Source organism: Poritiphilus flavus, assembly GCF_009901585.1.
GTDB lineage: Bacteria > Bacteroidota > Bacteroidia > Flavobacteriales > Flavobacteriaceae > Poritiphilus > Poritiphilus flavus.
The window spans coordinates 230,686-287,858 of record NZ_WXYO01000005.1 but is presented as its reverse complement, the minus strand read 5'-3'; the positions used below and the strand labels follow the sequence as shown (position 1 = coordinate 287,858).

Here is a 57,173-nt window from a genome sequence, read left to right as displayed (position 1 = left end):
AGCCTTGAGCTCTTTTCCCTCCTGGGTCTTGGAGGTAATAAAGCCTTGCTTTTTGTCCACAAAATTCAGGAGATTGAATTTCTCACCCTTGTGATTCCGAACACCGCAAACCAAATCAACCGGATTGAAATGGGTGGAACCCTTAAAAATACCCTCTTGTGTTTCGTCTGACATATCCACCTGGGCAGACTCAACAATCTGTAGGGATACGTGCCCATGGCGATCTGTGATCCAGAATGGTCCACCACCTGGCTCTCCTTCGTTCTTAACCATCCCACAAATACGAATGGGCCTGTTGATCTTATCTTTAAGTACTTCTATTTGTTCTGCGATACTAAAACTTGAGAATTTCTCCGAAAAGCGTACATTGAGTTGGTCTTCCAAAAAAGCTTTGATCTCTTCCAGCTGACCCACTTCCAGGGTCCCGGTCTCCAGTAATTCGGCCATTCTGAAAGTCTCTTTTTGCAGCCGCAAGAGAAGGCCTGCCAGTACTTTTTTGCCATTGCCCACCTCAACCGCGTATTTGGGTACTACTACATTGTCTATGTTTTTAATAAAGATAATATCCGCATGCTGTTCGTTGAGGTTTTCAATAAGTGCTCCATGACCTCCTGGCCGGAATAGTATAGTGCCATCAGAATTTCTGAAAGGTTCATTTTCCAGGGTAACAGCTATAGTATCCGTTGAGGCTTTTTGGTAAGAATAGCTAACGTGATATTCCGTTCCGGTCTCTTCCAGAACCCGTTCTTTTATAGCCTCAAATTCTTTTGAAAACAGGGATATGTGTTGTTCTGAGATGGTAAAATGCAAATGTGCTTCCCCATCTACAGCAGCATAATCACTGGCCTCCTTTAGGTGTTCTTCAAAAGGAGTGGCGGTGTACTTTCCATAGTCGTGAAAAGGCAACAAACCCTTGGGGTAAAATCCAAAATTGAGGCCTTCTTCCAACAACATTTCCCGGACAAAATGGACGGCCTTCTCATTTTCAGACAATTTTTTGTCCTCTAGGCGTTCCTCTATCTTCTTATAAAAGGGAAAGCGGCTGAGACCGTTAAAAAAGTTCCTGAGCTGTGCATTTCCGGTACGCTCAATAAAGCTGTCAAGATCTTCTTTTGGATCATATGAATCCAGAAACGCAAACAATGCTTTGAACATTCTGGAGGCTGCTCCTGAGGCCGGAACGAACTTCAGCAGAGACGTATTTTTTTTATGGGCATCAAAGTCCGAAATCAACGCGGTTTCTTCGGCCTCGGTAAACTTTAGTATACCGTCTGATACAATTGCAGGCTTTGCCAGTTCAACAAAGGGAATTCCTTCTTCAAATGTTTCAATCTGATCCAGAACTTGCTTTTGAGAGATGTCCTTATTAGCGAGTAATTGCAAATCTTGCGCTGAGAATGTCGTCATTTCTTCAGTAGTTTATCAATATGGTGTATTGCCAAAGATAAGCGGGACTCTTTGTCTCCCTTTAAAGTAACGAATTTCTTATCATATTTTTCAAGTGTTTGCTTGAAATATTGGAACATGCGTTCCCGCTCATCAGGCTTGTCTCTTAGGTCGTCTTTCTCCCAGGGAATGTCTATAAAAGTTAGAAAATAAAGGTCATAACTGTTTTTCAGAGCGTATTTCTCCAAAAGCGGATCACAGTAACCAACGTAATAGGCCTCGGAGTATACCTTGGTCTCCAAAAGATCCGTGTCGCAGATAAGCAGTTCTTCGGCTTGTTCCGACAGGGAATTTTCCAGATGCATTTGGCCTACTGCAATGGGAAGCAGGTCTTCGGGTTCGCAGGTTTTTTGTTCCCTGTCCCACTTATCCTGAAGATATTCCCTGGCATACTCGGGTACCCATGCGGTGTTGTAATGCCTTGCAAGTTGTTGTGATAAAGTAGTTTTCCCAGTGGATTCCGGGCCGTATACAACTACCTTAATAAGGTCTGTGGGCTTTTGTTTAAGTGCTTCTTCCATGCGATATACCCGTAAACGGCAATTACGGTAAACAGCAAATACTGCAGGGACGTAAAGATAAGTCCTTTGTACAAATAAAGTGGTACGGAGATGATATCACCTATGATCCAATAAGTCCAATTCTCCAACTTTTTGCGGGCCATAAGCCACATTCCTACAAAAAATATGGCTGTAGTCAGGGTATCCACGTAGGCTGTCCAATTATTAAATTTTTCAAAAACGATATAGACTACAGCAACAAAGATCACGGTACCCCCGAAGAGCGCTATTGACCATACCTTTTCCTTATCCGTTGTCCTGGTTATAGGGATAAAATGGGTTGCATCCACTTTTCGGGTCCAGACGTACCAGCCATAGACGCTCATAGAGAAGTAGTACGCGTTAATAAGCATATCTCCGAGTAAGCCAAAAATCCAAAGTATATAAACAAAAATTCCTGTACTGATAATACCGGTGGGAAACACTAGGATATTCTCCTTTTTAGCATACCAAACACTAAGAAAACCAAAGAGCACCCCTATCATCTCCAGGACGATCAAATAATCGGGGGTGTCTGCGTATTGGGCAAAGATCCAGTCAAAAATGTGGCTCATAGTCGCTGCGGTCAGATTTCACGATCTTCATGTACAGTAAGCCCTTGTCCATCAACTGAAAAGCGGCTTTGATCTCACTTTGAAGCAAGCTCATCAACTGATCGTAATCGCCGTAAATCTGGGTACTTAACGGATTTTCAAGCACGGTAAAACCTGAGGACCTCAGGCTCTTGATAAAATGGATGATGGGTTCTTCAAAATCCTGTTGTAGCGGACTTAGGGTTAATTCTACGGAGATATTCATTTCTATTGGCAAAGCTTAGATGAAGGTAAATCTACTTATTCATTCCGCAAATATAGGTATAGTGGGGGAACAGTTGGCAGTAGGCAGTTGACGGTGGGCAGTGGCAGTGAGCAGTAATCAGTGAACAGTAAACAGTGAACAGTTCTGCTTCACTTCTTTACGGAGCATAAATTGGTGATATACAATATCTGATTTACGATATACGATTTGAGAAATGAGATATGCGATTAGCGATTAGCGATTAGCGATTAGCGATTAGCGAATTTAGTCCATAAAAGCTTTCAACTGGCAGTTCAAGGCGGTTACCAATCTTCAAATTTTAAAATTGTCACATTCTCAAATTTCATTAATTCCACATTTTTCAACAATCCAATAATCCACCTCCTCATTTTCACATTTTCATATTGACTCATTGTCTTTCCTGCTTTTGAATTGCAGTCAAATCAAATAACTTGAGATTGGGGTGGGGTTTAGAACCCCTTGTTCAGTAGGCAGTCCCCCTTCGCCAAGGCTTCGGAGGATGAATTCAGTTAGCAGTTGGCATTTGACAGTAATCAGTGAACAGTAATCAGTGAACAGTAATCAGTGAACAGTAATCAGTGAACAGTAAACAGTCTTCCTTCCAAATTGAACTTGATCTTAAACTTAGGCTTGGACTTAATCTTCACCTTTCCTGCTTTTAAAATGCAGTTAAATCAAATAACTTGAAATTGGGGAGGGATTCAGAATCCCCCGCATTCAGCCTGAACTTAAACTTATACTTATACTTTGACTTAAACTTAGCCTTAGACTTAGACTTAAACCTGGACTTGATCTTATCCCAATTCAACCCATCTTTAAGGCATATACACAGGTGAATCCTTCAAATTCCAGGAAGGAGATCTCGTAATTTGACTTTTTACCCTTGTAAAAGATCTCACCACTTAGCTCCATGGCAGACATGGCAAAGTCATTGATATAAATGTGGTGAAGAAAACTAAGCCCCGGGGTGGCGTAAATCTTATAAAGCGACTCTTTAGCACCCCAGACAATAGTCAGTTTCTGAATGAGCGCTTCTGTGTTTGCAATTGTGCGGTATTCCTCAATAGGCGTAAACTTATGGGCTATGCGTAGTATCTTCTCACGTTGTTTTTCTATATCTATACCAACCTCTTTGGACTTGCTGACTATGATACCTGTGAATTCGTGAGAGTGCGATATGGAAATAAAATTCCCGTCCTTTAAATGAGGTTTCCCAAAATCATCATAATGAAGATCAAAATCCGTATACCCCACCTGCTTCAACAAATGCCTGATGCTAAGAAATGCCCTTCGATGCAATTCAGACTTCATTCCATCCATCCGACGCTGACAAACATCTGTAAGTTTTACCTCAGAAGCAAGCTCATCTTCCGGCTCTGTAACCTTCCAGACATAGGCCGTAACCCCCTGTTTTACCGATATTTTTTTATAAAGAGGCATGAGATGATCAAAGTTATCATTACCTTTGCAAGCGGGAAATTCGAGAGGTCAACTACACTACCTTAGACAGTTGACATTCTGAAGGTTCCTACTTAACGAAAGTAAAATAAAAAAAAAGATATGAGCACCAAAACAATACCTTATGTTCCGTACAAGGTAAAGGACATTTCCCTTGCAGATTGGGGAAGGAAGGAAATTGAACTGGCTGAGGCCGAAATGCCCGGTCTGATGTCTTTGCGCGAAGAATACGGAACCCAGCAACCATTAAAAGGAGCGAGAATAGCCGGATGTCTGCATATGACAATTCAGACTGCTGTACTCATTGAAACCTTAGTCGCCCTTGGAGCAGAAGTGACCTGGAGTAGCTGCAACATTTTTTCTACTCAGGACCATGCCGCCGCAGCGATCGCAGCTGCCGGAATTCCGGTTTATGCCTGGAAAGGTATGACTGAAGAAGAGTTTGACTGGTGTATTGAGCAAACCCTTTTCTTCGGGGAAGACCGCAAACCGCTGAACATGATCCTGGACGACGGTGGAGACCTCACTAATATGGTATTGGACAGGTATCCTGAGCTCACCCCGGATATCAAAGGATTGTCTGAGGAGACCACTACCGGGGTTCACCGCCTGTACGACAGGGTAAAGAACGGAACCCTTCCCATGCCAGCCATCAATGTGAATGACTCCGTAACAAAGTCGAAATTTGATAACAAATACGGTTGCCGGGAGAGTGCTGTAGATGCCATAAGACGTGCCACAGATACCATGCTTGCTGGTAAGCGCGTTGTAGTTGCAGGATACGGAGACGTTGGTAAAGGTACAGCCGCCTCCTTCAGAGGGGCAGGTGCCATTGTGACTGTCACTGAAATTGACCCTATCTGTGCGCTACAAGCCTGTATGGATGGATATGAAGTTAAAAAACTGGAGTCTGTAGTTGGTCAGGCCGATGTGGTGATTACTTCAACCGGAAACAAGGATATTATTCGCGGAGAGCACTTCAAAGCCATGCGTGACAAAGCCATCGTTTGTAATATTGGGCATTTTGACAATGAGATCGACATGGCCTGGTTGAATGAGAACTATGGCGACACCAAAGACGAAATAAAGCCGCAAGTAGATAAGTATACCCTTGATGGGAAAGACGTTATTGTACTTGCCGAAGGCCGTCTGGTAAATCTGGGGTGTGCTACCGGACACCCAAGTTTTGTGATGAGTAATTCATTTACCAATCAGACCCTGGCTCAAATTGAGCTTTGGAACCATTCAGACAAATACGAAAATCAGGTGTATATGCTTCCAAAGCACCTGGACGAAAAAGTAGCAAAATTACACCTTGCCCGTTTGGGTGCAGAACTTACTGAACTGAAAGAAGATCAGGCAGAGTATATCGGTGTAAGTGTAAACGGTCCGTTCAAACCTGAGTACTACAGGTACTAGACCACAGCATTAGCTACAAAAATCATAAACCCTTAGCTCCCTCCGGGAAGTCTAAGGGTTTTTTCTTAAAAGGCCTTATATCCAAACTTTTGTCCGCCCACGGAGGCATCCGCCATAAGTCCGGCCTTGGGTAATGCAAAAACCGCCACTCCGTCTTTGTATTTGGCATTTACCGCTGCTCCTGATTTTAAAGCCACGGCCGAAGCTTCAGCGGCAAAAGCGAACTTCCCTTCTTTAAAGCGCATCAGGTCCACATCCGTCTCAAAAAAGATGATCTCAATTATAGCCTGGCCACCAGCCTGCAGGCCTACATTCAATTTTTTTAGATTGGCCATTCCAATGGCCTTACCGTTTTCGTAGACTACGCCATTCCCGGAAGCTCCTCCTATAATAAAGCCTCCTTTCCCCACATTCGGAAAAAGCACATAACCTGCGGATTGATCAAAAAAGCTTTTTAACCCAGGACTGGTCTTTAGCAGGGTCTTCTTCGCCTTTTTGGCGTCATTCATGATTTTCTTATCTTTTTTGGACTGTGCCTGAAGCCCGAATGCTACCAATAGAAGTATTGCAGCGGACATTGTTCTAAGTGATCTCATAGGTATTTGTTATTGTATACACAAGGTACTTCATTTTACACCATTGCAATAAGGATTAACAGAATTTAAGGAAATAGGGGCCAGATTACATATCCAGCCACCTTTTAAAATTGGTAGTGCGTTCCCTGGAGACAATGATCTGATCCTCATCTTTAGGCTGCAACTTCAATAACAGACGGCTGTTAAAATAAGTATGTATTTCCTTTACAGCGCTTACCGCGACCATGAACTTGCGGTTGATCCTGAAAAACTGCACAGGATTCAATATTTGTTCCAATTGGTCTATGGAATATTCGATCGGATAACTCTGACCTCCAAAAGTATAGAGGTAGATAAGGCCTTCATGTGATTTGAAATACGCTATATCGGCGACATCGAACGCTTTAAACTGATTTCCCACTTTTACCATGAAACGATGCTTGTACTCCTTACGGAATAACGCTTTGAGCTCCTGAAGTTTTATAGGGTTTATCAATTCATCCGAATGGTTATTACTCCTTCTGTATTTTCTCAGTGCCTTGTCCAGATCAGCTTTGGCTATAGGTTTCAGGAGGTAATCCAGGCCATTGTATTTAAATCCCCTTATGGCGTATTCATTATAGGCCGTTGTAAATATTACAGGTGGATGATCTTCTATAGCATCCAGTATATCAAAACCATAGCCGTCGTTCAGCTGAATATCCAGGAATATCAGGTCTGGCATAGGATTGTCATCAAACCACTTAAGCCCGCTTTCCACAGAAGTGATCTCTCCTGTAATCTCTATCTCCGGTGCCAGCTCATTTACCAGGTTTGCAAGCCTCCGCGATGCAATTCGTTCGTCTTCTACGATCACGGCTTTCATACTCAGGATATGGCTAGGATTTTCATTTTATCAGCTTCGCGGTCCAACAATGGGATAATCACTTCAAAATCTCCCCGATCCTCGCGGATCAGTACTTGTTTATTGGTATAAAAAGAATATCGCTTTCGGATGTTCTTTAGCCCCAGTTGGGTAGTTTCTTCCCTAAGTTCCCTTTTTCTAAGGTTATTCTTTACGGACAAAGCTTCTTTGCCAATGGTAGAAATGTATATCTCCAAAGGTCTTTCAGCAGAATAATAATTGTGCTTCATCGCATTTTCAACCAGCATTTGTAAGCTCAAAGTAGGAACTTTGAATTCTCCGGGATCCAGGTCTATCCTGGTTTCAATTTTTATGGATTCTCTATGGCGTACTTTCATCATAAAATTAAAAGAATCCAGAAAATTCAATTCTTTTTCCAGGCTAACCAGGTCTTCTTCCCGATTATCCAGAATATAACGATAACTGGAGGCCAGCCGTGAGACAAAATCTGAGGCCAGATCCCGATCTTCATACATCAGGGAAGTAAGTGTATTCAGGCTGTTAAATAGAAAGTGCGGGCTGATCTGGCTCTTAAGGGAATTGTACTTGGAAGCGGTTACCTCACGGGTCAGATCTGCCATTTTTTGTTCAATATGTCTTTTCTGTCGCATAGAATGGTAGAAAAGATTGAATACGATTACTGTGAAACCCAGTAACATCGCCCTAAAGAAATCAATCCGGAACCTCAACCCTCGGTCATCCGGATGGATTTGGCATATTTCGTCAAATACGTAAATACCGAGGTAATAGATCAGTGCAGCAGCTGGAATGAAGAACAGCATATTTACAAAAAGTATTCGCAAACTGTTCCTTAGATCCAGGCCATCACCCTTACTGGTCTTCAATTGTCTTCGAACCAGCCAATCATTACTCTCCCAGGTAAGCATAAAGAGGAAAAAAGCAGTTCCGAAGTAGAAAAGGCTGGCGGGACTAAAAAATCCACCATCCGCCATATGCTCCTTATTAAAGGAATTGTGATCTATAGTGAGCTTAATGAGCAAATACACCCCGACGATGACGCCCACCCGGAATCCGAATTTCTTGATACCTTTTTTTGTGATTACAGCCATTAGCTTGCCAATATTCGCCTAAAGATACGGAAGTGATAGCTTCACGGAAGGTATTGGCTGTTGAATTGTAGAATTCCACCTTGAACTGACACGCGGGCCGCTGACCTGAGATCCGGACCATTTCCTATGTCTGATGCCTGTTCAAACATCAGCTCAACAACCCAATGCGAAATAATACGGTTTGCTGTTTTTCCAATTTCCTCTCAGAAATAAACTTTTCAGATTTGAACAAAGTCAAAATCGAAAGTCATGAAAAAAAGCATTTTAACCCTTAGCCTCTTATTCCTTCTCAACCTGGTATACGCCCAGACAGGAACGATCAAAGGTCTTGTAATCGACAAACAATCGGAAACCCCGCTGGATGGAGCCACTATTGAACTCTTAAACGCGGACAGGGCCACTGGAGTGATCACCGATATGGACGGAAGGTTCTCCCTGAACAATGTCCCAATAGGCAGACAAGTGATCCGCATTAGCTATATAGGTTACGAAAGCTCCACGATACCCAATATTGAGGTCACCACTGGTAAGGACGTATTCTTGAATATTCTGCTAATAGAATCTTTTAATCAGCTGAACGAAGTGATCCTTACCACAGACACCAATAAAGATCAGGCCCTGAATAAACTGGCCACGGTCTCCGCCAGGCAATTTGGATTGGAAGAAGTGACCCGTTTCTCTGGCGGCCGCAGCGATGTGGGGAGACTGGCGGCCAACTTTGCCGGAGTCTCCGCACCGGACGACAGTAGGAATGATATCGTAGTTCGGGGAAATTCCCCAACTGGTCTGTTATGGCGGCTGGAAGGCATCCCTATCCCAAGCCCTAACCACTATTCCACTGCAGGTACTACCGGAGGTCCGGTTTCCGCCTTGAATCCTAACATGCTTAAAAATTCAGACTTTCTTACCTCCGCCTTTCCGGCAGAATACGGAAACGCGGTAGGTGGAGTTTTTGATCTCGGCTTTAGAAAAGGTAATCTGGACAATTACGAATTTGCACTTCAAACCGGAATCTTTACAGGGGTAGAGGCAACCGCGGAAGGTCCCTTGGGCAAGAAAAACGGTTCCTTTCTTATCGCTGCAAGATACTCCCTGGTTGGTATTCTGGGAGTCGGGGCAGGAGGTACCAGTGCAGTACCAAACTACAATGACCTTGCTTTTAATATTGATTTTGGTAAGAGCGCCGCGGGCAGGTTTTCAGTTTTTGGGATTTTCGGAACCTCAGATATCGATTTCTTAAGTGATGAGATAGACGAAGACGACCTTTTTGCTGCTGATGACGAAGATGCCTTTGTCATCTCGCGGTTTGGCGTAGCCGGACTTAAACACCAACTGAAACTGGGGTCGAACTCCTTTCTCAGAACTGTAGTGGCCGGTTCTTTCTCCGGCAACGAATTTGACGCCAATCGCTATTTTAACAAGGATACCGCAGAAGAACGTATCATCGCCTATACCGAGGTGGATGATACGGAGACCAGGCTTACTTTCAGCACCCTTTTCAATTCTAAATTAAGCAATCGAACCTCAATTCGGGCCGGTGTATTGTTGGAAAATTTTGGGGTGGAAAGCCTGTTGAGAGACCGGGAAGAACAACCAGACGCTGATGGGGACGGGGATCCCGACTTATTCACTTTTAGGGATATAGATGAAAATGTATTGCTTGTTCAACCCTATGTGCAGGGGCAGTTCCGATTAACTGAAGACATTACGTTCAATGCCGGCCTGCACGCCCAATACAGTAACCTCAACGAACAATTCGCACTGGAACCCAGGGCAGCACTTAGTTACCAGCTGGCGCCCAACCACAAGTTGAACCTGGGTTATGGTTTGCATCAACAGACCGTTCCGCTTCCCATATTATTTCTAAATGAAGAGGTGAATGGAGAACTGGTTCAAACCAACACCGACCTTGACTTCGTTCGAAGCCAACACTATGTATTAGGATACGATGTTAAATTGGGTAGCAATTGGAGGGGAAAACTTGAGCTTTACTATCAGGATATAGACAAGGCAGCTGTGGAGCCCTTCCCCTCCAGTTACTCTACCTTAACAGAAGGAGCAGACTTTGGTTTTGACAACGACAGGGTTTCCCTGGTGAGCGAGGGCACTGGTTATAACCAGGGTATTGAACTGACCGTCGAAAAATTCTTTAGTCAGGGGTTTTACGGGCTCTTTACCAGTTCATTCTTTGAGAGCAAATACGAAGGGAGCGATGGTATTGAGCGAAACTCTCCCTTTAACAACGGTTATGTAGTGAATCTTTTGGCAGGAAAGGAGTTTAAAACCGGCCCTTCAGGAAAAAATATCTGGTTTGTAGATACCAGGTTTACTACCTCCGGCGGACGCTATTTTACCCCTGTAGACCTTGAAGCATCTCGTATATCCGGATTCGAGGTATTACAGGAAGACCTGGCTTTTAGCCAACAGTACGACGCTTATTTCCGTTGGGATGTAAAATTCGGGATAAAGATCAATAGCCGTAACAAAAAGCGCTCCCATCAGTTTTACGTGGATCTGCAGAATGTAACCGCCAATGAGAATGTCTTCGTTCGGAGGTATAACAGGTTGACCAATAATATAGACCAGGTGGATCAGATAGGGTTTTTCCCTGATTTCGGCTACCGCTTCCAATTCTAAAAAGCTTCACATGGATTCAAAAAACAAGATCCCCCGAAACCCGCTTAAGAGGAGGTCCGAAGCCTTAAGTTCCAGGAACATTTCAGCCAGGCTAAGGACCACCTTTTGGTGGGGTTGGGATAAATCTCTCAGTGTAGACAGTAAATAATCTAAACCATTTGATATGCGACTTTCAAATAAATTAAAAGCAAATTTGCTGGAGCAATATGGGCCCTGGGCCCTGATAACCGGGTCTAGCTCGGGAATAGGAAGGGAAATCGCCTTGAGGCTGGCAGAATCCGGGATCAACTTAGTGCTTACCGGAAGACAGGCTATTCAATTGGAGGGCCTTTCTGCCCTGCTGCAAGCGGAATACGCCATCAAGACCAGGACGGTGGTCGCTGATCTTTCTTCAATGTCCGAGATATACGAGTTAATCGATGCCACCAGCGACCTGGACATCGGTCTCTTTGTCGCCTCGGCCGGATATGGAACATCAGGCCTGTTTTTTCAGAACGAAGCAGCTGAGGAGCTCAGGCTACTTCAGGTAAATTGCCTTGCCCTGGCCATGCTTACCCATTACTTTTCGCGAAGCTTTGCCGAGAGGGGAAAAGGAGGGATTATTCTGCTCAGTTCCATTGTCGGATTCCAGGGGGTCCCGAATGCGGCAAATTATGCGGCATCAAAGGCCTATGTACAATCCCTGGGAGAGGCGCTTTACCACGAGCTTAAGCCCTATGGCGTCTCTGTACTGACCGCTGCACCAGGCCCGGTCAAAAGCGGATTTGCCAAGAGGGCTGATATGGAAATGGGCAATGCCCAGGAACCAGAAATAATAGGTATCCCCATTTTGAAGGCCCTTGGCAAACGCCCGACAGTCTTCCCCGGACGTCTTACAAAAACCCTTTTGTTTGGGCTGAGAACGGTTCCGAGATGGGGAAAAATACGGATCATGAAATCGGTGATGGCAGGAATGACCAAACACCAAAAATTATTGAGAACATGAAGTTAAAGGCACTGGTCATTGGCCTATTCCTTATCTTGGGTTCCCTGGTTGTCTTCTCCAATTGGCAAAAGAATATGGCACAAACTCAATTTCTCAGTCCGGAACTCAATGAGTTGGAATCCTATATAAAGTTTCGGGACAGCCTGGACCCTAAGGTCTCTAAAGTGCCAATCTCATGGCATCTGGACCATACGCTTAGGACAATCAATGAGATATATAAAGCAGTAAAAAGATCAGATCCGGATAATTACAAGGCCAGCTTCAATCCAGGCAGGTCTTTGGTGCTAATCACAAATCGTATTCCAAGAGGGCGGGCGGAATCTCCAAAGATCGTAAGGCCGCCGGATCTCATCATCACAGATAGCCTATATATTCAACTTAGACAATCCCGCAAGAACCTGAGCGCTTATGATTCCTTACCGGCAGATTCTTACTTTTCACATCCATACCTTGGAGACTTGAGAAAAAGAACTGCCAGGAAATTTCTTAAGATCCATACGGAACATCATCTTAAGATCATAAGGGATATCCTGAAACAGTGACCCTTTGCTTTATCAAAAAGTCAACTTTTAAAAAGGATTTCATTTTCAAATCCATTTTGTCGTACTTCGCAAAAAAATATTCCTATGATTCTTTTTGTGGATATGGACGAAGTGATTGCGGACACCTACGGAGCCCATATTGTACAGTATAATACGGATTTCAAGGAAAACCTGAGCCGTCAGCAATGTATGGGTGGAGAAGTCTGGCAGAGTGTCCCGGAAGAAAGACAGGAAAGTGTTAGGAAGCATGCCTGGCAACCGGGCTTTTTCAGAACACTTGAGCCCATAAAGGACAGCCAGTCCGTACTGGCTGAATTGGCTGACAAATACGAAGTATACATTGCTTCCGCCGCTATGCAATTCCCTAACTCGCTACAGGAAAAGAGCGATTGGCTGGATGAATATTTTCCCTTTATCCATTGGAAGAACCGAATTCTCTGCGGAGATAAACACATTCTCAAAGGTGATGTGCTGATAGACGATCGCGCATATAACCTGGAACATTTCGACGGGCGAAGTATTATGTTCACCTCTCCGCATAATGTGAACCAAAACGGATTTGAGCGAGCGGATTCCTGGCAACAAATAGGCGCGAAATTGCTGTAGAATTATGCATAAAATTATTATCGATACAGACCCTGGTATTGACGACAGTATGGCTATTCAATTCGCTTTTGCCTCCGGAGCGTTTGAAATCCTGGGACTTACGACTGTATTTGGCAATGTATCCATTGATATAACCACCACAAACGCACTGCGATTGCTCGATCTGCTTGACAGAAGTGAGGTCCCTGTATCCAAAGGTGCGGCTAACCCGCTGGAGGGTGTATTTGGAGGAGGTGTTCCCTTTATTCACGGGGATGACGGACAGGGAAATACCAATAAGCCACCCAGTAAGAATAAGGCTATTTCCCTCCCAGCCCACGAATTTATAATTGAGCAGGTCATGAAATTTCCGAACGAGCTTGTGCTTGTCGCTTTGGGACCTTTGACCAACCTGGCCCTGGCCCTTAGGCAAAAGCCGGAAATTCAGCACAAGGTCAAAGAGGTGGTTCTTATGGGAGGAAACCCATTTTGCCCCGGAAATGCCACACCGGCTGCCGAGGCCAATATACTTTCAGATCCACTGGCTGCGGACGAGGTCCTCGGTGCGGAATGGCCCGTAACTATGATCGGACTGGACGTTACCCATAGAACCCTTTTAAGGCGAAGCGATTTTGATGAGATCACTCAAAATCCCTCACCGATTAACAAGCACGTCACCTCCGCCTATTTGTTCTACCTGGATTTTTTCAAAAGAGCCAACAAAATTGAAGGTACCTATCTGCACGATGCCTCTGTTTTTGCCTATTTGATGCGTCCGGATTACTACACTACCGAAAATTATCCGGTAAGGGTAGCTACTCATGAAGGGGTTGGCAGAGGGAAGACCTGGCCCTCCGTCGGAGATACTGACCAGGAAGAAAGGGAAGCATTAAAGCCCTGGAAAGGCCGGCCAAAGATCAACATTTGTGTGGATGTTGAAGGCGAAAAAGTGATTGAACTTCTTAAATCCGTGCTTTTATCCGGGTCAGTGTAAAACAGGGTGTCTATGGCAGGCCCAGCATCTTCAGATCGTAAAAGAAGAACTCCCTTTCGTTATGCATGGCTACGAATAAGCCATTCGGAAAGCGTGTTCCCAGGCCAATCGTTGTCACCTCACATCCATCGGTATCCACAGTTCCGAGATTGATTGATTTTACGAAGGAATTGTCCCGGGCGGAAAATATGTTGAATTGGTTGCGCTGTTGGTCGGAAACGATCAGGTAGTTCTCACTTTCAGGCCAGGTTGTAAGGGCAATCCCCTCAATGTCCTGTTCAAAATACTCCCCTCCGAAACAACTGATCTCCTCATTTCCAAGGGCTGGATCCGCGTGATATTTACGAATGCAAACACCTTCATCGGCATAGTAGACAAAACCATTAAGGTCGTCTACAGCAATTGCTTCTATTTCCTTTTTACCGCTGAACTTACCGAATTTCCGTACCAGCCTGGCACTAAGAGAGCCATTGCCCTTACTTTCCAATACATATTGATAAATATAACCTGTGGCCGGACCTGATTTCCGACCAACAAAAGCGTATACAGCCTGGTCAATCGGCGATTTATACAAGGAAATACCCATGGGCAGGCGGTAGTCAGGGTTCTTTTCATCCTTGAATACCGGTACCCCTCCCTGGTCTAGCGGTTTCATATCCGGCACCGAAAAGATCCTGATCTGATTTCTTTCTCTTTCGGTGAAGACCATTATATCCGTGCTCACAGAATCGTTAATCGCGAAGCCGTACTCAATATCCACATTGTTTGGCCGCTTTAAATTCCGGAGAGTTTTGTTTTCAATGACTTTTCCATCAAGTCCGAAAGCATATATGGCCCCGTCTGTATCCTTGTCCGTTCCAAAAATGACACTTTGGGCTGGGTTTTCCGGATGTACCCAAATGGCTGGATCATCTGTGTCATGCAATGTTTTTTCGGTTATGATATCAGGGGTGGCATCCGGAGGAACCTGACCGCCGCATGCGCAGAGAAAAATCAATAGAAAAAAGTGAAAAACAGCTTTGTTGCTCATAATATAAAACAAACCCGGCGGAACCGGGTAAGTGTTTGTGATGTAAAATTTAACCGCTTGCTAATTGGTCTGGAACAAATCGTATTTCAAACCAAAAGTAAGCCTTCTCTCATAAAACTCAACCTGCTGAGTGCGGGAAGTTATGCCCTGATAATAGCGCAAAGGCTGGTTGGTGATATTATTCAAATCCGCATAGATACGCAGGTTCTTATTTATGGCAAAGGTGGCGTTGAAATCCAGGAATAACTGCTCGTCGTAATAACGATCATCAAACGCCCTGCCTCCTATCTCATCAATATAAGCGTCTGAGAAATTGATAGACAACCTGGCCGTAAATTTCTTGTCAGCATAACCAAGAGAACCGTTGAACATATTGGGAGCGGTATTGGGTAGATCGAGATCTGTACGCTCATCTCCGTCTTCATTGCGGATCCCGTCAGCACTTGAGGTCAGATAGGTGTAATTTAGGTAGAGACTAAAATTTTTCGCGAAACCGGGAAGGAAGTCCAACTGCCGCTGAACAGCCACTTCCACCCCGACTACCGAAGCGTCATCCCCATTTAGAGGTTGGAAGACATTAAAGCCTGTGGTTCCGGCACCCAGAGAATCATCTGTGGCCTCGCCCTGGAAAGTGTAAATGAAATCGTTGATACGTTTGTAAAAAACACCTCCGGAAAGTAAACCAACACTGGTAAAGTAGTGTTCCGCCATCAGATCGAAATTCATGGACGTGGTCGGGTCTAATTCCGGGTTTCCAACAAAGATCTCCTCATCTCCTGAAACGACATCCAGGGAAGGGACCAGGTCTGCATAGTTAGGTCTGGCCAGGGTATTGGTCCAGGCAAAACGCAGAATGGTATTATCCGTAATATCGTATTTGAGATGTACCCCTGGCATTATGTTGGTATAGGAGCTTTCTTCTGTGATCTCGCCCACTACATTTTCTTCGTCCTCAATCTGGTTTCCTTTAGCCGTAATATCTGTTGCCTCTACCCGCAAGCCCCACAAAACGCTAAAGTTATCCGTCAATTTCTGATTCGTCATCAGGTAGGCGGCATAAACGTTTTCCTCCACATCGAAGTTGGCTCTCAGGAACTCGTCAGGAACTGCTGTTCCATTGACCAGGCTAAGACCGCCCAACCAGGCCTCGTCTGCATACAATCCAGCACGGTATTGGCTTCCAGCCAGATAATCAGGATCAGTATAGTCTTTTGTGGGGACGGCAGCCAATGTGGGAAAAGTGCCTTCGAGGTCATATTCAAAGAAATTGTTATCCCTGATCTTATTCTTAAAGCGACCCCTTAATCCAAATTTGACGATCCCATCTCCTTTTCCAAAGAAATCTGCCGGCAATTCAAAGTTTATGAAAGCGTTGAAATCCTCTTCTTCAGTAAACTGGTTTTCATCAGTGATCTCTCCGAATTCAAAACTCCCAAGATCAGAGGCATCCGCCGCGGTCGTGGCAGTAAAAATGGGAAATTCAGGATCGGAATTATCGTTGTCGATACTGTATACCGATTCAAATTCGGCATATCGTTCGTTGGGTCTTTCTTCGGAAGCCTGGGCGTAAGAGCCCATCCAGTTTACCTTTAATTTGCCCCATAGGTGATCCCCACCCAGGGTGTAATTCTGCATTCTTTGGTCTTCCAGTCGCCTGTTTTCATTCCGATCTGCATCAATACCTCCTTTGGTCTGTCTTTTCACCTCTACAGGAAATCTGGTTGGTATGCCGTTAGTCACTGTAAAATCTGCGGCTCCGATGTCTTCCGAGTCCAGGATCTCCTGCTCCAGGCGGAATCGGTTTTCGCGATCGTCACGCCAGTTATACATGGTTTTGAGGTAGATAGAGTTATTGGCATCAAATTGGAAATCGAAGTTGGCAGAAAAACTTCTACGGATCCGTTGCACCAGATATGTTCTTTGTTCCAAGACTTTGGTATAAGGATTCACATCAACCTCTTCGGTGTCGCTGCCATTGAAGAATTCAAATTCATCCTCCCACTCAGCCTCAACATTATCTGAGCCAAAATCATTATCGTTGATGGAGGCTGCAACCATCCATCCGAATTTCCCGTTTGCGGTACGGTCACCGATCAGGAATGAGCCGTTTAAGATCCGCTTATCCGTAATAAAATTGATACCGGAACCTGCTGTAGCGGCCAGCCGGAAACCTTGCGGGGCAGTTCTGGTGACAAGGTTTACGGAACCTCCCAAAGCATCCGCGTCCATATCCGGAGTGACTGCCTTATTCACTTCAATAGTCTGGATCATATCTGATGGGATCAGGTCCATCTGAATATTCCTGTTATCTCCTTCGGCCGAAGGAATACGGCTTCCGTTCAGGGTAACAGAATTCAACTGAGGAGAAAGTCCCCTTACAATGATATTCCTGGCTTCGCCCTGATCTACCTGCATGGTGATCCCGGGTATACGTTTTACCGCATCCCCAATATTGGCATCCGGGAATTTCCCAATCTGATCCGTAGAGACCACATTAGTAATATTTAAGTTGTTTTTCTGCTTATTCAGAGCTTTTGCCTGACCGCTTAGTCCGTAGGCTGTTACTTCCACTCCATCCAATTCCAGGCTTTTTGGCGTCATCACGATGGAAACGGTGGTTGTTGTATTCGAAATGACCGATACTGCCTGCTCTATATCTCCATACCCCAGGTATGAAATCTGTAGTGTATAGTTACCTTCTGGTATGTCTACCATGGTGAATTTCCCGTCAAAATTGGAAATGGCTCCTTTTCCAATTGTGGAGATTATGACATTTGCTCCCGGAACGTAGATCCCGTTCTGATCTGAAATTGTTCCTTGAATGTTACCGTTTTGACCCTGTAGACAGGCGCTGAAGCTGAAGATCAGGGCAAGAGTAAATAGTGATTTCTTCATTGCTATAGTGTGGTTGTTTATTGAACCATAAAGAAATCACTTCCAAACCCTAATCGTGTTTTACAAGTTTGAAGTTTGTATTATGATTAGATCAATTCCGGCTTGATTTGATCCAATCTTTAGAAAAAAGTAAACATTTATTAACAAAAAAGCCCTGACCAGTGCGGCCAGGGCTTTAATTTTATCTGGTACAGGGCTTAGGCCTGAAAAGGTTCTATGGATACGTATGATTTACCTCCTGTTTTCTTCTCAAACTTTACGATCCCGTCTACCTTGGCATGCAAGGTATGATCTTTCCCGACATATACATTATCTCCGGGATTGTGTTTTGTACCACGTTGTCTTACGATGATATTTCCTGCAACGGCAGCCTGGCCTCCGAAGATCTTAACCCCTAAGCGTTTCGATTCCGACTCTCTACCGTTCTTAGAACTACCAACACCTTTCTTATGTGCCATGATATTTTTATTTATCCCGGATCAGGCCGGGGTTTATGATTTATTTGCTCAATGCGGCGATCAGATCAGCTTTTTTCATTGAAGAAATTCCTTCAATTCCTTTAGCCTTTGCCATTTCCTTTAATTGAGCTACAGTCTTTTTACTCAGATCTTCAACCGGCTTCTCAGCAGCTTTCTTTGGTGCTGCCTTTTTTGGAGCCTCCTTAGCTTCTACCGGAGCTGCCTTTGGCTTTGCAGCAGCTTTTGGTGCTGCAGGTTTCTTAGCGCCTTTTGCAACGATACCTTCGATCATTAGCTCTGTCAAATACTGACGATGCCCATTTTTCTTGCGATATCCCTTACGCCTTTTCTTTTTGAAGACAATTACTTTATCGCCTTTCAGATGTTTAACGACTTTAGCCTCTACAGCGGCTCCGTCTATAGCCGGGGCGCCAACAGTGATGTTCTTTCCGTCTTCCAAAAGGAGTACATTGTGAAAAGTTACCTTCTTCCCTTCGTCTTCCTTAAGTCTGTGAACATACACCTTCTGGTCTTTCGCAACTTTGAATTGCTGCCCTGCTATCTCTACGATTGCATACATAACGTGTATATTATAATTTTAGTTTTTAATGCCCTGATAACGCAAGAGCCATCTAACCAATGGGATCCATATTGCCAAGGCGGGTGCAAATATACAGCTAAATAAGGAACTGGCAAGGGATTTTAAGCCGATTTTTTCTTTAGGTTATTCGAGGTTTTAAACAACTGCATAAAGGATAAGGTAAGTACCAGGGTGGTGGCAAATCCCATAATGGCTACAGTAAAAAATACGATCCCCTCGAAATTCTTGTAATCCTCAAAAAAAACGGTGGAAAGCTCCGCTAAAAAGCCGGAGTCCAGTTCTGTGGAATACAAGGCAAAGAAGATGGTAAAGATTAGCGTTGCCACAAATCCAGTGGTCATTCCCGCGGCAAAACCCTTTCCATAGGTGAATCCATCCTTCTCCCGGAGCCTGTAGTACTTTATGGCTTCGTAAATCCCGAAGCCGGTGATAACCCCGTTAAATAAGCTGTAAAAAACATTGGTGTGAAGCCCGAACAGCGAAAGAATCAGAAAGTAAGCAATTAAACAACCGCTGGTGGCAATACCAAATCGAATAGGTAGCGCAAAAGATCTCATTCTCGAAGGCTTTTAGGTTGTGTCTTTGAATTTAATGAATCTTGTCGAATTATCCCATAAAATCTTGTTAAAGAAGTTGGGTTTTCCGTCCTTAAAAGCCTAAAAAAATTATATTCGTGTAACTTATGAACGCCCCTGCATACTAATACTTTGCGCCGGTTAATTACAGAAATCCCAATGGACTCTGAGACGAAGAAAACAGTGGTTTCGAATTGTTCCCGCCCTGGATCGCTTCCATCAAAAAAAGGGTATTTTCTGAATCTGTGACCGGCCACTTATCAAATAATTAATTAAACGCTAAAAAATGAAAAAAACAGTGCTAATGTTCTTTGTACTGCTCTTTGTTGGGAGTATGGCAATAGCCCAGGAGGTAAGTTTTGAAGAATACGACCTGGACAACGGACTCCATGTTATTTTACATCAGGACAATACGGCTCCCGTAGTGAATATTTCCGTATTCTACCATGTAGGTGCCAAAGATGAGAACCCCAATAAGACAGGTTTTGCGCATTTCTTTGAGCACTTACTCTTTGAAGGAACCAAGAACATCAAACGAGGTGAATGGGATAAGATAGTCGCCTCAAACGGAGGCAGAGGTAATGCCACCACCAATCAGGACAGGACCTATTACTACGAGACCTTCCCATCCAACAGCCTGGAGGTAGGGCTTTGGCTGGAATCCGAACGACTAATGCATCCGGTGATCAATAAGGTAGGGGTAGATACCCAAAGCGAAGTAGTACAGGAAGAACGCAGGCTACGTTACGATAACGCGCCTTATGGCAGATGGCGGGAGCAGATGTTCGTGAACCTGTTCAAAAAGCACCCTTACCGCTGGCAGACCATAGGTTCCATGGAGCACCTTGCCGGTGCTACCCTTGAAGATTTCAAGGAATTCAATCAAAAATTCTACGTGCCAAACAATGCAGTTTTGGTTGTTGCGGGGGACATCGATACGGATAAAACCAAAAAAATGATCCAGGATTATTTCGGGCCCATTCCCAGGGGCGCCAAGATCGTGCGGAAGGAATTCGTAGAAGACCCTATTGCTGAAACTATAAAAACCAAATATCACGATCCCAACATCCAGATCCCCGCCATCCTGATGGGCTACAGAACCCCGGCTCAGACGGAGCGGGATGCCTATGTGCTGGATGTCATATCTACTTACCTGAGCGATGGTAAGAGTTCCAAACTCTACAAAAAACTCGTTGACGAGCAGAAACAGGCCTTACAGGTTTTCGCTTTTAACGGATCGCAGGAAGATTACGGAGCCTATATCGTTGGGGCCTTGCCGGTTGGTGAAACATCTCTGGCTGACCTTATAGCTGAGATAGACGAGGAAATCGTAAAGATCCAAACCGATCTTATCTCGGAACGCGACTATCAAAAACTTCAAAATAAGTTCGAGAACCTTTTTGTAAATGCCAATAGCAGTATAGCCGGGATAGCCAATTCCCTGGGCACCTACCATATGCTATACGGAGACACAAACCTGATCAACACTGAAATCGATATCTACCGGTCCATAAGCCGGGAAGAGATCAAGGAAGTGGCCAACAAGTATCTCAAACCAAATCAACGTGTGGAACTGGAATACCTGCCAGAAGCACCAGTACAAAACTAAACACTACCCTATATGAAAAAAGCTATATACATCTTTGTCGCTTGCCTGCTTATGCAGGGATTGCAGGCCCAGATAGACAGAACTAAAATGCCTGAACCGGGACCATCGCCCGAGATAAACTTACAGGAACCCAAGACCTTTGAACTCAATAACGGTCTGAAAGTAATGGTGGTTGAGAACTCCAAATTACCCAGGGTTTCCATACAGCTTAGTTTAGACAACCCTCCCATTCTGGAAGGGGACAAGGCCGGTGTTTCTACGCTTACAGGAAGCCTGCTGGGGAACGGATCCAAGACCATTTCTAAGGATGAATTCAATGAGGAGGTAGACTTCCTGGGGGCTCAGATCAATTTTGGATCGCAAAGCGCCTTTGCCGCTTCACTGTCCAAATACTTCCCCAGAATATTGGAATTGCTGGCAGACGCGGCAATTAATCCAAACTTTACCGAAGAAGAATTTGAAAAGGAAAAGGCGAAATTGATCACTGCACTACAGGCGGGAGAAAAAGACGTCTCAGCCATTGCGGACCGGGTAGAAAGTGCCCTGGCCTATGGAAAGGGACATCCTTACGGAGAGTTTACCTCAGAAGAGACGGTCAATAATGTGACCCTGGGTGATGTACGCAAGTTCTATTCCGATTACTTTGTACCTGCCAATGCCTACCTGATCATTATTGGTGATGTCAAATTTGAGGAAGCCCAGGAATTGGTAACCACCCACTTTACACCCTGGACCAAGGCCTCTCCTCCTTCATTTTCATATTCAAAACCATCGGACGTTCAATACACCCAGGTAAATTTTGTGGATATGCCCAATGCCGTACAATCCGAGATCAGTGTACAGAACCTGGTAGATCTAAAAATGAAAGACGAAGATTACCTGAAGGCTCTGTTGGCCAACCGAATTCTGGGAGGTAGCGGAACAGCAAGGCTATTTCTCAATCTTAGGGAAGATAAAGGATATACTTACGGCTCGTATTCCCGAATTGGCAACGACAAATATGCCCCTGCCATCTTCAGGGCCACCGCCAGCGTTAGAAACATGGTAACAGACAGTTCCGTTGTGGAAATACTTCGGGAAATTGACCGTATAACTAAAGAGCCGGTGACCGCAGAAGAGCTTAAAAATGTGAAGGCGGAGTATGTTGGAGGTTTCGTCATTGCCCTGGAACGGCCGGAAACCATTGCCAGGTATGCCATGAATATTGAAACTGAGGGCCTACCCAAAGATTTTTACACCACCTACCTGGAGCGGATCAATGCCATTACCGCGGAAGACATTACCCATGCCGCACAGAAATATTTTGGAACGGATAAAGCAAGAATAGTGGTTACCGGAAAAGGAAGTGATGTGATTGAGAACCTTGAAAAACTCTCCTACAACGGAAAAACCATACCGATGCGCTATTACAGCAAGACGGCGGATATAAGCGAAAAGCCGGAATATGGAGCTGATATTCCGGATGGCGTTACCGTAGAAAGTGTTCTTTCCAGGTATTTTGAGGCCATAGGCGGTAAGGCGGAAGTGGATAAGATCCAATCCCTGAAACTGGTTTATGAGGGAAGTGCCATGGGAGCCACGATCAAGCTCGAAGAGAAAAGGACTGCGGATAAATATGCGCAGACCACTTATATGAATGATTCTCCTATGATGGGAGTCATCGCCAAAGGCGATGAGCTGTTTATGAAACAAGGAGGCAACAAAGTGCCTCTTCCTCCTCAAATGCAAAAAGATCTGCTGGCCTTCATGGGTATTTTCCCGGAACAGGGAATAGCCGCAAGCGGATTGGCAAAGCTTGTAGGAACAGAAAGTATTGATGGAAAGGAAGCTTATAAGATCGAAGTTCCCGGAGAAGCGGTAAAAGCCACTTACTTCTACGACACGGAAAGTGGTTTGAAACTAAAGGAGGCCACTGTGATCAGCATGAACGGACAAACACAAAATCAGGAAGTTACCTTTAAAGATTATCAGGAAGTAGACGGGATCATGTTCCCATCCCTTAAAATAGGGACCATGGGTCCACAACTCATGGAGAGTAAACTTCTGGAAGCCGTGATCAACAAAGAGGTTACTGAGGCGGATTTTGAATAATTGGTTTTACCAAACTGTTAAAGGCATCTCAGGATTGGGGTGCCTTTTTTTTGTTCACCAGGTATACCCCAAGCAGGATCACTATCCCCCCGAACAGTTGTACCCAGTTAATGATCTCCCCATCCCATAAACCCCAGAGAATCGCCACCAGGGGGATAAGATAGGTTACCGAAGCCGCATATACGGGACTTGAGATCTTTATGAGCTTATTAAAGAGCACATTTGCCAGCCCGGTTCCCAGTATGGCCAGGGTAAGCACACAGGCCGTGGCTACACGAACGCTTTGAGAACTCCATGTTATACTCCCTATATCTGAAGCTCCCAGAACGATCAAAGCCGGCAGCAGGACCCCTCCAAAACTCGCCGAAGTAATGGTCAGTGAACTTAAATGAGATAGATGCTTTTTTATTATGTTGATATTTAAGGCGTATCCCAGGGCCGAGAGCAGGATGAAAGTCGCGTACCAGTAATTCTGATGTGGATTCAGTTTGGCTCCGGCAATGAACAGTATCAAAGTGCCGGCAAGGCCAATGAACACCCCCAGGATCTGTCTTCTAGTTACCAAAGCCCCAAAGAACAGTATCCCGACAACAGCCGTAAACAGTGGCGCCAGGGAATTGAAAATGGAAGTAACCCCGCTGTCTATCTGGGTTTGGGCAAGGGCGAACAAAAAAGGTGGAAAAAAAGAACTTAAAAAGCCAGCCGTTATCATCCACTTCCAATCGGTCATAGATAAGGAGCGCAAACCTCGAAAGCCAAGCAAAAGCAGAAATAAAGCTGCAAATACTATTCTTATGGCACCCACCTGAACAGGGCTGAAGCCCAAGAGTGCTTTTTTAATAAGAATAAAGGAAGAGCCCCAAATGACGGAAAGTGACAGCAGATAGATCCACTTCCGGTTTACGTTGTACATCCAAAGTAGCTTTTACACAAAAATGGAACTTTTTCACGAATTAATTGTGGGTGAATTTTGTAATTTTGGCAAGCGATAAATCCAATAATATGAAGTTGAAAATCCTTGTTCTTCTTAGCGCGATCCTGTTACTGGGTGGCTCCTGTAAACAGAAGGCCGAAAGTGAAAAAGAACCTTCGCAAATGGACCAGGTTATGGCCATTCACGACGAAGTAATGCCCAAAATGAGTACCATAGGAAAGCTGGTCAAAGAATTAAAGCCCAGGGCAGATTCCACTGAAATGGGAATGAAATACGATAAAGCCATGAAAGACCTTCAGGCCTCACATAAATCCATGATGGACTGGATGAAAGGTTTTGGAGATCGATTTGAACCCGCCGAGATCCTGGATGGAAAGGAATTGACAGAACAAAAGCAATTGTGGCTGGACGAGGAAGAGATAAAGGTGAAGGAAATGCGCGATCAGATCAACACAAGCATCGCGAATGCTGAAAAGCTGTTGCAAGGTCAATAAATAGCCAGATCAATTTAGAATGGGAGTCTGCTGAGGTCTACATTACCTCCTGATATGATAATCCCGATCCGCTTGCCACTATACTGGTCTTTTTCGCGGATTAGGGCGGCCAGAGCCACCGCACTGGAGGGTTCTACGATTATTTTCATTCTTTCCCAGATCAGTCTCATAGCGCTGATGATCTCTTCTTCTGTGACCCTGATGATGTCCGTAACATATTGTCTTATAATGGGGAAGGTATTACTCCCCAGCACGGTTTTAAGGCCATCGGCAACGGTATTGGTACTGCTGTTCGTTTCGATCTTACCACTGTGGAAAGATCTATAGGCATCATCCACTTCAAATGGCTCACCGCCGATAACCTTGCAATCCATACCAAAATAATGACTCGCCATGGCCGTTCCGGCTATAAGTCCTCCTCCACCGATAGGCGCAAAGAGAAATTGCAAGTCAGGAGAAACTTCCAATAGTTCCAGGGCCGCGGTACCCTGCCCCACGATCACATCAGGTTCATTGGAAGGGTGTATAAATGTCGCGCCGGTCTCTTTGGAAATAAGTTCGGCTGTACGGTTTCGGGCTTCCAGGGTAGGTTCACAAATAGTAATTTCACCGCCGTATTCCAACACTCCGGCCTTTTTTACCACAGGAGCCGTAGAGGGCATAACAATATGGGCCTTTATGTCAAGGCTTTGGGCTGCCAAAGCCAGGGCCTGGGCGAAATTACCGGAGGAATGTGTCACTACACCCCTGGCCCGCTCTGATTCCGGTAGCCGCAGTAAGGCATTTGTGGCCCCGCGCATTTTATAGGCTCCCATCCGTTGGAAATTTTCGCATTTGAAGAGGATCTCGGCACCTACCAAGCGGTCAATCAGCCTGGAATGTAGAACAGGAGTGTTATGTATATAAGGTTTGATCCGCTCATGACATTCCAGAAGTTCTTGTTTTTCCATGCTCAGTGGATTTTCAATTCCAGCGAAGTGTTTCCATTACCCTTCTAATGTCCTTTTGCAAATAGACCGCGGCGGGATAAATAGAATCGTAATTGGGTTTGGCGTAAAAATACAGGGATCCGGTAACAAAATTCCGGATACTATCTGTGGCATAAAACTGCGCTTGCGAGGCAGCATCCCCCTTAACCTCGTAGAACATCCCATATACTCTGTCTTCATTGTTGACAAAGGGTTGCTCTAATATGTTGTCTGCCTTTACCACATGTTCGTAAGACAATTTTTGAGCGTCCGAAAGCAATTTGTCCAGGTTCCCGTCTACCTCTTTATAAGTAATGAATACCGCCCCTTTGAGGGATGGATAGTCTATAGTCAGAGAACCATCATTCTCTTCCTTTATTTGTGCAATGGTATTGTATTCAAAATTAAAGCGGTCAACATTGGCCCTGTTCGTCTGAACCTCAGGATATTCCAGCCTTAACATGGCTTTCGGTTTGGGAAGGGCTTCATCTTTGCAAGACAGGGCACACCACAGCAGCCCCAGTGCCATTAAGATCCTAAGACGCATTTGGCAGTGTTATTTTTATTTGTTTCAATCGCCTTTTGTCAAGGCTTTCAACAAGGAATTGATAATTCTTGAATTGGACCTTCTCCCCTCTTTTTGGAAAATTCCCGGATATTTCGAGAACGAACCCTGCAATGGTTTCGGATTCACCCTTTTGTTCCTCAAAATCTTCCTCGTCTTCAATTTTAGCAACCCTGTAGAAGTCTTTCAAGGTCGTCTTCCCATCAAAAACATAGGTAAAGTCATCCAGTTTGGAAAAGATAAGGTCTTCATCGTCAAATTCATCACTAATATCCCCCACGATCTCCTCTATGATATCCTCAAGGGTTACTATACCGGAAGTACCTCCATACTCGTCCACTACTACCGCGAGGTGATTCTTCTTGTCCTGGAACTCCAGCAGCAGATCGTCGAGTTTTTTATTTTCCGGAACAAAATAAGGTTCCCGTATCAGTTCGGTCCAGTTAAAGGTTTTACGGTCTATATACGGCAGTAGGTCTTTTACATAGAGTACTCCCAGAACATTGTCCACATTTTCCGAAAAAACCGGGATCCTGGAGTAGCCGTGCTTCTTTATTTCCTGGAGGATCTCAGGAAATTTCATATCCTCACTTAGGGCAAAGATATCTATCCTGGGTCGCATCACCTGTTTGGTGTCCGTATTCCCAAAAGACACTATCCCCTCGAGTATCTTTTGCTCTTCTTTGGTGGTATCGCCCTCGGAGGTCAGTTCCAGTGCCTGGGACAAATGATCTACGCTTAGGTTGGATTTTTGCCTTCCCAATTTGTCATACAGCAAAATGGTCACCTTTCTCATAGGGGCGCTAAGCGGGGTAAACAACACATCAAGGGTTTTCAGCGGATAAGCCATAAAATGGGCGAACATTTTCCGGTTACGATTGGCGTAGATCTTGGGAAGGATCTCACCGAACATCAGTATCAGGGAGGTCGCCACAACTACTTCCAGGAGAAATCTAACCGAGACGATATCGAACAATACGTAATTGATATTGGAGAAAATGGTATCTCCTATGGTATTGAACAAGAGCACAATACCAATATTGATGGCGTTATTGGCAATAAGGATAGTGGCCAGTAGTTTCTTAGGACGATCCAGCAGTTTTACAATGATATTACCTCTAACGGTTTTCTCTTCCGCGATTTCGTTGATATCTGTTTGGGACAGCCCGAAAAAAGCAACCTCCGCTCCGGAGATCAGGGCCGAACAGCACAACAGCACTATTAATATGGCTACCCTCAGCCAAAAAACGCTATCTAATACAAGAAAGTGAAGTAAGAAACTAAGGGGGTCAGGGTCCAATAGTCAAAAATTAATGAATTAAATCTAGAATGGAAGATCGTCCTCCTCGGGTTCACTTACCGCCTGGCTTGGCTGCTGGTCCTGTGCCTTTGGAGTGTTCGCCGGCTGATTGGGTGCGGTTTTGGCCTGAGCATTAGACATGCTCTCCTGTTTTGTAGATAAAAAAGTAAAATCCTGGACGTGAATTTCGGTGCTATATCGCGTATTTCCGTCTTCTCCCTGCCATTGCCTCGTTTTCAAGCGGCCTTCCACATATATTTTATCCCCCTTATTGAGATATTTTTCACATATTTCAGCGGCTTTGTTACGAACAACTATATTGTGCCATTCAGTATTGGTCACCTTTTCACCGGTCTGGCGATTGGTATAGGTCTCATTGGTAGCAAGTGGAAATCTCCCAATACAGTTCCCTTCGTCAAAATAGTGCATTTTAACTTCGTCTCCCAGATGCCCTATCAGCATCACTTTATTCAATGTTCCGCTCATAACTTTGCTAATAAGATCAAAAGTACGAAATTTTGAGAGTTTTGATGAAGTCGGCTATCAATACCGGAACAGGATAATCCTCCAATTCTGCCGGAGTAATTCCATCGGCGATTTCGCTGCTGGTTCTGCAGATCCAAAACCGGGTGTACAAATGTTGATGGGAGAGTTTATGTACGATATTATCCGCATTGAAGGCTATAACTTCCGTCAGATCAGCAAAGGGTGCTTCTTTGGGCATTAACTCTTTTAATTCATTTATATTCAGTTCTTTAGGGCTTTCTATCAATGGAAACTCATATAAGTTTTGCCAGATACCCTTTCCTTCTCGTTTATGGAGCCTGGTATTGCTTTTAGGATCCAATGGTACCAAATAATTGAAGTATCTCTTTTTTATGCTGTTGTTTTTCAATTTAGCCGGAAGGGACGCGATCAGGTTCTTCTGAAGTGCCACACAACTATCGTTCAGGGGGCAGTGCAGGCAATACGGTTTTTTTGGAGCGCATTGAATGGCCCCAAATTCCATAAGGCCCTGATTGTAGTCGCGAATATTTTCATCAGGCATAAGCTCCCTGGCCAAATTCTTGAAATACTTTATGCCGGGGCCACTATTGATAGGTGTATCCACGCCAAAGTATCGGGCAAGGACCCTGTAAACATTCCCATCCACCACGGGTTCCAGCTGTCCGAAGCTGATAGAAGCAATAGCGCTTGCCGTATAGTCTCCTACTCCTTTTAGTTTAATTAAGCCCTCATAGGTTTGCGGGAATTTTCCGTCCATTTCTTCGGTAACCTTCCTGGCGGTATGATGCATATTCCGTGCCCTGGAATAGTATCCCAGGCCCTGCCAGAGTTTTAGGATCTCCTGCTCGCTGGCCACGGCCATATCCTGTACGGTAGGGTACTTCTTGACGAACTTTTCGTAATAAGGAATACCCTGTGCTACCCGGGTTTGTTGCAACATGATTTCGGAGAGCCAGATTTTATAGGGATCGGTGGTATTGCGCCAGGGAAGCTGTCTTTTATTTTGCACGTACCAATTGAGAATTTTTTCGGAAAAAGACATGGGCTCAATACTAAGTCGCAAAAGTAGCAGTTTATATACTTAAAATTAGTTCATTAAGAGAAAAGATTGAATAATATTTATATATTTGCAAGCCTGAAAAACTTACAGATAAACTAAAATTTTAAAATGACGAAAGCGGATATTGTATCGAGAATCTCAGAAAAACTGGGTATCGAAAAGGGAGATGTACAAGCGACTGTAGAAACTTTTATGGAGGAAGTAAAATCTTCGTTGGAAAATGGGGATAACGTATACCTCAGAGGCTTTGGCAGTTTTATTATCAAAACAAGAGCTGAGAAAACCGGCAGGAACATTTCGAAAAACACCACTATCAAGATCCCTGCTCATAACATTCCGGCATTTAAGCCAGCAAAGGTTTTTGTTGAAGGCGTTAAGAGCAACGTTCAAGTAAAGTAATAATAGGAAAAAGAATACTCTATGCCGAGTGGTAAGAAAAGAAAAAGACATAAGGTAGCTACCCATAAGAGAAAGAAAAGAAGGAGAGCTAACCGTCATAAGAAAAAGTAGTTGCTGTAACTACTTTTTCATTTTATACGTTCATTGACATAGAAATTCCAATATAGGATTTCAGCAGGTTATACAACCTGTTACATTTATTGTTTAATCCATTCATCTTGTTATAAAGATGAATAAAAATCGATTCAGGTGAATAGAGAATTAATCATAAGATCTAATTCCAATGCCGTCGATTTTGCCCTGCTAAAGGATGGAAAACTCATTGAACTTCACAAGGATGAAGACAACAATAATTTCAACGTTGGCGATATACTACTGGCCAAAGTGCGGAAACCCGTTACAGGTCTGAATGCAGCTTTTGTAAATGTGGGTTATGAGAAAGATGCCTTTCTTCATTATCACGACCTGGGGCCGCAATTGTCCTCCATGTTAAAGTTCATCAAGAGAGTTAGTACAGGGAAACTAAGAGATTATTCCTTAAAGAATTTTCCTTTCGAAAAAGATATTGACAAGCACGGTACTATTAATCAAGTTATCAAAGCTAATCAGTCTTTATTAGTACAAATAGTAAAAGAGCCCATTTCTACCAAAGGACCAAGAATAAGTTCGGAACTTTCTATTGCCGGACGATATTTAGTTATGGTTCCTTTCTCCGACCGCGTTTCGGTTTCACAAAAGATCGGAAGCAAGGAAGAAAAGGACAGGCTTAAAAGACTCGTCAAGAGTATAAAGCCCAAAGGATTTGGAGTAATTATTAGAACAGTAGCAGAAGGCAAGAAAGTCGCGGAACTGGACAAGGATCTTCAAAACTCGCTGAACAAATGGTCAGCAATGTGTAAGAAATTGTATAAAGCACCTACCCCGTCTAAGGTCTTAGTAGAGCTCAACCGGGCCTCGTCTATTCTCAGAGACGTATTTAACGACAGTTTTACGGGTATTCATGTAGATGATGAAACGCTTTATAACCAGATTAAAGACTATGTGCATGAAATTGCACCCGCCAAAGAATCCATTGTTAAACTGTATAAATCTTCCGTACCGATTTTTGAGAAATTCGGTATCGAACGGCAGATAAAGACTTCCTTCGGTAGAACCGCCTCCATGAGTAAGGGGGCCTACTTAATCATAGAACATACTGAGGCCCTGCACGTCATCGATGTGAATAGTGGCAACCGTTCTAACAAAGCCAAGAATCAGGAAGACACCGCTCTGGAAGTTAACCTTCTGGCTGCTTCGGAGATCGCCCGTCAACTGCGCTTACGCGATATGGGTGGAATCATAGTAGTAGACTTTATAGATATGGTTAAACCGGATCACAGAAGAAAACTCTACGATCACCTCCGGGAGGAGATGAAAGACGACAGAGCGAAACACAAGATCCTGCCTCCGAGTAAATTCGGACTTATACAGATAACAAGGCAAAGGGTAAGGCCCGAAGTCAATATCAAAACAACAGAGGAGAACCCAAGTGGCATAGACCAGGAAGTGGATGCACCCATCGTTTTGATTGATAAGATAAACACTGACCTTGAAAGAATATTAAAAGGACAGAGCAAAGACAAAGGACTGGTATTGAATACGCATCCTTTTATTGCGGCCTACCTCACCAAAGGATTTCCATCCATTCGTTCCAAATGGTTTTTGGAGCACAAAAAATGGATCAAAGTACAACCTCGGGATGCATACACCTATCTCGAATACCGCTTTAAAGACAAAGACGGTAAAACCATAAGATAATATGCAAAAGCGACTTCGGCGACGGAGTCGCTTTTTTTGTTGTTTTTGATGAGATTCTTCTGTAAAAATTTGTACGAGAATTAACTATATTTGGTGCTGTTTTGTGGAAACAAAAAGTCCCAAATATGAATAAGTTTATTCCTTTAGCATTTTTCGTTTTACTTAGTCTTAACTCCAACGCCCAAATCAGGTTCGAAAAGGGTTATTTCCTTAATAACCTGGGTGAACGAACAAATTGCCTGATAAAGAATGTCGGATGGAAAAGCAACCCAACTGAATTTGAATATAAGCTAGGTGAATCCGAAGCGCCTCAAAAGGCTACTACATATGGCATAGCCGAGTTCGGGATTGAAGGCGGAATCACTTACAGAAAATTTAAAGTAGCTATTGATCGATCCAGCTTGCAGCTTAAGTATCTAAGCAAGACCAAAGAACCACAATTCAAGAACGAGACCTTGTTTCTTAAGGTTTTGGTGGAGGGAGATGCCAACTTATATTCATACGAAGATAGTTCTTTAAAGCGCTTTTTTATCAGCAAATCCGACTCCAATGCCGAACAACTTATTTATAAAAAGTATTTAAGCGCATCCGGGCAGATTGGCGAAAATCTGGCATATAAGAATCAGATCTGGGAACAACTCCGCTGCGAAGGTCTAAGCCTGGCTGATGCCAGAAAAACAGCCTATAACGAAAAACACCTTATACGCTACTTTCACAACTATAACAGCTGTATGGACGATACCTATACAATTGCGGAAAAAGCTGTAGCCAAAACCGGAGATAAAATTCACCTGGGTATCCGGGTAGGCACAAATTCCGCCTCACTGGATATTAATAATACCCAGACCGAAAATCGGGATGCGGATTTTGGAAATATGATCGGACTGAGATTTGGTGCGCAAGTTGAACTTGTGATGCCATTTAACCGAAATAAGTGGTCAATCTACATTAACCCAATGTATCAGTCTTATGAAGGGGAAAAGGCTTTAATTAACCAGATTGTTTCCGTTGACTATGCCTCCATAGAAACCAGCTTAGGCCTTAGACACTACTTCTTTTTATCCGATCATTCCAAGATCTTTATTAATGCCGGAGCCATTTTTGATACTCCGATTAATTCCAAATTCGATTATGAAATCGGCAATGATTACGATATTGAGTCCAGAATAGGATTTAATCTGGGAATGGGCTTTAGATTTAAGGACAGCTACGGTCTGGAAGTAGTTTATGCCCCTGAGAGGCAACTTCTGGGTAATTTTGCATTTCTTGAATCCGGTTATACTTCACTTGCCTTTGTCCTCAGTTATAATTTCTTTTGATGTGATTATTCTGTAGTTTGCATCAAAGTGTCCTTTTCCAAGTCCTATACAGTCACAGAAGCCACCAAAAAAATGGAGCGTTACTGCGCCTATCAGGAACGCTGTCATAAGGAAGTCCGCAGTAAACTTACTGATATGCGGATGATCCCTGAAGCTATCGATCAGATAATCGCCCATTTGATCCAGGCCAATTTCCTGAACGAAGAGCGATTCGCCAGGGCTTTCACCCGGGGCAAATTCAACCAAAAGTCCTGGGGTCGTAAACGGATTGTAGGTGAGTTGCGCTTACGAGAAATATCCAAATACAATATCCAAAAGGCTTTGACCGAGTTAAACGAGGAAGCATATCAGGCAAAACTGACAGAACTTGCCCAAAATAAGCTGGATCGGATCTCCGAAAAAAATACCCTGAAAAGGAAGCGAAAACTGGCAGATTACCTGTTGTACCGGGGTTGGGAGAAGCACTTGGTTTACGAGAAGATCCAGGAGCTGATCGGGTAATACAACTCTGGTCAGTTTCAGGCACCATTCAAATGCCTGTCTGTCCTTAAAATAGCCTGGCGGTTCTTCCATTCAATCCATTTCTGGCCCCTCATGCGTCGCATTAGATTGTCAAAATGCCGCATGACCAGCAAATTGTAAAGGGCCTTCCCCAGGTTTTTGGGATTCCTGGCCACAGACCTCAGACTCATGGAAAATCCAGGGGTCAGATAACGCATATAATGCCAGTAGCCCTCGGGCATATACAATACCTCTCCGTGCTTCAGATGCGTCTTGTAGCCCTTCGCATATCTTAATCCCGGCCATTTCTCAAAATCCGGATCCTTAAAGTCAATACTTTCATGGGTGATCAACGAATGAGGGATCTTATACAAATAAGGGGTTTGAGACTGATCAAAAAGTACGCATTCCTTTTCTCCCTCAAAGTGAAAGTGAAATATATTGGCCAGGTCTATATCGTAGTGCATAAAAGTATAGGAATCCATTCCACCGAAGAACAGCATGGGTAGATTCTTCATAAGCCGTAGCCCAAAATCCGGGTAAGAGAAGTCTTTTTGTAATTCGGGAACCTCTTTGAGTACATTCCAGAGAAAAATCCTGAATTTGGTGGGTTCCCGCTTCAACAGCTCAACGTATTCCGCCATTTTCATCCTGGCGTGAGGTTCATTGAAGCCGTCTTTATGATCTACCGGACGATCGTCGTAAAGAGGTACCACCTTTTCTCCGGCCACCTCCTTCATATATTCCAGATCCCACTTGGAATATGCAGGCCAATCCTCAATAAAGCGCTCTACGACCACAGGTTTCTGTGGCCCAAAATACTGCTTTAAAAATGCCTCTTTGGTAATGGTCGGCACCCTTGGAATTTCTTGTAAATCCAACTGAGAATGGGTTAAATTTAAGAATCAAAGGTAAAAAAAGCTTACAATTAAATTTCGCAAATTTAACCTTTGCTTAAGACTGATTCTTCTCTTTAGCGCGGATTTTAGCCTCCTCATTCCGGGAAATCGTATGCCCCGGACGAGACCATTTTGGTTTTTCACCCAGGTCCGTTAACTGAGATTCCACGGCCTCTACGGTTTCGGGTTTGGAACCTTTGGCAAAAGCCTTTTGCGGTTTTAATCCCAGTAGTTTAAAAAGCTCCATGTCTTCATTTACATCCGGATTCGGAGTAGTTAGCAGTTTATCTCCCGCGAATATGGAATTAGCCCCGGCAAAAAAGCAGAGGGCCTGTCCTTCCGGACTCATTTCGGTGCGCCCTGCAGAGAGCCTCACCTGGGTTTTTGGCATTATGATCCTGGTTGTGGCCACCATACGGATCATATCCCAGATAGGAATGGGTGGAAGATCTTCCATAGGAGTGCCTTCTACGGCTACCAGTGCGTTGATGGGTACGGATTCCGGTTGTGGGTCCAAGGTAGAAAGTGCGACCAACATGCCCGCTCTATCCTCTAGTTTCTCTCCCATTCCAATTATTCCGCCACTGCAGACGGTAACATTACTTTTCCTGACATTTCCGATAGTTTCCAGTCGATCTTCGAATGCCCTGGTGGAGATCACATCCTTGTAATAATCCTCAGAAGTATCCAGGTTGTGATTATAAGCGTAAAGTCCGGCTTCAGCCAGGCGTTTAGCCTGATTTTCGGTTAACATCCCAAGGGTACAGCAAACTTCCATATCCAGTTTGTTTATGGTCCGTACCATTTCCAGTACCTGATCAAACTCCGGGCCGTCCTTTACATTTCGCCAGGCCGCTCCCATACAAACCCTTGAACTGCCCGATGCCTTAGCCCTTAGTGCCTGGGCCTTGACATGGCTAACGGACATCAGGTCGTTGCCTTCAATATCTGTGTGGTATCGGGCGGCCTGAGGACAATAGCCACAATCTTCAGGGCACCCTCCTGTTTTGATGGAAAGCAGGGTAGAAACCTGGACCGTATTCGGATCGTGATATTTGCGATGTACTCCGGCAGCCTCGTACAATAATTCCATAAGTGGCTTATTGTAGATCTCGAGAATTTGTTCTTTGGTCCAGTTGTGTTTTACCTCACTCATAAGTCGCACTAGTTTAGAAATCAAAAATAGTGGTTATCCTATGGAATTTCCAAATTCCGTTCAGGATAGTTGTACAAAGGACATTTAACTAGTCCCTCATTGGATGAGCCAATAAAATACTGACTGCATTACCTCCAAAACCAACGGCATTCACCAAAACCCTTTTCAGATTTTCTTTCCGCGCCTTTTCCCCCTTATAGGGCAGCGGAAAAAATATTTGCCTGGATAACATCAATAAGGCCATTTCTATACTTAACATTCCTGAAGCACCGAAGGTGTGCCCAATTTTCCACTTGTTAGTGGTCAGGAGCGGGATCTTCCGAGAAAAGACCTTTTCAATCGCCGTTTTTTCTGCCAGGTCTCCTTTTACAGTTCCCGGAGCATGCAGGACGATGGCATCTACCTCATCCGGTGATAATTCACCCAGGGCCATCTTCATTGACTTTTGAAAACATACGGCATCCGATGAAAGGGAAACCGAATGCTCCAGAGGCTCTGTAGCATAACCTATACCCTCAATTACTGCAAGGGCATTCGCAGAAACACCGGCTTCCAGGCAGGCTACAGAAGCCCCTTCTCCCAATACCATGGAGTTTGAACTCTTTTCCATGTCCATAGCACGGCAAGGGAAGCCATCGCTGTCGCTGGCATAGATCTTTAATGCCTGCATCTGCCCGATGGTAAATGAAGTTAACGGAGCTTCGCTTCCGCCAACCAAAAACTTGTCGGTAAAACCACTATTTAACCATGCCACCCCGTTCAAAAGGGCGTGCAAGGCTGTAGAGCAGGTAATGGAATGGGAAATTTCCGGGCCCTGGCTTTGCAGGTCATGGGCCACCCAGGATGAGATGTTCCCTAAGGTTGTCGTGGGTGAGGTCAAGGTAGCGACATAGTTGTTTTCAATAAACTCCCGGTGGTACTTCTCCAGGGAGGAGGTAGCGCCACGGGAAGAACCAATGTTTACTCCAAATGTTTCACCGGCCTGCCAGCCAGCACGCTCAACCGCCTTCCGTGAAGCGTACAAGGCGTAGAGCACACTGGGGTCCAGATTCTTGTATTTTGGGTTTTGCGTCCTGAACTGCCTTAGGTTCTGCACTTCCCTATCCGACAAAAAGGCCGCCCAGGCCATTCCCTGATCAAATTCTTTCTCGGTGAAAAGATGTTCAGTGCTGAGATAATTCTGCCATATCTCCTCCGGCGAAACGCCCAAAGGCGAGACCGAAGCAATGGCTGTTATAGTTACCTGGTTTTTCAAATGTCAATCTATTTCCGGCAAAAATAAAAGTTCTTATCTTCATAAAATCAGATTCATTCAAAAACTATGGACAACGAATTAGTACCTCAACCCAGCTGGTGGAAAAGAAACTGGAAATGGGTGTTGCCGCTTGGTGGTTGTATGACCCTGATCGTACTGTTTGTGATCTTTGTGAGCTCGATTTTCTTCGGGGTTACCAAAATGTTCGAGGAATCCGCACCCTATGAATACGCCCTGGAAAAGATCAATAATGATGATCAGATGATTGAGCTAATGGGAAGTCCTATTGAAAAGGATGGGATAATGAGCGGCAATTACGAGTGGAAGAACGGTGTAAAGAGCGCGGACATGTCTATCCCTATTTCAGGGCCAAAGAATTCAGGCACTCTTTACATCCGGGCTACGGGAGAGGGCGAGGAATGGACCTACCACGAGATCAGGGTAGTGGTTCGGGATTCCGAAGAGTTCGACTTGCTTGAATCTGACTGGGAATAGGTGTTCTTGCAATCTAGAATAGCTCCAGGGATCCTTCTATGGCCAGGTATATCTTATCCAACTGAGATTCCGTGATCACATAGGGCGCCAAAATGTAAATAGTATTCCCCAGGGGTCTCAGAAAAACACCCTCATCCATAAAGTAGCTGAATAGTTTATCCCTTAGATTTCCGTAACGCTGCATTTCTATATTGAGATCCAGGGCGTAGATCACCCCGCACTGACGGGTCTCTTTTACTTTGGGGTGCTTACTTATCCGGGCATCAAACTGCTGATGTGAGGTAATTATCCTTTGGATGTTTTCCTGGATTTCGGCCGACTTTAATAACTCTATTCCTGCCAGGGCCGCTGTACAGGCTAGTGGGTTGGCCGTGTAGGTATGCCCGTGAAAGAAGCCCTTGGCGATCTCGTCGCTGTAAAATGCATCGTAGATCTGTTGGGTGCAGCTCGTCGCTCCCATGGGTATCAACCCGGCCGTAAGCGCTTTGGAAAGGCAAATGATATCTGGTTTGGTATCTAATTGGTCTGAAGCGAAGTATTTACCTGTTTTGCCAAAGCCTGTCATGACCTCATCGGCAATGGTAGGAACTCCATGTGCGCGCATTAGATCCAATATGGGTTCAAGAACCTCAGGAGCGTGCATCTTCATGGCCGCGGCCCCCTGTACCAGGGGTTCGTAAATAAAGGCGGCTACGTCCCCCTGGCTTAATCTATCCTCCAGCCCGTTGAGCAATTCATCTATAGTTTCTTTATTAGGTACAGGAAGGCGTTCCACGCTTATAAAGAAATCTTCGAAAGGGCCGTTGTAAACCGAGAGGCCTGAAACAGACATAGCTCCCAGAGTATCTCCGTGAAATCCATCCTCAAAAGCAAGCAACACTTTTCGGTTTTCGCCCCGGTTAAAGTGATATTGCAATGCCATTTTGATGCCAACCTCTACGGAAGTAGAACCGTTATCTGAGAAAAATAGCTTTTGTTGATTCTCAGGAAGTATGGACATTAGTTCTTCCGAGAGCCTCACAGCCGGCTCATGGGTAAATCCACTAAAAACTATTTGGTCCAGCTCCTGCATTTGTTCCTGGACCCGCGCCAGGATATGATCATTACAATGCCCGTACATCGCAGTATACCAGGAAGATATACCGTCTATATATTCTTTGCCATGCTCGTCCCGGAGAACTACTCCTTTGGCTTTTACAATGCCCAGGGTTTTAGGATGTGTCTTGTGCTGGGTAAGCGGATGCCAGAGATGTCGCTGATCCCTATCAGAGAGATTTTTTGATCCGCCTGCATTAAATGAATTTTCCTTGTTATCTTTCTCTCGTTGATATGTGCTTACCTCGCCTTTCATGATTGATAAGATTATAACAGCATTAACTCCCGATTACCACAAACTTACGGCTAAGCGGGTATTTCTCATCCTTTTTTGCATTGCTTTTTTCATACGGTTCCCGTTTTTCTTTAGGGACTACATCGATCTGGATGAGAGCACTTTTATCCTGATGGGGCAGTCCTGGCTGGATGGGCACTTCCCTTATACTGAACTTTGGGACCTTAAACCTCCGCTGGTATTCCTTTTTTTCGCCGGTATTATCGGGCTTTTTGGAAAAAGTTTTGTCGCGCTCCGCCTGGCAGGAGTGGCGGTGGTGGTCCTCGGAGCACTTTACCTATACAAGATTGGAAAAAGGGTACATAGCCCTAAATTAGGTTTCTGGTCTTCCGTTCTTTTTGTGGTTCTCAGTAGTTTGTTCGGAAGCTTACAGGGGGTAATGTCTGAACATATTTCTATGGCCTTCTTCCTGGCCGGTTATTACCAGCTGACACGATCTTCCTCTACAAATATTGCCAGGTTGCTATTGGCAGCAGTCTTACTGGGGGGTGCATTTATGACCAAATTAAATCTGTCTTACGCCATATTGCTTTTGGTGCTGGTCTATTGCTATCAGGCATATCTACGGCAGGGCGTTTTAAAGACCCTGTCGGTAATGTCCCTTTTGGGTATCGGGATCATCTTGCCGGCAGCAATACTTTTTACCATGTACTACTTCCACGGCTATGGTGCGATATGGTGGGAATCCGTGATCAGCGCGTCCATTGCTTATGGCAGGATTCCGTTTTCTGAAAGAACGGATACCCTGGTGCCAATTGCCATTATTGTTGTCCTGATCGGATTATTTGTTCGATGGAATATTAAAAAGAAAGCTATTCCGGATCAATGGCATCTTTTGTTCCTGCTTGCCGCTTGTTCCGGTATTCTTTTCTCGTTTTACAAGGTTGGAAAGGTCAACGGGCATTACCTTATCCAACTGTATCCCTTTTTGATACTGCTGCTGCTCTCTTTTGTATTTTACTTCTCTTTCTTTTCCACCGAGAAAGTAGGGAAGACGCTGCTTTTTCTCGCACTACTCACCCCTACGGAAAGCTACCTGGAATACTACGCCATCGCAAATAATTATTTGAAGAAAAATACTTTGTACAATGGGGAGGGGATCGAAGTTCCCAAATACCTGTCAGCTCAATTCCCGGATGTACAGAATATCTGGTTCATGGAATTTCATATCGGCTATTGGTACCTCGGACAAAACCCTCCTACAAAAGCCACCACACATCCTTCTAACCTCATGCGGGATCAGTTGTTTCCTTATATGCGTAATCCCCGTGGGAGCAGCCTTGAAGAGTTGCAATTTATTCTGAATAGCAAAGCCCCGGAAATTATTGTTACCAAAGGTGAAAGGATCCCGTTCAATGCCGAAAACAAGGAAGAAGTTTATGCTTATTTTGAAAAGTATCTAAAGGTCCACTACCAATTTGTGGAGCAAATAGGTAAGGCTACCATCTACAAACGCCTATAAAGACTGTAGTGCAGGCAGCAATCTTTGGGCGTATTCTTTTACCAACTGCTTGTTAAAAGCAGCTTCTTCGTCTATCCGCCCGATAAGCCTGGCTTTGGTCTTTTTCCGGATAATACTTTCAGTGCTCGGATGTTCATCTCCGCTGAACAACAAATTCACTTCAAAACCTAGTCTTTCAAGCCAACCAATGGTTAATAAACTGTGGTTAATACTGCCCAGATAGTGCCTGGATACTACAACCACCTTGTATTCCGGCCTGATCAGGTCAAGAATGGTATCTTCGTCATTCAGCGGTACCAACAGGCCTCCGGCACCTTCAATAACCAAATGATTATCCGTTTGAGGTTCTGTTATGTTTTTCAGGTCTATAAGGATGTTGTCTATATCAGCCGCTGCATGTGGACTCATAGGGGTGTGCAGGGCATAACTGTTCGGGTGTATTACCGTTTTTGAATTGGATATCCATCTTGCCACCTTATGGCTATCGGAATTGTCCAGGTCTCCGGCCTGAATGGGTTTCCAGTAATCCGCCTCCAGGGCCTCGGTGATTATAGCGGAGGCGACGGTTTTCCCAACTTCAGTAGATATTCCGGTAACAAAAATTCGTTTCATGCTCAGGCTTTTGTGATCATGTTGCAGTTGGTGCAACGGTATTTTTTAGGTTCGAAAAAAGGGAATAATTTATAAAATAACCCCTGTCTTTTATAGTATACCTCAGACTTTTGAGCTTTACAGTTAGGACAAACTATGGGATTGCCGTCATCGTCCAGAGCATAGCTTCTAACCTCATTGTAAATCTCTATGGCCCTGTCCTTATCAGTGGTATAAACCTGAAGCTTTACCCCGCCTATGGCACTGCTGATCAAGGGATCCGTATTAAGGGTGTTTTCGTCCCTTAGGAATACCGGTATCCCTTCGGATTCCAGTTTTCCTTTGATGATCTGCACATCAGCTACGTATTCAAACGCAGCAAGGGTGTAAAACTCACTTCCCATTCTGGTCATTTTTGTAAAGCGGCAGCCAAGATAGTCAAAACCCCGTTGATTTCCGCTTGCGTATTGTAACTGTGAAGGCAAAATCGTAACCTTTCCGTACCTGCTGCTACGGTAGGTGAAAGTATGGGCCTTACATCAAAACCCGCATCGGCCAGCTCTTTTGAAATTTGCCTGACACGCTTATTCCCGGGGATAATGCAGGATCTTATGGCCGAATCACTTGGGATTACCCTCGCTCGCAGGTCTTTAGCCTTAATTTGCTGGTCAAAGAAGCCCGTGTTTTCCAGGAGTGACTTCCTGGCTTCAGAGGCCTCCTTACTTACAATAAACTCATGTGCCTTTAGAATTGTGGCCAGGGAGTGCGGTGGCAAGCCTGTACTGTAAATCAGACTACGGGCAAAATTTGTGAGGTACGATTTTAGGGATCCGGAACCCAGCACGGCGGCTCCGTGGCATCCCATGGCTTTACCAAAGGTTACAACGCGCGCAAAGACCTTGTTTTCCAAAGACTGATGTAGCAATACGCCTCTTCCTGTACCCATAACACCTATTGCATGGGCTTCGTCCACAATAAGGTAACAGCCAAACTCCTGGCAGAGTTCCGTCAGTTCCGAGAGTGCTGGGCTGTCCCCATCCATGGAAAAAACGGATTCCGTAACCACGTAGATCGTATGAGCTCCCTTTTTACTGCCAGGATTAAGACTGCGAGTGATTTTCTGCCTTAAATCCTGAAGGTCGTTATGTGTGAATTTATAACTCTTCGCATGGCTCATCATTATCCCATCACGAATACTGGCGTGGATCAGTTCATCAAAGAAAACCAGGTCATTCCTCTGCAGAACCGAAGAGAACAGCCCTATATTGGCATCGTATCCCGAATTGAAAACCAGGGCTGCTTCGGCTTTATAAAATCGGCATAGCAGGGACTCTAATTCCTGATAAAGACGGTGGTTCCCGGACAGGAGACGCGAAGCCGTAGCCCCGCTTTCTTCTATCTTCATAGTTTCCAGTAGTCCGGAACTTTGGTGAAATAAGTTCGGATTTCTTGCAAGCCCCAGATAATCGTTGGACGAAAAATCTACCAGCCGTTTAGCAGTTTCCAGGCTTCTCAGCGAATCTTCTGCCTTGCGTTGCTCAAGCAATTTGTTAAGTTTATCCGGGAAGTCGGTCATATGGCAAATTTAGCATATAGCGCATTAAATCTTAACTTCACAGCTGCTAAGCTATGATGAAAATGGAAATAGTTTACGATAGAGCCAAAAGCGGAAAAGACCTGGAACAGATCCTGGATCTTCAGAAACGCAATTTGTTTGCAAATGTTTCAGAGGAAGAGCGACAGCAGGAAGGATTTGTTACGGTTTCGCATAGTCTGGATCTGCTGGAAGAAATGAATGAGGCATGCCCGCATATCATCGCAAAACACCGCGATACCGTGGTAGCCTATGCGCTTTGTATGGATCCTGCATTTTCCCAGAAAATTGAGGTGCTAAAACCTATGTTCGCTGAAATTGAAACGGTTATACCTGCAGCTGAAAGCTATATCGTAATGGGACAGATCTGTGTGGATAAGGACTATAGGAAAAAGGGAATTTTCAGAATGCTGTATAAGACCATGCAAGAGGCGACAGCAGATAGGTATGGGCGCATCATTACTGAGGTAGACGCCCGGAATGAGCGTTCTCTACAAGCACATTACAGTGTAGGTTTTTCAGATCTGAAATTGTACCAGGCAGACGGCCGTCAATGGTGCTTAATTCAACTTCAATAAAAAACCCGCTGTTTTCACAGCGGGTTCCTATTCATTGAGGTAGTACTTGCCTAATCCGCAAGCACAATTACCTTGTTATTATTCATCTCTACAGTCCCACTGCTTATACTTAGAACTGTTTTGCCTTTATCGTCCTTAGAAAACTTATTCTCGTGCTCTTCCTCTATCGTAAAATCCCCATCGAACTTCACATTTCCAGACTGCAAGAGGGAAACGATAGGGGCGTGGTTATTCAACATCTGAAATTCCCCATCGACACCAGGAACGGTTACTGAATTCACCTCTCCTGCAAATAGGGTAGCTTCTGGTGATACGATTTCTAAATACATACTTCTTCAATTGTTGGTTGACATAGCAGCAAAAGGCCTGGTAAAACCTACTGCCAATGCAACCTATTAGGCGTCTGCCAACATTTTCTCACCGGCCTCGATAGCCTCTTCTATAGTCCCTTTAAGGTTAAAGGCCGCTTCCGGAAGGTGATCCAGTTCCCCATCCATGATCATATTAAAGCCTTTAATAGTATCCTTAATGTCTACCAGAACCCCGGGAGTTCCTGTAAACTGTTCCGCTACGTGGAAGGGTTGAGATAAGAAACGCTGAACACGTCTTGCCCGTCCCACAGCCATTTTATCTTCTTCAGACAATTCTTCCATCCCCAGAATGGCGATGATATCCTGAAGTTCCTTGTAGCGCTGAAGCAGCTCCTTTACGCGTTGGGCACAACCGTAGTGGTCATCCCCGAGAATTTCCGGAGTTAGGATCCTGGAAGTAGAATCCAGCGGATCAACCGCAGGGTAAATCCCTAGCTCCGCGATTTTTCGCGAAAGTACTGTTGTCGCGTCAAGGTGGGCAAAGGTAGTTGCCGGTGCGGGGTCAGTAAGGTCATCCGCAGGCACGTATACTGCCTGTACCGAGGTAATTGAACCTCTTTTTGTGGAGGTGATCCGTTCCTGCATGGCCCCCATTTCCGTTGCCAGAGTAGGCTGGTATCCTACCGCAGAAGGCATCCTTCCGAGCAGGGCCGATACTTCCGATCCTGCCTGTGTAAATCTGAATATATTATCTACGAAGAAAAGTACGTCTTTCCCTTGTCCGTCTCCAGCTCCATCACGGAAATACTCCGCGATCGTCAGACCTGAAAGGGCCACCCGCGCACGTGCTCCGGGAGGTTCGTTCATCTGACCGAAAACGAAGGTTGCTTTAGACTCCTTCATCGCTTTTTTGTCCACTTTGCTCAAATCCCATCCTCCTTCTTCCATAGAGTGAAGGAAATCATCCCCGTACTTTATGATTCCGGATTCCAACATTTCTCGCAAGAGGTCATTTCCTTCACGAGTTCTTTCTCCTACACCTGCGAAAACAGATAGTCCACCGTGACCCTTGGCGATGTTGTTGATCAATTCCTGGATCAAAACGGTCTTTCCAACACCTGCACCACCAAATAGTCCAATTTTTCCTCCTTTGGCGTAAGGCTCAATAAGGTCGATTACCTTAATCCCTGTAAATAATACCTCTGTGGAAGTGGATAGCTCTTCGAATTTTGGCGCTTCCCTGTGAATTGGCAGTCCGTCATTTCCGGTCTTAGGCAGGTTTCCGAGACCGTCAATCGCATCTCCGATCACGTTGAACAGCCTACCGTATACATCTTCCCCAATAGGCATCTGAATGGCATTTCCGGTAGCTTCTACTGTAGCTCCACGGCTCAATCCGTCTGTGGAATCCATAGAGATTGAACGTACTGTATTTTCACCGATATGAGACTGCACTTCCAAAACCAATTTGGTGTCGTCTTCACGGGTTATTTCTAGGGAGTCATAGATCTTTGGAAGCGTTGTACCCGATTCGAATTCAACGTCAATTACCGGTCCGATAATCTGAGAAACCTTTCCTGTTATTTTAGCCATTACCTTCTTATTTACTTTTTTGGATTTGAGCTTTTTAGCTCCTTTCTACAAAGGACGCTGGAATGTTTGTTTTTTCCGGCTGCAAAGATAGGAGATTCCATTTGAAATAGGAACGCTTTAGAGCGGTTTTTTTATCAAAAAAAATGCCCCGGAAATCCGGGGCTCTTATTGTGTTTTAAATGCTATTTTTTAAGGATTTACTGTCCAGGATACGTAGAAAATGGATCCTACTGCTCCGGTACCGATAGCAGAGAAATACTCCTCTCCCAATATGTTGGATCCACCCGCTTTGAAAACGGACTTAATGCTTGGTACAGAATAGTTGATCTGAGCATCCAGCACGGTATAAGCATCGATCATACCATCTTCAAATGTAGCCTGCCACAAATAGGTATCGCTCCATCTGTAATTGATATTGAAGCCAAAGTTTTTGAACAGCTCCGTATTCCCGAAAGAGGCTTTAACCTTGTGTTCCGGGGTGTTGAAATTGGTCTCGAAATCCGGGAAGGCCGCCTGATTGAACTCCAGTTTGGCATAGGTATAATTTACTCCGATATCAAAATTCCCGAATATCTTGGCATCAACCCCAACTGTACCGCCATAAGATTCTACATCTGCCAGGGAATTTGTGTATACCTGGTAAGGGAAGAAATCCCCGTTTTGCAGTGCAAGTAGCGAAAGGCCTCCGTCTCCTGCCTCTCCGTAAAGTGGTACCAATACGGTGGAATTGGCGATGAAATTTTGGTATCTGTTATAGTATCCGCTAAGGTCTATGGCCATTTTTCCGAACTGTGCTCTATACCCTGCTTCGTAAGCTGTAATTTCCTCTGGTTTAATAAGTGGAGTGTTAACCGCAGTAGGGTTGCCCGCTTCCACAGAACTTCTGGAATAGGCATTTTCGTAAGCGGCTCTACCGACAATATCTACTGAGGTAGCACCTATGAGATCGGCTCCGGGGCCGGATAGTGGAAATGTTCGTACATCCCTATCCAGGTTATCCGGGGCAGAACCTACCAATATAGCCCTACCGGCATTCAGGCCAATAAACAAGTCCTGAGTGGTCGGGTTCCGGAATCCCTGCTGTACTGAAACTCTGAAGTTCTGATTCCTGTCTTGTCCAAAGTTGTATATAAGTGAAAGCCTTGGTGAAAAGAAGCCATCAAAGAATTCATTTTTATCATAACGGACAGAGCCAGTAAATTTTAGTCTTTCGTCTGCTAATTTCTTTTGAACCTGGAGGTAGGCTCCAAATTCATTGTAGGTAATGGGTCCATCCAAATCGGTAAAGATGGTTCCGGAAGAATTTAGTTCGTACTCCCTGAAAGAGCCCCCGATCTGTACATCGGCAAATTCACTGGTAAGGTGACTAAAATTGTAGTTCGCATCTACATGCCTGAACTTTGTATTGTCTATAAACCTGGATCCAGTGGCAAGGTCACCATCTGCAGTAACCCTGTCGAAAGCTCTCTGGAACTCCGGGGTTCCGGGAACCAGCCTTCCGGTATCCGCAGCTGCACGGGCTGCGGCATGGGCTGTTTCCTCATCCAGCATTACCCCTGTACCAATACCAAGCCGGGCACCAATAAAAGTTGTTGCATAATCTGTAAACCACTGCTCATCGGACTTCCATCTCCTGTTAATATTGATTGCCGTAAACCTGGTATCATAAGAATCCCCGGCGTCTTCAGTGGTGATATATCCGCGAAGGAAGAAATTATTGTTTCTAAACTCTATCTTGTGTTGTTGCAGGATAAAGTTCTTGACGGAGTACCTGTTTGCACCCTGGTATATGGTGTTACCCCGGCCAACGCGACCGTTGTAAACGATCTCAAAATCGTCCGCGAAAGGGCGGTAGTGCACGGAAAAATCCGTTTTTACACTCTCCGCGTTATAATTTACCAGGTCTTCTTCAGCATAACCGGTCCGGGTCACGAAGGCGGAGCCTACAGTGCCCGATGGCAAGCCTGCGGCATCATCAAAATTCAATGTTATACCTACCTCATCTCCATAGATATTCAAGCCGTCAAAAGCAGGGTTGGATCTTGTAAAGCCCGGATTCAATACGTCGTCTGTTCTTACCGCATGCCAGTCTTCACCCCTCAGGTAAGAGAAGTTGGCTTTAATGGCCAGTTTCTCGTTGAAGGCGTGGGCCGCCCGTATCCCAAAATCGTAGTAGTTATTGTCTCCAGCCGCTTCCTGAGAAGTGATCCCTGTTTTGAAATAAGCACTGATCCCTTGAAAATCGAAGGGGTTTTTACTGTTCATAAACAGTATCCCGTTAAAGGCGCCCGCACCGTAAAGCGCGGAAGACGCTCCCGGTAGTATTTCAACACTTTGCACCTCAAGCTCAGACATCCCCACCAGGTTACCCAGTACAAAGTTCAAACCAGGGGCAGAGTTATCCATTCCATCAACCAGCTGCAAAAAACGGTTATTCGCAAAAGTGGCGAAACCTCTGGTGTTGATCGACTGGAAAGTTAAACTGTTGGTATTGATATCTACACCTTTGAGGTTTTGCAGGCCTCCGTAGAAGGATTCCGCAGTAGTATTCTTTATTTCCTTAAGTCCGAAACGCTCTACTGATACCGGAGATTCAAAGATCCGTTCCGGGGTCCGGGAGGCAGAGATCACCACCTCGTCCAAAAAGGTCTGGGTTTCTGTAAGCGTAATGGATAGCGTTTGATTATTCTCAGTTACGTCAGCCGTAGTTTCAGAGTATCCTATACTTGTGACCCGCAATTGAAAAGGAGGGACTTCAGAGGTTTCCAAAACAAAATTCCCGTCAAAGTCTGTAGTCGTTCCTATCGCCTTCCCAACGATCACGATATTCGCTCCCGGGACAGGTTCTCCATTTGCATCAGACACATTACCATTCACAACAGTCTGTCCATAAGCCCCGATTCCAAATAGAATAAAGGCAAGTAGGAAAATTTTTCTCATTCTTGTCTTAATTTAGTTTAGTTTCTTGAGTTACCAAGTCACCGGCAAGATACCGATTTTTTTAAATCCTGAATGAAAAATCAAAAAAAATTATGCATGCATAATAATAGTTTGACAATGAAACCCCGTCCTAAATTGGAAATCTGCAATAAAAAAAGGGCCCACCCCTAGGAATGGACCCCATTTTATGTCTATTCTTTAAGTTTTACTCTACCGTCACGGATTTTGCCAGATTCCTTGGCTGATCCACATTGCATCCGCGCATCACTGCAATGTGATACGACAGCAATTGCAAGGGTATTGTGGTCAACAAGGGGGAAAGGCTTTCTATAGTCTCGGGAACTTCAATCACATGATCGGCCAGATCCGTCACCTGTCGGTCACCAGCGGTAACGATGGCGATGATCTTGCCCTTCCGGGATTTGATCTCCTGTATATTACTGACTACCTTTTCGTAATGTCCCTTTTTAGGTGCAATTACTATTACTGGCATCTGATCGTCTATGAGGGCGATAGGCCCGTGCTTCATTTCCGCCGCCGGGTAGCCTTCCGCATGGATATAACTAATTTCTTTGAGTTTTAAGGCACCTTCCAGGGCAACCGGGAAGTTATAACCTCTTCCCAGGTAAAGGCAATTGTCTGAGTCTTTATAAGCCTGTGCGATTACTTCAACCAAAGGATTAGAGGCCAGGGTGGTCTGTACTTTTGACGGGATATTCTCCAGCTCTGAAAGAAACTCGTGGAACTTGGATTCTGAAAACTCTCCTTTCTCCTTGGCCAGTTTTAAGGCCAGCAAAGTAAGCACCGTGATCTGGGTGGTAAAAGCTTTGGTAGAAGCCACTCCAATTTCAGGTCCGGCGTGGGTATAAGCTCCAGCATGGGTTTCACGCGCAATGGAAGAGCCAACTACATTACAAACTCCAAATACAAAAGCGCCCCGTTCTTTGGCCAGTTTTATTGCCGCAAGCGTATCTGCAGTTTCCCCTGATTGGGAAATAGCAATGAGGACGTCTTTGTCCGTAATTACCGGATTTCTGTATCTGAATTCCGAGGCGTACTCCACTTCCACGGGGATCCGTGCCAGATCCTCAAAAATATACTCCGCAACCAATCCGGCGTGCCATGAAGTGCCACAGGCAACTATTATTATCCGGTTGGCATTGAGAAATTTTTCCAGGTTCTCATCTACACCCGCCATCTTAATGATCCCCTGAGCCGCTCTGAGTCGACCGCGGTAAGTATCTTTAATGGCCCTGGGTTGTTCGTAGATCTCCTTGAGCATGAAATGATCATATCCTCCCTTCTCAATTTCTTCCAGGTTCATCTGTAGTTCCTGTACCAGTGGATAGGCTATAGAGTCATCCTTGATCTTTCTTAGTTTTATCTCTTTCCCCAACCTGATGATCGCCATCTCTTCATCTTCAAGGTATACGGCGTTATTGGTGAATTCAATAAAAGGAGAGGCATCCGAAGCCACAAAAAACTCATCCTTCCCTATACCTATGGCTAGCGGGCTTCCCAGTTTGGCTACAACGATCTCATCTGGCTTCTGCTTGTCAAAAACAGCAATAGCATAAGCCCCGATAACCTGGTTAAGCGCGATTTGAACGGCCTTTCCAAGTTTTACCTCCTCTTTATTCTTTACTTCCTCAATCAGATTTACCAGCACCTCAGTGTCCGTATCCGACTCAAAGGTGTAACCCCTGGTGGTTAACTCCTTTTTTATGGCCTCGTAATTCTCAATGATACCGTTGTGGATGATCACCAGATCTCCGGAATTGGAGTAGTGAGGGTGGGAATTTATGTCATTCGGAATTCCGTGTGTCGCCCATCGGGTATGCCCTATTCCGAGGCTTCCCTTCAGGGAGATGCTGCTTTCCGACTTATTCTTCAGGTCATCAACCTTTCCCTTGGTCTTGGACAGATTGATATCCGTACCATCGTATAACGCGATTCCGGCACTGTCATAACCTCGGTATTCCAGTCGCTGTAATCCTTTTATTATAATAGGGTAGGCATCCCGGTGCCCGATATATCCAACAATTCCACACATAGTTAATGCACTTTATTATAGTTAAATAAGGTCCTCAAATTTACAAGAAGTAAACCATTTTGATGCCTTTATAGCGACATAACGGTAATTTTCTCGATGTGGTATGCAGTAATGGCTTAGTTTGTCTCTGTAAAGAAAATTTCCAGCTTTAGTTTTCGCTCGTCTTCATTTGGAATATTGCTTCCGAAAAGTACGGTGCTGAGAGGGCTGATATTCGATCCTACGGGCAGTTCCCGTTCTACACCTCCGGACAACATGGCGTTCTGAGCCCCGGTTATCCGAATATCAGGAGTAACGGCAAGCCCGAGGGTGGCATTGGTGGAATCCCTGATGATAATATTATTGATGTGATCGGTAATGCGAATCGTGTATTTTGCGTTGTTCTCATCTACCTCTTCCAGAAGCGCATCGTAATTTAGGAATACCCCAAATGCCGAATCGGCAAAGGTATTTTCGGTATCCGGATTATAAAGGGGAAAGTTGTTTTCCGTATTATAAAGGTATAGTCTAAAAGGTTCATAGACCGTTCCCGCCGCATTTAGCGCGGCCCTGTCTACGTGGAAAACCAAATTAGCTTCGTTAATGATCCAGTTATTGGCCTTTATTTGATTGATAAAATCCGCTCCTCCAGCCTCGTCTTCGGCGAAGAGCCTTATCTCAGCAAACGAACCGGAATCCCCTTTGAGGTAAATACGGGAAGCATTTTCACCTGTATCCAACTGGTTTAATATTTCAGCCGGATAATCCTCATTTATATAAGTGTTGACAGCGTTTCCGAGAATTGGGTTAGCGGCATTACCACTGGTCAGGAAATTCAGCACAAAGCTACTTTCAGACCGGATGATCTCGCCATTGTCCAGATCATCGAATTCGTATGTAATCGTAATACTGGCATCAGTGAGATCCAAAAGCACCATGATATCCCTGTCAATAGGAGTCATCTGCAGGTGTATACCTCTAAAGAATTCCTGGAAATTGGAAATACTCAATAATTCGGATTGGCCTTCCTTATCTATAATGTTTTGCTGAAAGAAGTCTGTATCCAGGGCTACCCTGATCCCGGGCTGGAATCTTTCCGGAGCTTCTTCGGATTCATCCTCTTCAGTATCCGGATCGTCTTCCTGGAAGATCAGTGTCTCTTCATCGGTAATAGTGACAGGCCCGTTAAAGAGCTCGTCAGAAACAAAGGCAGGCGCAAATTGTTGAGTGGAAAAGAATTCCTGTGATTCTTCAAAATTCGTATCCGGATCCAAATCCCTTAAAAAGAAGGTGGACCTTGAAACCCTGAGGTTAAAGGAATTCTCAACATTTTCCACCATCCCGTAAATGCTGTCCAGATCTCTTTTTATAGGAAAACGGTTGACTGCGGTACTGGTGTCTTCCGCATCTCCTATACCGTCTCCGTCAGTATCCGGGTTAAAGGGGTCTGTACCGGCCAGGCGTTCCTGGTTATCCGAAAGCCCATCCCCGTCTTCGTCACTATTCGGGTCTGTGGGATCATTATCTACTTCGTCCTTAACACCGTCCCCATCCCGGTCTCCGCGAGGGTTTTGCAAAAAAGGTATAAAAAGAATAACCTCTGTCACGGTTTCATTCTCCTGAATAGTCGCATCGCTATCATCGGTATCGGCAATGTCCTCAGTACTTTGTGGGAATGTACCAAACCTGGGGTTGGCACCGCTTGCTAATGTTATTTGAGAAGTAATCTGAGCCTCTGTCCGCCCGTAAATGGGGTCGTTAAAAAATCCTAACTGATAAATGGGTAATCTATTGGTAGGAACGGCATCCACTTTTTTGTTAAAAGCGAATACGTCATAAGAGACCCTCCCGGTTGTGAAGGGTTCTCCTCCGATGACGTTATCTCCAACGGTAGTCAGATCTTCTTCACATGACACTACCAAAATCGCAAGGAATCCTGCTAAGAGTAAAAGACTTTTCTTTTTCGATAAAAACCTGACCATTTCAATCTTTAATTTTCTGCTCGCTTCATTTTGAAAACGGATTTCCTTTTCCTTACATTTCTCTTTGACACGATCAAATACAAATCACTTTTTAATAAACTCAATTATGTGTTGTAATGTGTTGCCTACTTTAGGACTTCTGTGCTGTAAAAATTGGCATATGCCTCTTCAAATTCCTGAAGAGAGACATAAGGCAACACGGGCTTTTGAAGGTTGGTGATGTATTGTTTCAGATCTTCCGGAATGTCTTCCGCGGCTAAAATAACAGCATCCGAAAAATCTACTGCAACTTTTAACAAATTATTATAGCTGGGCGCGTCGAGGCTACTGATATGCTCTTCGGAAATGCCGTCAAAGGCGACTTTCTTTTTCATCTGGTCATCCAGTTCGCCTTCGTATCCACTGCCGTATACCGAAGTAACAATTTTGCTGTCTGCAAAAAGCGGTTCATCCGCGTAATAAACCTTAAGGTATAGCGGAAGTAGTGACGCCATCCAGCCATGTATATGGATGATATCCGGAGACCAATTCAATTTCTTTACGGTTTCCACCACTCCTTTCGCAAAGAAAATAGCACGTTCATCATTGTCCGGAAACAGTTCGCCATCTTCATTGGTAAAAGTTGCCTTGCGCTTAAAATACTCTTCGTTGTCTATGAAGTAAACCTGTATGCGCTCCCTGGGAATGGAAGCTACTTTTATGATCAGGGGCATATCCATGTCATTGATAACCAGGTTCATCCCGGATAGACGGATCACCTCATGAAGTTGATGCCTCCTCTCGTTGATATTGCCGTACCTGGGCATGAATATCCTTATCTGGCCTCCATTGCTGTTGACCATTCTAGGTGCTTCGTATGACATTAAGGAAACTTCGTTCTCTGGTAAGTAGGGCACTAATTCTGAAGATACAAACAATATCTTTTTACCATTCATAAAAGTTAAATTTTGTTTATCTGGCAAACGTAGCCGCAAAATTACAAAAATTATGCAGAATAGCAGTAATTATAGTAAGTTTGCTCGCTCTAATAATTTGACATGAGGGTATTTGATGCCAAATTGAAACTCCAATCACAGCTCAGGCTGATGAGGTCCGAAAATAATACCATAGGCATGGTTCCTACTATGGGAGCGCTGCATGAGGGTCATCTGGCTCTCGTTAGACAAGCGCTCAGCGAAAACGATGTGGTGGTGGTTAGCATTTTCATCAATCCCACTCAATTTAATAATCCGGAAGATCTGAATAAATACCCGAGGTCTATGGAGCAAGACAGCAAATTGCTGAGCGAGCTCTCCGAGGAACTCCTAATTTTCGCTCCAGGCATTCGGGAGATGTATCCGGAATCCGTTGAATCCGTATCCTATAATTTCGACGGTATCGAAGAAGTTATGGAAGGAAAACATCGTCCCGGCCATTTTGACGGCGTTGCCACCATAGTGGAAGCTTTGCTCAGGGCCGTTTCTCCGGACAGGGCCTATTTTGGTGAGAAAGATTATCAGCAGCTCCAGATTGTTAGGAAACTGGTTTCTCAAAAGCAGCTCCCAATAGAGATCATGGGATGCCCAATTGTCAGGGAACCAAGCGGTTTGGCCATGAGCTCAAGGAATGAACGCCTGCCAAAACGGCTGCGGAAAGAAGCTTCTTTCATCTATAAAACCCTGCAGGCTGCCAAAGTAAAATTTGGCACGGAAAGTGCTATTGAGGTTTCGGATTGGGTGGATAACGAATTTAACATTCATCCGGATCTTGAACTGGAATATTTTGAGATTGCTGATGCGGAAACACTGAGACCGATAAGGCGAAAACAAAAAGAGAACAAATACAGAGCCTTTATAGCAGTATATGCAGAAGGTATTAGGCTCATCGATAACATAGCCTTGAATTAATTAACTTTGTCCCATGCAAATAGAAGTTGTAAAATCTAAAATTCACAGAGTAAAGGTCACTGGCGCGGACCTGAACTATATCGGAAGCATCACCATAGATGAAGACCTTATGGATGCTGCCAATATAATACATGGAGAAAAGGTGCAGATTGTGAATAACAACAACGGTGAACGACTTGAGACCTACGTTATTCCAGGTCCAAGAGGCAGTGGTGAACTTACATTAAACGGAGCAGCCGCGAGAAAAGTCTCGGTTGGCGACGTCCTGATACTGATCTGTTATGCCTGGATGGACATTGAGGAAGCCAAAAAGTTCAACCCGGCTTTGGTTTTTCCCAATGAGGAAACCAATTTGCTCAATTAATTTTGAAAGCATCCCTGAAGAAAACCCTTAAAATCATAGTTCCGATCGCGGTTGGGGTGGCGTTGGTACTGTATTCTTACTTCTCAACCTCCCCGGAAGACCGGGAAAAAATTCTGGAATCCATACAAAACGCGGATCTGTTATGGGTCTCCCTATCCGTATTTATTGGCATTTTAAGTCATGTTTCAAGGGCAATTCGCTGGAATTACCTGCTGGAACCCCTGGGGTATAAGCCCAAACTGCTGAATAATCTACTCATAGTACTTATTAGCTATTTCGCCAATATTCTGGTGCTGAGATCCGGAGAATTCCTTAGGGCAACCGCGCTGAATACCTATGAAAATGTCCCTTTTGAAAAGGGTTTTGGAACTATTGTTACTGAAAGGATCGTAGACGTGATCATGCTTCTGCTGGTCATTACCACCGCATTGTTGTTCCAGACTGATGTAATTCTCGGTATCCTGGAAGAAAATGGCATCGGACTTGTAGGTTCATTAGGGCTGTTACTGGTTGGAGTCCTTGGCCTCTTTATCGCCATCCGACTGATCAAGAAATCCACTTCGTCTTTTGCGATAAAAGTCAAGACCTTTCTCAAGGGCTTGCTGGAAGGTGTATTGAGTATATTTAAGATGAAGCGTAAAGCCGCCTTCATATTTCACTCCTTTTTTATCTGGGCTTGCTATATCGCTATGTTTTGGGTCATAAAATTTACAGTGCCTGAAACAGCTGGATTGCCACTAGGGGCCTTCCTTGTCGCCTTTGTAGCAGGGGCTTTTGCCATGGCAGCAACTAACGGAGGGCTTGGTCTCTTCCCCATCGTTGTAGCTGCCGCTTTGTCCGTATACGGCATCAGTAAGACTTCAGGTGATGCCTATGGCTGGATCATGTGGACAGCACAGACCCTAATGGTTGTGGTTTTTGGTGCAATATCTTTTCTGGTCTTACCGTTATTGAACAGGAACAGATAGTTTCTCAAATCTAAAAACCACCTTATGACGCGTTATATCACAGTTCTGCTGGCTATTTTTTGCTTTTCCCCTGGCTTTTCCCAGGTAAAGCAGGAGATCTTCGAATCTTTTAAACTGCAGGAGCGTAGAGATGTATCCTATTACTTCCCGGCAGATTATTCTCCGGAAAAAAAATATCCCCTGGTGGTTGTATTGGATGCGGAACGCCTTTTTGAACAGGTTGTAGCAATTTCCAGGTTTCACAGTTCCTTCCAGGGAATGCCCGAAGTAATTGTGGTAGGTATCCACCAGGACAAAAACGACCTGCGCTGGGAGGATTGCGCCTATGAGGAAGACACCGGTCTGCCAACTGAAAAAGGAAAGAATTTCTTTGAGTTTCTGGGAATGGAGATTATCCCATACCTCGAAACCACTTATAATATTGCACCTTTTAAGATGATCGTTGGATATGACATAACAGCGAACTTTGCGAATTACTTTCTGTTTAAGGAAAAGTCGCTTTTCAACGCCTACATCAGTATTTCTCCTCTCCTGGCTCCTGAAATGGAAAGCCGGATACCTGCCAGGCTGGGTGATATCGATCAGCAGATCTTCTATCATCTCATCTTGGGTAAAGCTGAAAACAAAACGGATCCTGCGATCCTTCAACTGGACAGGGCCCTAAAGGTTATAGATCGGGAAAATTTCAGTTATACTTTTGATTCCTATCCCACCGCCAATGAAGTTTCGGTAGCGACCTACGGTATTGGGAAAGCCTGGGATCAGATATTCAATATGTTCAAACCTATAAGCCCTAAGGAATACAAAACAGAGATCCTTACCTCAGATGAACCGGTTTATCAGTATCTGGAAAACAAATACGCGGGCATTGAGGAGCTTTTTGGTTTCAGGAAATCCGTAGAACTGAACGATATCATGGCGATTTATGCCGGATGTCGTAAAAAAGACGATTTTGAGTCTTTAAAACCGCTCTCGGAACTTTGCAAAAAAGAATATCCGGAAACCATGCTGGGATTCTACTTTGAAGGAGAGTATTACGAGGAACTCGGAGAGCCAAAGAAAGCCCTGAGGACTTTCGAAAAAGCTTTTGGGATGGAAGAAATAGACTTTCTTACCAAAGAAATGGCTCTGGAAAAAATTGATGCCCTTAAGGCGGATTTTGGGTTCTAAGGAACCGGATTTCTTCACGAACTTTACATACCTTTGGCCTAAACCAATGAGGTAAATGGCCAAGACCAAAACTGCTTTCTTTTGTCAGAATTGCGGAACCCAATACGCCAAATGGACTGGGCAATGCGGGGCCTGTAAGGAATGGAATACCATCGTTGAAGAGGTGGTGAGCAGCCCGTCTCCAAAAGACTGGAAGTCCTCTGCCGAAACAAAGACCAGATCGAGCAGACCAGTCTCGGTTGATCAGATCAGCACGGAAAAAGAAAGCCGGATAGATCTTATGGATCAGGAGTTCAACCGGGTACTTGGAGGAGGGCTGGTTCCCGGATCTTTGGTGCTATTAGGAGGAGAACCGGGTATCGGAAAAAGTACCCTTCTGCTTCAAATCGCCCTTAAAATAACCCACAAAACGCTCTATGTTTCTGGTGAGGAAAGTCAGAAACAGATCAAAATGCGCGCAGACAGGATACTCCCTGCAAGCAACAATTGCTTTATCCTCACAGAAACGAACACTCAGAATATCTTCCGGCATATCACTGAGCTGGAGCCAGACCTGGTGATCATCGATTCCATCCAGACGTTACATTCCAATTATATAGAGTCATCTGCCGGTAGCATCTCCCAGATCAGGGAATGCACTTCGGAGCTTATCAAATTTGCAAAAGAAACCCATACCCCGGTTGTACTTGTAGGCCATATCACCAAAGACGGCAGTATTGCCGGGCCCAAGATACTGGAGCATATGGTAGATACTGTGTTGCAGTTCGAGGGAGATCGGAATTATGTTTACAGAATATTGCGATCGTTAAAAAACCGCTTTGGATCCACTGCAGAACTTGGAATCTATGAAATGCAGGGTAGCGGTCTGCGGGAAGTAAACAACCCCTCAGAAGTACTTATCTCTGAAAGTAAGGAACCTTTAAGTGGCACAGCCATCGCCGCCACGGTTGAGGGCATGAGACCACTTCTGATCGAAATTCAGGCATTGGTTAGTTCTGCTGTTTACGGAACACCACAAAGGTCTGCTACGGGATTTCACGCCAAGCGCCTTAATATGCTATTGGCTGTTTTGGAAAAACGGGCGGGCTTTAAACTGGCCGCGAAAGACGTATTCCTGAATATTACCGGGGGTATTACAGTAGATGACCCTGCCATAGACCTGGCGGTCATCGCAGCCGTCTTGTCCAGTAACTTTGATATTGGAATCGGGAAGCAGGTATGTTTTGCAGGTGAGATCGGCCTGGCTGGGGAAGTAAGACCCGTGCAGCGGGTTGAGCAGCGAATTACAGAAGCCGATAAACTGGGATTTACCACCATCTACGTCTCCGAAAACAACAAGATCAGCCTGGCAGATCCGGGGATAAAGATCGTACCGGTTGCCAAGATAGAGGAGGTAGTTCAGCATCTCTT

General features: G+C 44.6%; 54 protein-coding genes (2 of these 54 only partly in view). 22 read left to right on the top strand and 32 right to left on the bottom strand.

Annotated features, from left to right (window positions below; translation table 11 throughout):
• The 5 genes from GTQ38_RS11560 to GTQ38_RS11540 all read right to left on the bottom strand — a co-directional run.
• Positions 1 to 1,407 carry the 5' portion of a DUF4301 family protein gene (locus tag GTQ38_RS11560; RefSeq protein WP_161435677.1) on the bottom strand. 129 nt of this gene lie to the left of the window's left edge, so 1,407 of the gene's 1,536 nt are visible here — the first part of the coding sequence; the start codon lies at positions 1,405 to 1,407; its stop codon lies off the left edge, out of view.
• On the bottom strand, positions 1,404 to 1,967 hold the full coding sequence (locus GTQ38_RS11555) for an AAA family ATPase (RefSeq protein WP_161435676.1): 564 nt from the start codon (positions 1,965 to 1,967) through the stop codon (positions 1,404 to 1,406). The genes GTQ38_RS11560 and GTQ38_RS11555 overlap by 4 nt, the downstream gene beginning before the upstream one ends.
• Positions 1,922 to 2,560, bottom strand: a complete 639-nt coding sequence (pnuC, locus tag GTQ38_RS11550; protein ID WP_161435675.1) for a nicotinamide riboside transporter PnuC — start codon at positions 2,558 to 2,560, stop codon at positions 1,922 to 1,924. Before pnuC ends, GTQ38_RS11555 begins: the two co-directional genes overlap by 46 nt.
• Positions 2,544 to 2,804, bottom strand: a complete 261-nt coding sequence (locus GTQ38_RS11545; RefSeq protein WP_161435674.1) for a thiamine-binding protein — start codon at positions 2,802 to 2,804, stop codon at positions 2,544 to 2,546. The genes pnuC and GTQ38_RS11545 overlap by 17 nt, the downstream gene beginning before the upstream one ends.
• A gap of 825 nt (positions 2,805 to 3,629) precedes the next feature.
• Entirely contained in the window at positions 3,630 to 4,265 is a 636-nt protein-coding gene (locus GTQ38_RS11540; RefSeq protein ID WP_161435673.1) for a 4'-phosphopantetheinyl transferase family protein, read from the bottom strand.
• Positions 4,266 to 4,385: 120 nt separating this feature from the next.
• Between GTQ38_RS11540 and ahcY the strand changes: the two genes are divergently transcribed.
• Entirely contained in the window at positions 4,386 to 5,702 is a 1,317-nt protein-coding gene (ahcY, locus tag GTQ38_RS11535) for an adenosylhomocysteinase (protein WP_161435672.1), read from the top strand.
• Between the two features lie 65 nt (positions 5,703 to 5,767).
• On the opposite strand, the gene GTQ38_RS11530 is transcribed toward ahcY, so the two are convergent.
• The 3 genes from GTQ38_RS11530 to GTQ38_RS11520 form a co-directional block, all read right to left on the bottom strand.
• A complete protein-coding gene (locus GTQ38_RS11530) occupies positions 5,768 to 6,298 on the bottom strand; it encodes a lipid-binding SYLF domain-containing protein (protein WP_161435671.1) in 531 nt (176 codons plus the stop codon).
• A gap of 85 nt (positions 6,299 to 6,383) precedes the next feature.
• Positions 6,384 to 7,142, bottom strand: coding sequence for a LytR/AlgR family response regulator transcription factor (locus tag GTQ38_RS11525; protein ID WP_161435670.1), 759 nt, complete (start codon positions 7,140 to 7,142; stop codon positions 6,384 to 6,386).
• A 2-nt stretch (positions 7,143 to 7,144) separates the two neighbouring features.
• Positions 7,145 to 8,251: a sensor histidine kinase gene (locus GTQ38_RS11520; protein ID WP_161435669.1), complete on the bottom strand. Its 1,107-nt coding sequence runs from the start codon at positions 8,249 to 8,251 to the stop codon at positions 7,145 to 7,147.
• 249 nt (positions 8,252 to 8,500) lie between these two features.
• Between GTQ38_RS11520 and GTQ38_RS11515 the strand changes: the two genes are divergently transcribed.
• From GTQ38_RS11515 to GTQ38_RS11490, 6 genes are all read left to right on the top strand, one after another.
• Positions 8,501 to 10,888 (top strand): TonB-dependent receptor, encoded by a 2,388-nt coding sequence (locus GTQ38_RS11515; RefSeq protein WP_161435668.1) that lies wholly within the window; start codon positions 8,501 to 8,503, stop codon positions 10,886 to 10,888.
• 10 nt (positions 10,889 to 10,898) lie between these two features.
• Positions 10,899 to 11,036, top strand: a complete 138-nt coding sequence (locus GTQ38_RS11510; RefSeq protein WP_161435667.1) for a hypothetical protein — start codon at positions 10,899 to 10,901, stop codon at positions 11,034 to 11,036.
• Positions 11,037 to 11,051: 15 nt separating this feature from the next.
• Positions 11,052 to 11,873, top strand: a complete 822-nt coding sequence (locus GTQ38_RS11505) for an SDR family NAD(P)-dependent oxidoreductase (RefSeq protein WP_161435666.1) — start codon at positions 11,052 to 11,054, stop codon at positions 11,871 to 11,873.
• Entirely contained in the window at positions 11,870 to 12,415 is a 546-nt protein-coding gene (locus tag GTQ38_RS11500) for a hypothetical protein (RefSeq protein ID WP_161435665.1), read from the top strand. The genes GTQ38_RS11505 and GTQ38_RS11500 overlap by 4 nt, the downstream gene beginning before the upstream one ends.
• A gap of 84 nt (positions 12,416 to 12,499) precedes the next feature.
• A complete protein-coding gene (locus GTQ38_RS11495) occupies positions 12,500 to 13,021 on the top strand; it encodes a 5' nucleotidase, NT5C type (RefSeq protein ID WP_161435664.1) in 522 nt (173 codons plus the stop codon).
• Positions 13,022 to 13,025: 4 nt separating this feature from the next.
• The gene (locus GTQ38_RS11490) at positions 13,026 to 13,994 is read left to right on the top strand and encodes a nucleoside hydrolase (protein ID WP_161435663.1); all 969 of its coding nucleotides are present in this window, start codon (positions 13,026 to 13,028) and stop codon (positions 13,992 to 13,994) included.
• A 10-nt stretch (positions 13,995 to 14,004) separates the two neighbouring features.
• Here GTQ38_RS11490 and GTQ38_RS11485 read toward each other — a convergent pair whose 3' ends face one another.
• The 5 genes from GTQ38_RS11485 to GTQ38_RS11465 form a co-directional block, all read right to left on the bottom strand.
• A complete protein-coding gene (locus GTQ38_RS11485; RefSeq protein WP_161435662.1) occupies positions 14,005 to 15,024 on the bottom strand; it encodes a phytase in 1,020 nt (339 codons plus the stop codon).
• 60 nt (positions 15,025 to 15,084) lie between these two features.
• A complete protein-coding gene (locus GTQ38_RS11480) occupies positions 15,085 to 17,919 on the bottom strand; it encodes a TonB-dependent receptor (RefSeq protein WP_161435661.1) in 2,835 nt (944 codons plus the stop codon).
• Between the two features lie 197 nt (positions 17,920 to 18,116).
• On the bottom strand, positions 18,117 to 18,377 hold the full coding sequence (rpmA, locus tag GTQ38_RS11475) for a 50S ribosomal protein L27 (RefSeq protein ID WP_161435660.1): 261 nt from the start codon (positions 18,375 to 18,377) through the stop codon (positions 18,117 to 18,119).
• A 40-nt stretch (positions 18,378 to 18,417) separates the two neighbouring features.
• Positions 18,418 to 18,957: a 50S ribosomal protein L21 gene (gene rplU, locus GTQ38_RS11470; protein ID WP_161435659.1), complete on the bottom strand. Its 540-nt coding sequence runs from the start codon at positions 18,955 to 18,957 to the stop codon at positions 18,418 to 18,420.
• A 122-nt stretch (positions 18,958 to 19,079) separates the two neighbouring features.
• On the bottom strand, positions 19,080 to 19,535 hold the full coding sequence (locus tag GTQ38_RS11465; RefSeq protein ID WP_161435658.1) for a DUF4199 domain-containing protein: 456 nt from the start codon (positions 19,533 to 19,535) through the stop codon (positions 19,080 to 19,082).
• 304 nt (positions 19,536 to 19,839) lie between these two features.
• Here GTQ38_RS11465 and GTQ38_RS11460 point away from each other — a divergent pair, with 304 nt between their 5' ends.
• Together GTQ38_RS11460 and GTQ38_RS11455 are read left to right on the top strand one after the other, a co-directional pair.
• A complete protein-coding gene (locus tag GTQ38_RS11460; protein WP_161435657.1) occupies positions 19,840 to 21,162 on the top strand; it encodes a M16 family metallopeptidase in 1,323 nt (440 codons plus the stop codon).
• Between the two features lie 12 nt (positions 21,163 to 21,174).
• Positions 21,175 to 23,253, top strand: coding sequence for an insulinase family protein (locus GTQ38_RS11455; RefSeq protein ID WP_161435656.1), 2,079 nt, complete (start codon positions 21,175 to 21,177; stop codon positions 23,251 to 23,253).
• A 28-nt stretch (positions 23,254 to 23,281) separates the two neighbouring features.
• Here the strand turns inward: GTQ38_RS11455 and GTQ38_RS11450 are convergent, their stop codons facing one another.
• Positions 23,282 to 24,166: a DMT family transporter gene (locus tag GTQ38_RS11450; RefSeq protein ID WP_161435655.1), complete on the bottom strand. Its 885-nt coding sequence runs from the start codon at positions 24,164 to 24,166 to the stop codon at positions 23,282 to 23,284.
• A gap of 89 nt (positions 24,167 to 24,255) precedes the next feature.
• Between GTQ38_RS11450 and GTQ38_RS11445 the strand changes: the two genes are divergently transcribed.
• On the top strand, positions 24,256 to 24,681 hold the full coding sequence (locus tag GTQ38_RS11445; protein WP_161435654.1) for a hypothetical protein: 426 nt from the start codon (positions 24,256 to 24,258) through the stop codon (positions 24,679 to 24,681).
• 14 nt (positions 24,682 to 24,695) lie between these two features.
• Here GTQ38_RS11445 and GTQ38_RS11440 read toward each other — a convergent pair whose 3' ends face one another.
• The 5 genes from GTQ38_RS11440 to mutY are packed head-to-tail and all read right to left on the bottom strand — an operon-like array spanning position 24,696 to position 29,063.
• Complete coding sequence (locus GTQ38_RS11440; protein ID WP_161435653.1) at positions 24,696 to 25,631, bottom strand: pyridoxal-phosphate dependent enzyme; 936 nt, start codon at positions 25,629 to 25,631, stop codon at positions 24,696 to 24,698.
• Positions 25,632 to 25,644: 13 nt separating this feature from the next.
• A complete protein-coding gene (gldD, locus tag GTQ38_RS11435; RefSeq protein ID WP_161435652.1) occupies positions 25,645 to 26,196 on the bottom strand; it encodes a gliding motility lipoprotein GldD in 552 nt (183 codons plus the stop codon).
• A complete protein-coding gene (locus GTQ38_RS11430; protein ID WP_161435651.1) occupies positions 26,186 to 27,514 on the bottom strand; it encodes a gliding motility-associated protein GldE in 1,329 nt (442 codons plus the stop codon). The genes gldD and GTQ38_RS11430 overlap by 11 nt, the downstream gene beginning before the upstream one ends.
• 24 nt (positions 27,515 to 27,538) lie before the next feature.
• Positions 27,539 to 28,000 carry a single-stranded DNA-binding protein gene (locus GTQ38_RS11425; protein ID WP_161435650.1) on the bottom strand — a complete coding sequence of 154 codons (462 nt, stop codon included), beginning with the start codon at positions 27,998 to 28,000 and terminating at the stop codon, positions 27,539 to 27,541.
• Positions 28,001 to 28,016: 16 nt separating this feature from the next.
• The gene (gene mutY, locus GTQ38_RS11420) at positions 28,017 to 29,063 is read right to left on the bottom strand and encodes an A/G-specific adenine glycosylase (RefSeq protein WP_161435930.1); all 1,047 of its coding nucleotides are present in this window, start codon (positions 29,061 to 29,063) and stop codon (positions 28,017 to 28,019) included.
• Positions 29,064 to 29,189: 126 nt separating this feature from the next.
• On the opposite strand from mutY, the gene GTQ38_RS11415 reads away from it, so the two are divergent.
• From GTQ38_RS11415 to GTQ38_RS11400, 4 genes are all read left to right on the top strand, one after another.
• Positions 29,190 to 29,480 carry an HU family DNA-binding protein gene (locus GTQ38_RS11415; RefSeq protein WP_066422787.1) on the top strand — a complete coding sequence of 97 codons (291 nt, stop codon included), beginning with the start codon at positions 29,190 to 29,192 and terminating at the stop codon, positions 29,478 to 29,480.
• Positions 29,481 to 29,729: 249 nt separating this feature from the next.
• On the top strand, positions 29,730 to 31,277 hold the full coding sequence (locus tag GTQ38_RS11410) for an Rne/Rng family ribonuclease (protein WP_161435649.1): 1,548 nt from the start codon (positions 29,730 to 29,732) through the stop codon (positions 31,275 to 31,277).
• 125 nt (positions 31,278 to 31,402) lie between these two features.
• Positions 31,403 to 32,596, top strand: a complete 1,194-nt coding sequence (locus GTQ38_RS11405; RefSeq protein ID WP_161435648.1) for a porin family protein — start codon at positions 31,403 to 31,405, stop codon at positions 32,594 to 32,596.
• A gap of 72 nt (positions 32,597 to 32,668) precedes the next feature.
• Complete coding sequence (locus tag GTQ38_RS11400; RefSeq protein ID WP_161435647.1) at positions 32,669 to 33,097, top strand: regulatory protein RecX; 429 nt, start codon at positions 32,669 to 32,671, stop codon at positions 33,095 to 33,097.
• 17 nt (positions 33,098 to 33,114) lie between these two features.
• On the opposite strand, the gene GTQ38_RS11395 is transcribed toward GTQ38_RS11400, so the two are convergent.
• The 3 genes from GTQ38_RS11395 to GTQ38_RS11385 form a co-directional block, all read right to left on the bottom strand.
• Positions 33,115 to 33,978: a cupin-like domain-containing protein gene (locus GTQ38_RS11395; RefSeq protein WP_161435646.1), complete on the bottom strand. Its 864-nt coding sequence runs from the start codon at positions 33,976 to 33,978 to the stop codon at positions 33,115 to 33,117.
• Between the two features lie 73 nt (positions 33,979 to 34,051).
• Positions 34,052 to 35,152 (bottom strand): biotin synthase BioB, encoded by a 1,101-nt coding sequence (gene bioB, locus GTQ38_RS11390; RefSeq protein WP_161435645.1) that lies wholly within the window; start codon positions 35,150 to 35,152, stop codon positions 34,052 to 34,054.
• An 88-nt stretch (positions 35,153 to 35,240) separates the two neighbouring features.
• A complete protein-coding gene (locus tag GTQ38_RS11385; protein ID WP_161435644.1) occupies positions 35,241 to 36,407 on the bottom strand; it encodes a beta-ketoacyl synthase N-terminal-like domain-containing protein in 1,167 nt (388 codons plus the stop codon).
• A gap of 66 nt (positions 36,408 to 36,473) precedes the next feature.
• Between GTQ38_RS11385 and GTQ38_RS11380 the strand changes: the two genes are divergently transcribed.
• Positions 36,474 to 36,902, top strand: a complete 429-nt coding sequence (locus tag GTQ38_RS11380) for a cytochrome c oxidase assembly factor Coa1 family protein (RefSeq protein WP_161435643.1) — start codon at positions 36,474 to 36,476, stop codon at positions 36,900 to 36,902.
• 13 nt (positions 36,903 to 36,915) lie between these two features.
• Here the strand turns inward: GTQ38_RS11380 and bioA are convergent, their stop codons facing one another.
• Entirely contained in the window at positions 36,916 to 38,253 is a 1,338-nt protein-coding gene (bioA, locus tag GTQ38_RS11375) for an adenosylmethionine--8-amino-7-oxononanoate transaminase (RefSeq protein ID WP_161435642.1), read from the bottom strand.
• On the opposite strand from bioA, the gene GTQ38_RS11370 reads away from it, so the two are divergent.
• Positions 38,252 to 39,754 (top strand): ArnT family glycosyltransferase, encoded by a 1,503-nt coding sequence (locus GTQ38_RS11370; protein WP_161435641.1) that lies wholly within the window; start codon positions 38,252 to 38,254, stop codon positions 39,752 to 39,754. The two genes, bioA and GTQ38_RS11370, sit on opposite strands and share 2 nt — an antisense overlap.
• On the opposite strand, the gene bioD is transcribed toward GTQ38_RS11370, so the two are convergent.
• From bioD to GTQ38_RS11355, 3 genes are read right to left on the bottom strand one after another with little or no spacing between them, the layout of a single operon-like run.
• Complete coding sequence (bioD, locus tag GTQ38_RS11365) at positions 39,749 to 40,366, bottom strand: dethiobiotin synthase (RefSeq protein WP_161435640.1); 618 nt, start codon at positions 40,364 to 40,366, stop codon at positions 39,749 to 39,751. The two genes, GTQ38_RS11370 and bioD, sit on opposite strands and share 6 nt — an antisense overlap.
• A gap of 2 nt (positions 40,367 to 40,368) precedes the next feature.
• On the bottom strand, positions 40,369 to 40,749 hold the full coding sequence (locus tag GTQ38_RS11360; protein ID WP_161435639.1) for a putative signal transducing protein: 381 nt from the start codon (positions 40,747 to 40,749) through the stop codon (positions 40,369 to 40,371).
• A gap of 5 nt (positions 40,750 to 40,754) precedes the next feature.
• Positions 40,755 to 41,921 carry an aminotransferase class I/II-fold pyridoxal phosphate-dependent enzyme gene (locus GTQ38_RS11355; protein WP_161435638.1) on the bottom strand — a complete coding sequence of 389 codons (1,167 nt, stop codon included), beginning with the start codon at positions 41,919 to 41,921 and terminating at the stop codon, positions 40,755 to 40,757.
• A 62-nt stretch (positions 41,922 to 41,983) separates the two neighbouring features.
• Between GTQ38_RS11355 and GTQ38_RS11350 the strand changes: the two genes are divergently transcribed.
• A complete protein-coding gene (locus tag GTQ38_RS11350) occupies positions 41,984 to 42,517 on the top strand; it encodes a GNAT family N-acetyltransferase (RefSeq protein WP_161435637.1) in 534 nt (177 codons plus the stop codon).
• Between the two features lie 50 nt (positions 42,518 to 42,567).
• Here GTQ38_RS11350 and GTQ38_RS11345 read toward each other — a convergent pair whose 3' ends face one another.
• The 6 genes from GTQ38_RS11345 to GTQ38_RS11320 form a co-directional block, all read right to left on the bottom strand.
• Positions 42,568 to 42,846: a FoF1 ATP synthase subunit delta/epsilon gene (locus GTQ38_RS11345; RefSeq protein ID WP_161435636.1), complete on the bottom strand. Its 279-nt coding sequence runs from the start codon at positions 42,844 to 42,846 to the stop codon at positions 42,568 to 42,570.
• 66 nt (positions 42,847 to 42,912) lie between these two features.
• On the bottom strand, positions 42,913 to 44,421 hold the full coding sequence (atpD, locus tag GTQ38_RS11340; RefSeq protein ID WP_161435635.1) for a F0F1 ATP synthase subunit beta: 1,509 nt from the start codon (positions 44,419 to 44,421) through the stop codon (positions 42,913 to 42,915).
• 189 nt (positions 44,422 to 44,610) lie between these two features.
• Positions 44,611 to 47,361, bottom strand: coding sequence for a TonB-dependent receptor (locus tag GTQ38_RS11335; protein WP_161435634.1), 2,751 nt, complete (start codon positions 47,359 to 47,361; stop codon positions 44,611 to 44,613).
• Positions 47,362 to 47,566: 205 nt separating this feature from the next.
• Entirely contained in the window at positions 47,567 to 49,414 is a 1,848-nt protein-coding gene (gene glmS, locus GTQ38_RS11330; protein WP_161435633.1) for a glutamine--fructose-6-phosphate transaminase (isomerizing), read from the bottom strand.
• 116 nt (positions 49,415 to 49,530) lie between these two features.
• Positions 49,531 to 51,375 (bottom strand): DUF4270 domain-containing protein, encoded by a 1,845-nt coding sequence (locus GTQ38_RS11325; protein WP_161435632.1) that lies wholly within the window; start codon positions 51,373 to 51,375, stop codon positions 49,531 to 49,533.
• A 125-nt stretch (positions 51,376 to 51,500) separates the two neighbouring features.
• Positions 51,501 to 52,310 (bottom strand): glycogen/starch synthase, encoded by an 810-nt coding sequence (locus GTQ38_RS11320; RefSeq protein WP_161435631.1) that lies wholly within the window; start codon positions 52,308 to 52,310, stop codon positions 51,501 to 51,503.
• Between the two features lie 102 nt (positions 52,311 to 52,412).
• Here GTQ38_RS11320 and panC point away from each other — a divergent pair, with 102 nt between their 5' ends.
• The 5 genes in view from panC to radA are tightly spaced (at most 55 nt apart) and all read left to right on the top strand, a layout consistent with a single transcriptional unit that may run on beyond the window.
• Positions 52,413 to 53,261 carry a pantoate--beta-alanine ligase gene (gene panC / locus GTQ38_RS11315; RefSeq protein ID WP_161435630.1) on the top strand — a complete coding sequence of 283 codons (849 nt, stop codon included), beginning with the start codon at positions 52,413 to 52,415 and terminating at the stop codon, positions 53,259 to 53,261.
• A gap of 13 nt (positions 53,262 to 53,274) precedes the next feature.
• On the top strand, positions 53,275 to 53,625 hold the full coding sequence (panD, locus tag GTQ38_RS11310) for an aspartate 1-decarboxylase (protein WP_161435629.1): 351 nt from the start codon (positions 53,275 to 53,277) through the stop codon (positions 53,623 to 53,625).
• A 2-nt stretch (positions 53,626 to 53,627) separates the two neighbouring features.
• Positions 53,628 to 54,593: a lysylphosphatidylglycerol synthase transmembrane domain-containing protein gene (locus GTQ38_RS11305; RefSeq protein ID WP_161435628.1), complete on the top strand. Its 966-nt coding sequence runs from the start codon at positions 53,628 to 53,630 to the stop codon at positions 54,591 to 54,593.
• A 24-nt stretch (positions 54,594 to 54,617) separates the two neighbouring features.
• Positions 54,618 to 55,763, top strand: coding sequence for an alpha/beta hydrolase (locus GTQ38_RS11300; RefSeq protein ID WP_161435627.1), 1,146 nt, complete (start codon positions 54,618 to 54,620; stop codon positions 55,761 to 55,763).
• 55 nt (positions 55,764 to 55,818) lie between these two features.
• Positions 55,819 to 57,173, top strand: partial view of a DNA repair protein RadA gene (gene radA, locus GTQ38_RS11295; RefSeq protein WP_161435626.1) — the 5' portion only. Its footprint extends 7 nt past the window's final position; the window shows 1,355 of its 1,362 coding nt (coding positions 1–1,355); its start codon is at positions 55,819 to 55,821; its stop codon lies off the right edge, out of view.

What these genes read in the sequence shown, in the direction of transcription:
- GTQ38_RS11555 (WP_161435676.1), bottom strand. Translation starts at nt 1,967, where the DNA reads ATGGAAGAAGCACTTAAACAAAAGCCCACAGACCTTATTAAGGTAGTT.
- pnuC (WP_161435675.1), bottom strand. Translation starts at nt 2,560, where the DNA reads ATGAGCCACATTTTTGACTGGATCTTTGCCCAATACGCAGACACCCCC.
- GTQ38_RS11545 (WP_161435674.1), bottom strand. Translation starts at nt 2,804, where the DNA reads ATGAATATCTCCGTAGAATTAACCCTAAGTCCGCTACAACAGGATTTT.
- GTQ38_RS11540 (WP_161435673.1), bottom strand. Translation starts at nt 4,265, where the DNA reads ATGCCTCTTTATAAAAAAATATCGGTAAAACAGGGGGTTACGGCCTAT.
- ahcY (WP_161435672.1), top strand. Translation starts at nt 4,386, where the DNA reads ATGAGCACCAAAACAATACCTTATGTTCCGTACAAGGTAAAGGACATT.
- GTQ38_RS11530 (WP_161435671.1), bottom strand. Translation starts at nt 6,298, where the DNA reads ATGAGATCACTTAGAACAATGTCCGCTGCAATACTTCTATTGGTAGCA.
- GTQ38_RS11525 (WP_161435670.1), bottom strand. Translation starts at nt 7,142, where the DNA reads ATGAAAGCCGTGATCGTAGAAGACGAACGAATTGCATCGCGGAGGCTT.
- GTQ38_RS11520 (WP_161435669.1), bottom strand. Translation starts at nt 8,251, where the DNA reads ATGGCTGTAATCACAAAAAAAGGTATCAAGAAATTCGGATTCCGGGTG.
- GTQ38_RS11515 (WP_161435668.1), top strand. Translation starts at nt 8,501, where the DNA reads ATGAAAAAAAGCATTTTAACCCTTAGCCTCTTATTCCTTCTCAACCTG.
- GTQ38_RS11510 (WP_161435667.1), top strand. Translation starts at nt 10,899, where the DNA reads ATGGATTCAAAAAACAAGATCCCCCGAAACCCGCTTAAGAGGAGGTCC.
- GTQ38_RS11505 (WP_161435666.1), top strand. Translation starts at nt 11,052, where the DNA reads ATGCGACTTTCAAATAAATTAAAAGCAAATTTGCTGGAGCAATATGGG.
- GTQ38_RS11500 (WP_161435665.1), top strand. Translation starts at nt 11,870, where the DNA reads ATGAAGTTAAAGGCACTGGTCATTGGCCTATTCCTTATCTTGGGTTCC.
- GTQ38_RS11495 (WP_161435664.1), top strand. Translation starts at nt 12,500, where the DNA reads ATGATTCTTTTTGTGGATATGGACGAAGTGATTGCGGACACCTACGGA.
- GTQ38_RS11490 (WP_161435663.1), top strand. Translation starts at nt 13,026, where the DNA reads ATGCATAAAATTATTATCGATACAGACCCTGGTATTGACGACAGTATG.
- GTQ38_RS11485 (WP_161435662.1), bottom strand. Translation starts at nt 15,024, where the DNA reads ATGAGCAACAAAGCTGTTTTTCACTTTTTTCTATTGATTTTTCTCTGC.
- GTQ38_RS11480 (WP_161435661.1), bottom strand. Translation starts at nt 17,919, where the DNA reads ATGAAGAAATCACTATTTACTCTTGCCCTGATCTTCAGCTTCAGCGCC.
- rpmA (WP_161435660.1), bottom strand. Translation starts at nt 18,377, where the DNA reads ATGGCACATAAGAAAGGTGTTGGTAGTTCTAAGAACGGTAGAGAGTCG.
- rplU (WP_161435659.1), bottom strand. Translation starts at nt 18,957, where the DNA reads ATGTATGCAATCGTAGAGATAGCAGGGCAGCAATTCAAAGTTGCGAAA.
- GTQ38_RS11465 (WP_161435658.1), bottom strand. Translation starts at nt 19,535, where the DNA reads ATGAGATCTTTTGCGCTACCTATTCGATTTGGTATTGCCACCAGCGGT.
- GTQ38_RS11460 (WP_161435657.1), top strand. Translation starts at nt 19,840, where the DNA reads ATGAAAAAAACAGTGCTAATGTTCTTTGTACTGCTCTTTGTTGGGAGT.
- GTQ38_RS11455 (WP_161435656.1), top strand. Translation starts at nt 21,175, where the DNA reads ATGAAAAAAGCTATATACATCTTTGTCGCTTGCCTGCTTATGCAGGGA.
- GTQ38_RS11450 (WP_161435655.1), bottom strand. Translation starts at nt 24,166, where the DNA reads ATGTACAACGTAAACCGGAAGTGGATCTATCTGCTGTCACTTTCCGTC.
- GTQ38_RS11445 (WP_161435654.1), top strand. Translation starts at nt 24,256, where the DNA reads ATGAAGTTGAAAATCCTTGTTCTTCTTAGCGCGATCCTGTTACTGGGT.
- GTQ38_RS11440 (WP_161435653.1), bottom strand. Translation starts at nt 25,631, where the DNA reads ATGGAAAAACAAGAACTTCTGGAATGTCATGAGCGGATCAAACCTTAT.
- gldD (WP_161435652.1), bottom strand. Translation starts at nt 26,196, where the DNA reads ATGCGTCTTAGGATCTTAATGGCACTGGGGCTGCTGTGGTGTGCCCTG.
- GTQ38_RS11425 (WP_161435650.1), bottom strand. Translation starts at nt 28,000, where the DNA reads ATGAGCGGAACATTGAATAAAGTGATGCTGATAGGGCATCTGGGAGAC.
- mutY (WP_161435930.1), bottom strand. Translation starts at nt 29,063, where the DNA reads ATGTCTTTTTCCGAAAAAATTCTCAATTGGTACGTGCAAAATAAAAGA.
- GTQ38_RS11415 (WP_066422787.1), top strand. Translation starts at nt 29,190, where the DNA reads ATGACGAAAGCGGATATTGTATCGAGAATCTCAGAAAAACTGGGTATC.
- GTQ38_RS11405 (WP_161435648.1), top strand. Translation starts at nt 31,403, where the DNA reads ATGAATAAGTTTATTCCTTTAGCATTTTTCGTTTTACTTAGTCTTAAC.
- GTQ38_RS11400 (WP_161435647.1), top strand. Translation starts at nt 32,669, where the DNA reads ATGGAGCGTTACTGCGCCTATCAGGAACGCTGTCATAAGGAAGTCCGC.
- bioB (WP_161435645.1), bottom strand. Translation starts at nt 35,152, where the DNA reads ATGAGTGAGGTAAAACACAACTGGACCAAAGAACAAATTCTCGAGATC.
- GTQ38_RS11380 (WP_161435643.1), top strand. Translation starts at nt 36,474, where the DNA reads ATGGACAACGAATTAGTACCTCAACCCAGCTGGTGGAAAAGAAACTGG.
- GTQ38_RS11370 (WP_161435641.1), top strand. Translation starts at nt 38,252, where the DNA reads ATGATTGATAAGATTATAACAGCATTAACTCCCGATTACCACAAACTT.
- bioA (WP_161435642.1), bottom strand. Translation starts at nt 38,253, where the DNA reads ATGAAAGGCGAGGTAAGCACATATCAACGAGAGAAAGATAACAAGGAA.
- bioD (WP_161435640.1), bottom strand. Translation starts at nt 40,366, where the DNA reads ATGAAACGAATTTTTGTTACCGGAATATCTACTGAAGTTGGGAAAACC.
- GTQ38_RS11360 (WP_161435639.1), bottom strand. Translation starts at nt 40,749, where the DNA reads ATGGGAAGTGAGTTTTACACCCTTGCTGCGTTTGAATACGTAGCTGAT.
- GTQ38_RS11355 (WP_161435638.1), bottom strand. Translation starts at nt 41,921, where the DNA reads ATGACCGACTTCCCGGATAAACTTAACAAATTGCTTGAGCAACGCAAG.
- GTQ38_RS11350 (WP_161435637.1), top strand. Translation starts at nt 41,984, where the DNA reads ATGGAAATAGTTTACGATAGAGCCAAAAGCGGAAAAGACCTGGAACAG.
- GTQ38_RS11345 (WP_161435636.1), bottom strand. Translation starts at nt 42,846, where the DNA reads ATGTATTTAGAAATCGTATCACCAGAAGCTACCCTATTTGCAGGAGAG.
- atpD (WP_161435635.1), bottom strand. Translation starts at nt 44,421, where the DNA reads ATGGCTAAAATAACAGGAAAGGTTTCTCAGATTATCGGACCGGTAATT.
- GTQ38_RS11335 (WP_161435634.1), bottom strand. Translation starts at nt 47,361, where the DNA reads ATGAGAAAAATTTTCCTACTTGCCTTTATTCTATTTGGAATCGGGGCT.
- glmS (WP_161435633.1), bottom strand. Translation starts at nt 49,414, where the DNA reads ATGTGTGGAATTGTTGGATATATCGGGCACCGGGATGCCTACCCTATT.
- GTQ38_RS11325 (WP_161435632.1), bottom strand. Translation starts at nt 51,375, where the DNA reads ATGGTCAGGTTTTTATCGAAAAAGAAAAGTCTTTTACTCTTAGCAGGA.
- GTQ38_RS11320 (WP_161435631.1), bottom strand. Translation starts at nt 52,310, where the DNA reads ATGAATGGTAAAAAGATATTGTTTGTATCTTCAGAATTAGTGCCCTAC.
- panC (WP_161435630.1), top strand. Translation starts at nt 52,413, where the DNA reads ATGAGGGTATTTGATGCCAAATTGAAACTCCAATCACAGCTCAGGCTG.
- panD (WP_161435629.1), top strand. Translation starts at nt 53,275, where the DNA reads ATGCAAATAGAAGTTGTAAAATCTAAAATTCACAGAGTAAAGGTCACT.
- GTQ38_RS11300 (WP_161435627.1), top strand. Translation starts at nt 54,618, where the DNA reads ATGACGCGTTATATCACAGTTCTGCTGGCTATTTTTTGCTTTTCCCCT.